This is a genomic window from Tamlana crocina (assembly GCF_012037625.1).
In genome coordinates this window covers 115,343-173,013 of record NZ_JAAVJS010000003.1, presented here as the reverse complement: position 1 = coordinate 173,013, position 57,671 = coordinate 115,343, and the positions used below count along the sequence as shown (strand labels likewise).

Genomic DNA, 57,671 nt, shown 5'->3' with positions numbered 1-57,671 from the left:
GCAAAAAGTTTTCGAAGGTTACTGCTTGGTTTAATTTTGAGAGGATGTATTTCTTTTTATCAGCCGAAAAATTAGGCTGATTATCATTCAAATTTAATTTTTCCTGCCACCACGCAATTACTTCTGGGTTACGCAAATACATGTATTCCACGCCAATTGAGCTACAATAAATGCGCTCTAAATGCACTAAAATTTCACGCAGGGTTTGTGCACCGATGCCCAAGATTTCACCAGCATTGAAAACGGTATCCAAATCGGCTTCTGTTAGTCCGAAATTTTCAATATCTAAAGTTGGGGAGTAGGTTCTTCTGTCTCGAACTGGGTTTGTTTTGGTAAACAAGTGCCCTCTCATCCTGTAGCCATCAATAAGTTTGATAACTTGAAATTCCTTTTGAAGATATTCTGGCATTTGGGCAGAAACACCTTCTACAATTTCACCATCCAATCCGTAGTTTTCACTGCCAAAATCGTAACCTTGGAAAAAGGCTCTCCAACTAGGCTCTACGGCATCAGGGTTTTCAAGGTATTGCTCGTATAAATCTGCAAAAAATGCGGTATGTGCTGCGTTTAAAAATGAAAATCTATCCATTGTTTGTTTTAATCCCGTGTAGGTTTAGTCAAAATATTTTTCAAAAATACAACATTTGATAAAATTAGAAGTTGGTTTAACTATATTTATAGCACGAAAACCTGCTAAATAAACATGTTTTAATTATTTGTTAATTTATTACCAATTCCTCATTTTTATGAATACATTTTTCTCAATTAACAAAAAATATACATTGCTTTTTAGCATCTTCTCGTTTTTTGCTTTTTCATCAGTAGCACAAAACAATGATAGCCCGTTCTGGGAAAACGTTCGGTTTGGTGGTGGCCTTGGCTTAAACTTTAGCGACAACTTTTTTAGTGGAACCGTTACACCTAGCGCCATTTACCAGTTTAACAGAAGTTTTGCAGCCGGATTAGGACTAAACGCCACATTCAATAGCCAGAAAAACACTTACAAGTCCACAATTTTGGGTGGCAGTTTAATTGCACTCAGTAATATTTTTAATGCATTTCAACTTTCGGCAGAATTCGAACAGCTCCATGTAAACCGAAGGTACAATGTAAACCTGAATATTGAAGATGACAGCTATTGGTCGCCCGCCTTATTTTTTGGAGTTGGTTACAGAAGTGGCAACGTAACCTTTGGCGTGAGATACAACGTACTGCACGACAGCAACAGAAGCATTTACACAGACCCCTGGATGCCTTTTGTTAGGTTTTATTTTTAATTCATAAAAAAATTAATTTTCACCTCTCCTCCCAAAACTGACTTTTATCATATTTAGCATTCTTCATCTTTAGTAAATTTGAGGGAACTCAAATAAGACAATTTTATCCTAATTCAAGAATCACTAAAAGATTGATAACATGAAACGTTCGCTCTTTCACATTACCCTGACATTTTGCAGCACTTTTTTGCTTATTTCATGCTTTAACAACAAAGAAAAACACTATGAAAATTCGGCCGACATTCCTGTAAGCAGGGAAATGGTTGCCGAACTCACATCGCCACCCCATGTACCCACTCCCGTTGGAAGACGACAAGCAAAGAAACTAATCGTTAAAATGGAAATCCTTGAAAAGGAGGGCGAAATGACCGATGGGGTTACTTATGTATATTGGACCTTTGGAGGCACCGTGCCCGGAAGTTTTATCAGAACCCGCGTGGGTGATGAAGTGGAATTCCATCTGCAAAATCACCCCGACAACAAATTGCCCCACAACATCGATTTGCATGCTGTAACTGGCCCTGGTGGCGGTGCCGAATCGTCGTTTGTGGCACCCGGCCATGAAAAAACATTTTCGTTCAAAACCTTAAATCCCGGACTTTACGTTTACCACTGTGCCACAGCGCCCGTGGGCATGCACATTGCCAATGGCATGTACGGGTTGATTTTGGTTGAACCCGAAGGCGGTTTGCCTATTGTCGATAAAGAATACTACATCATGCAGGGCGATTTTTATACCAAAGGAAAAAACGGCGAACGTGGCCTGCAACCCTTCGATATGCAAAAAGCCGTTGACGAAAAGGCCGATTACGTCGTATTCAATGGAAGTGTTGGTTCGCTAACAGGAGATAATGCCATTACGGCTAAAGTAGGCGAAACGGTGAGGCTTTTTGTAGGCAACGGTGGCCCCGGTTTGGTGTCTTCGTTCCATGTTATTGGTGAAATATTTGACAAAGTACACATTGAAGGTGGCGACAAAATAAACGAAAATGTACAGACCACTTTGATTCCCGCAGGCGGTGCCGCCATCGTAGAATTTACGGTTGATGTACCCGGAACCTTTATTTTGGTAGACCACTCCATCTTCAGGGCTTTTAACAAAGGGGCGCTGGGCATGCTGAAAGTGGAAGGCGAAGAGGATATAAAAATATATTCGGGTGAGTTACGGGACGATATTTACCTTCCGGAAGGCGGCGGAATTCAAGAAATGCCAACCACCGATGAGATTGTGGAAGCCGAAATACCCGCAAAAAATTTGGACGAACAAATGAAATTCGGAAAACAAATTTACATGCAAACCTGTTTTGCTTGCCACCAAGCCGAGGGCCAAGGTGTTCCCAATGCGTTTCCGCCATTGGCAAAATCAGATTATTTGAATGCCGATGTGAATAGAGCGATAAACGCCGTTGTTAATGGATTAACTGGCGAAATTACCGTAAACGGCCAAAAATACAACAGTGTTATGACCCGCCAAATGTTGTCTTCTGAAGAAATCGCCAACGTACTCACTTATGTTTACAACAGTTGGGACAACAATAAAACGGTAGTTACCAAAGCCATGGTAGATAAAGTAAAAAATCGATAAATAGAGAATTATGAAAGCTCCATCCTTCAGATTAATGTTTGTTTTATTAGTGTTTCAAATGGAGTTTTATGCCCAGCCTGAAGGTATGGTTTTCATTAAAGGCAGTCGTTACATTCCGTTGTACGGTCGCGATTCCACAGTAGTTGAAGTGAACGATTTTCAAATGGATGTTTACCCCGTTTCCAACGCCGATTACATGGCCTTTGTTCAAAAATACCCCAAATGGCAGAAAAACAACGTCATTTCACTATTTGCAGACAAAAGCTATCTGTCCAACTGGAAAAGCCATTCAGAATTGAAAGCGATTGAAAATCCCAACAGCCCGGTCACCTACGTATCGTGGTTTGCAGCCAAAGCCTATTGCGAATGCCAAGGCAAGCGATTGCCCACCGTTGATGAATGGGAATATGTAGCCATGGCCGACGAAACCACCAAAGATGCGCGAAACAAACCATCATACAACCAACAGATTTTGACGTGGTACGAAACGCCACGAACCAACCAAAACGCTATTGGAAAAACACAAAAAAATGTTTGGGGTGTTTACGATATGCACGGTTTGGTTTGGGAATGGACGCTGGACTTCAACTCGGTTTTGATTACGGGCGAATCGAGAAAGGATGTAGACAAAGACTCAAATTTGTTCTGCGGAAGTGCCGCTGTTAACGCCACCGATTTGATGAACTATGCTGCCTTTATGCGCTACGCTATCCGTGGCAGTTTAAAAGCAAAATATTCGATGAAAAACTTGGGATTCCGTTGCGTAAAAGACATTTTAAAATAACCCATTATGAAATCACTAAAACATATCACCTTTATATTATTTGCACTATTTATGCTCCAAAATTGCAATTCAGGCAAAAAAGACCAAACGGCACAGGTTTACCAATGCCCCATACAATGTAAAGGCTCAAAAACCTATAATGAAACCGGAAGCTGCCCCACTTGTAAAATGGATTTACAGCCTATTGAAAACTCTTCTGAAAAAGCAATTGATGATGGCCCCATTTCCGAAGCTTCCATTTTTAACCTCACCTCCACTTGGCATACCGAGGAAAACGAATCCATTCAATTGGAAAACCTAAAAGGAAAAACTTTGGTAATGGTGATGATTTACACCTCGTGCAAAGCCGCTTGCCCCAGATTGGTGGCCGATATGCGGAATATTGAAGCTAAAATTCCGGACGATAAAATTGAAAATATCCAATTTATTATGGTGAGCATCGACCCAGAAACCGACACGCCTGAAAAACTAAAAGCCTTTGCCATAGAAAACCTAATGGACGGCGCACAATGGACATTTTTACAGGGCACCGAAAGCGGTGTTCGTGAATTTGCCAACGTACTTTCGGTTAAGTACAAAGAAATTTCTCCGATAGATTTTTCGCATTCCAACATCATTTCGGTGTTTGATGCAAAAGGCGAACTGGTGCATCAACAGGAAGGTTTGGGCGTTGACAACCAAGCGACTATTGAGAGTATTTTAAAAGTCACCCCATAACTTCGGAAAATTATTTCCAAAATTCATCATTCAGATTATCCTCAAATTTTTCATCGGGCCGATGGATTTTTTCAATTTGCAATAATTGTGCTTCAGTCGCTACGTTTTGAATCTCCGGAAACAATACGCGTTCTTCAAATCTAATATGATTATCCAGTTCTTCTTCTATTTTACTGAGTGTTTCAACATGCTCAATTTCTGCTGCAAACAATCGCCCCAATCTTCTGTGGTCGGCCAAAGCGCGTTTCAACAATTTATGGTCGCTTTCCAAAATGGGGAAAATGTGTTGTTCTTCCATTTCAAAATGGGGAATTAAATGGGTTTTGTAAAACCAAAGAGCATAACTCCCGATGCGGTGCGCTTCTACGTTTTTGTTTAATCCCATTCTTATTTTCCAAGACAAAAGCAAACCGTGATGATGTTCGCGGCTTAGAGGTTGCAAGGCTTTATGTCGTTTAAGAGGTTTCCGTTCCATATATCTTTCTTTTTAAAATGTTAACTGTAATCCCTAAAATACCCAAAGGCAAAAGTGTGCTCGATGTAAACAGCAGTATGAAATAATTTGACAAAATGCCCACTCCAAAATACAGCATTACCCCTTGCAACATTAACAGCAATTCGGTTAGCACAAATCCCAAAATAAAAAGGAGCAGACTAAGTTTAAGAATAAAATTGAAATTAGTCAACCTGCTTTGCAAAATAAAACCGAACAAAAACCCGGTAATGGCTCCAAGCATCAGCAAATGGATAAACCCGATAACCAAATTGCGCTGTTGATAAGCCGCAGCGGCAATTTCGGGCACCAGAGATAGCGATTGCAGTACCATTTTAAGCACCAAACTAACCAAAGCAAAACAAAAAACAGCAATGGTAAGTTTCGTGTTGTTTTTTATGAATGACTTTCGATATGGTTTTATCAATTTAATTAAAAGCACCAAGGTCAACAACTGCAATAAAACGCCTAAACCATTAATCCATAAGAATATTTTCAAAGGCACAAACCAATAAACGGGCAACGCCATGGTTAGCATAGTAGAAGCCAATAAAAGTTGAAAAAAGCGCTTGAAAGTTGGGGATGGTTCCAATTTCAATTTATAAAAAAACACGGCCAAAACGGCAATAAGAAACCAGCCGTTAAACTGAAAATGCAAAAAGAACTGAATAGCAATTTGGTAAAAGGCCGAAGCTTGCCCCTGCATAGAAACCGCAGGCCCCAAACACCACACACCAATTGTTGAAATCAGCATAAAAACCAATGACGTTTTTAGTAGTTTTTCGGCAACGGGCTGTTCAGTTTTTTGGTGTTTCCAAATTAAATACACAAAATAATAACTACAAAAAATGTGCAATGTGGAAAACGCAATGGAAACTGCCGCATACCCTTGAACCGGAAAACTAAACATCATTCCAACTACAGCCAATTGGGTGAGCCAAAACAGTCTATTGAAAACAGCCTTTTTCTCAGGCACAAAAAAATGCGCAAACAATACGTAAAGCATTAAATACACCCAGCCCAACATGGCTACATGCGAATGCGCATGTGTTAAAAACCGAAAATTGAAACCTACCTCGCCAACAAATGCGTAACGCAACACCACCCCCGTTAAAGCGGCCACTAAAAAATTGATTAAACAGGTTACAACAAGGTTTTTAGGCATTTCAGTTTTTATAAATTGATTTTATTTGTTTTCAAACAAGCAAATTTACTCGATAAAAAAATTCCAGAAAAGTTGGCCTCTCTGGAATTTAAAAATATAAAACTAGATTTAAAGGTTGCTATGCAACAGTTATTCTTTTGTAAACTGCTGTTCTAGTTTTATTGCCTTAGGGAATAAAATATTGTTTTCTAAATGAATGTGAAGATGCAAATCTTTTTCAAACTCGTCCAACATCGCGAAGGTTACACGATAAGTGTTACACGCGTCGGCGGGCGGATTGTAATTATTGGTAAGCTCTGCTATTTTTCTAAAACGTTCGCCTTCGTTATCGTGTTCTTCCATCATCATGGCAATGGGATTTTCAACCGTTCCAAAATGTGGTGCTTCCACTCCACCTTGATTGATTACTGCCGAAACCATTTTCTTTACAAAAGGAAACAGAATCAATTCCTCCTTTTTCATGTGGGCGGCCAACTCTCCTGCCGAAGCCGTAAAAAGTTCATTAATTTGAAACAGTTCAGGATGCCTTTCTCCATGCACTCGGCATAACTTATCTAAAAATTGACGCAACACCGGTACTTTTTCTTCCACGTACCTGTGATGTTTCTTTTCAATATAATCTACCAACAAATCCACGGGCCAAGATTTATAATCGATAGATTGGTCGGTTTTCGAGTTTAGCAAAGCTTCAAGTTCATCCAATAATTGATTGGCATCAATCCCTTTTTTATTACAAACCTCTTCGATAGTTCTGTGCCCTTTACAGCAAAAATCGATACCGTATTTGCTAAAAATAGCAGCTGTTCTATAATCATCGGCCACAAATTGACCGATTTGTTTTTGGGTGTTATTGCTTAATATTTCCATAATATTATTTATTTCGGATGTTTTTATCCTATTTATATTCAAATTTTTTTAAACCCTTAAAAATGAGGTCCCAGATTTTATGTTAAGTGCTAATTCTTCTAAAGTGGTATTTTCTAACATCATTTTCAACTCTTCCCTAACCCCTTTAAATTTATCGTGTACCGGGCACGGGTGGTTTTCATCACATTTTTCCAGCCCCAATCCGCAACCACTATAAATACTATCGCCGTCAATGGCATTTACTATTTCGGCCAATTTAACCTTGGCTATTCTATGCTTTTCTATTTCAAAACCGCCGTAAGCCCCTTTTATGGAATTTATTACGTTGTTTCTAACCAGTGCCTGTAAAATTTTGGCAGTAAAAGCTTGGGGCGAATTAATTTCGCTTGCAATTTCTTTGGGGCTTACACGTTGCCCCTCATAAGATTTGGTTGCAATAAATATGGCCGCCTTTATACCATATTCACAAGCTTTTGAAAACATATTGATTATTTATTTCGAAACAAATTTAGAAAGAAATTTTAAACAGGACAAATTTATCTTTATTAAAATTCAATATTTATTTTTAAACCACACTTTTTGCCATTCTCGCCTTAGGATTAAAAACGAAACGTCTTCTGAAAGTTTTAGTACATCTTCCCCATCCAAAGCTTTAACGGCATGCTCCGAAACATCGATAATATAAAGTAAATTGAGGTATTCGGTAAATTTTTCCTGAATGAGTTTATAAACCGTTTCGTGAAGCATCAATTTTAAACTGGATGGCAAAATATCCTCATGGAAATCTAAATCGATATTAGCCAAAAGAAAATCTTTATTGAGCTGAAAAATTAGTTTTTGGTAGAGGTTGCACTGATTGGCTTCCTCAATCAAATCATCAAAAGTTGCAGGTAATTGCATTATACAGTGCGGTTCATTAAACTTAAACCAAAACGTTTTAAAAGTTCTTTTTTCTCTTCTGAAACATTCAGGATTTCCAAGGTTTTGAATGCTTTTTGTGTGTATTCATCAATCGCTTTTTTTGTAACTTCAGCAGAACCCGACGATACAAAAGCCTTTTTCGCAACCTCTATTTTAACATTGGTATCTTTTGGGGTTTCCGAAAACAAAGCCATTAATTCTTCCCTTTCATTTTCATTTGAAAACTCCAACGCCTTCAAATACAAATACGTTTTTTTGTTTTCAATAATATCGCCGCCCACTTGCTTCCCAAAAGTTTTGGGGTCTCCAAAAGCATCTAAGTAGTCGTCCTGCAGCTGAAATGCAATTCCCAAATTTCTTCCAAACTCATAAATGGCTTGCTGGTCTTCATCTGAAGCTTTAGCCACAATCGCTCCCATTTGCAGCGCAGCCCCAATTAAAACGGCCGTTTTGTACCCAATCATTTTTAAATACCCAGGGACTGATACATCGTTTCGGGTTTCGAAATCCATATCGTACTGTTGGCCTTCGCAAACCTGCAATGCCGTTTTGCTGAACAACTTGGCCAGTTCCAGGAACGTATTTGGCTCATAATTTTCAAACAATTGGTAAGCCATAATCAGCATGGCATCGCCCGAAAGAATCCCCGTATTTACATCCCATTTTTCGTGCACGGTTTTTTGGCCTCGACGCAGTGGAGCTCCGTCCATAATATCGTCGTGCACCAACGAAAAATTATGGAACACTTCAATACTTAATGCGGCATTGAGGGCTTCTTTATAATCTCCGTTAAAAATCTCGGCAGCCATTAATGTTAACACTGGTCGCAAACGTTTCCCCCCTAAATTTAAAATATAACCAATAGGGCGGTAAAGGTTTTCGGGTTCTTTTGTTGTGGCGTATTCTTTTAAATAAGCAACAAAATGTTGTTGGTAATCTTCTATTGAAAGCATGTAACAAAAATCGGTTTTTGTCGTCATTATACAAAGTAAAAAACAACAATATTAAATTATCGTTAAAACTCAGGAAACTTTTTTTGTTTTTAAAGTTTCCTGTTGTACTTTTGCCTCGAAATTATGAAGGAAGATATTTTAAAAAGTGCTGTTGATTTATTTTTAAACTATGGGTTTAAAAGCGTTACCATGGACGACATAGCCAGTGCCCAAGGCATTTCAAAAAAAACCATTTATCAATATTTTGAAAACAAAACGGTTCTCGTTGAAGAGGCCGTCATGTATTTGTTCCAAACCATTTCCAGCGGCATAGAAGACATTCGCGACCTAGAGAAAAACCCCATTGAGGAAATTTTGGAAATCAAAGAATTCTTGATGCAACATCTAAAAGATGAAAAATCGTCGCCCCAATATCAGTTGGAGAAATACTACCCAAAGATATTTAAGGACATTAAAGAAAAACAATTTTGCGTTATGGAAGATTGCGTAGCCTGTAACCTAGAGCGTGGCGTAAAACTTGGCCTATACCGAAAAAATATTAACATCGATTTTATCTCCAAAATCTATTTTACCTGTATGATGGCCCTAAAAGACAAAGAACTTTTCCCTTTAAATAATTACTCAATGCTAACACTCAACAACAATTATTTAGAGTACCATTTGCGCGGTATTTGCACCCCAGAGGGCCTTAAACAATTGGATCATCATTTAACAACAAATCAATCATAAAACATGAAGCACAAACTCATTTTAATCTTTGGTTTTCTATTGGTAGTAAAAGGATTTTCGCAAGAAACCCCAACCCGATTCTCACTACAGGAAGCCATAGATTATGCCTTGGAACATAATCGAACGGCCAAAAATGCCGCCCGCGACATTGAAGCCGCCGAAAAGCAAAAATGGGAAACCACAGCAACGGGTTTGCCCCAAATTGATGCAAAAATTGACTACCAAAACTTTTTAAAACAACAGGTATCGCTAATTCCTGCAGAGTTTTTTGGAGGAAACCCCGGCGAGTTTCAGGACGTTATTTTCAGTCCGAAACAAAACATGACCGCTACAGCCACCTTAACCCAAAAGATTTTTGATGGTTCTTACATTGTTGGGCTGCAATCGGCAAAAGTATATCTACAGATTTCAAAAAATGCCAAGGAAAAAACCGATCTTGAAGTTAGAAAAGCGGTTATTGAAGCCTATGGCAATGTGCTTATGGCCGAAGAAAGTGTAAATATTTTACAACGGAATATTGAAACTTTGGAAAAAAACCTGTTCGAAACCCAAAAAATTTACGAAAACGGATTGGAAGAACAGGAAAGCGTGGAACAGCTTCAAATCACCCTTTCGGGCGTGCAGAGCAACCTAAAAAATGTAAGCCGCTTAAAAGATTTAGCATATCAAATGCTGAATATCAACTTGGGTCTCGATATTAATAACCCCACGGTGTTGACCGATAAATTGGAACAATTAACAGCACAAAACATTACCTTGGATTTGCTCGCAACTGATGAAAGCATTGAAAACACCATCGATTACCGTATTGCAGAAAACGACACAAAATCGAAAGAGTTGCTTTTAAAACTCGAAAAAAGCAAAGCGCTGCCTACTTTAAATTCATTTATAAATGGAGGGTATTCGGGTTTTGGCAATGAGTTTAATTTTGCCAACAGCGACCAAGATTGGTTTGGTTTTTCTTTACTAGGTGTAAGTTTAAACATTCCCATTTTCAGTTCATTGGGCAGAAGTGCCGCTACACAACGTGCCAAAATCAATTTGGAAAAAGCTAAAGACGACCTTACCGAAACTGAGCAAAAAATCAGGTTGCAAATTGCTTCCGCGAAAAGCGATTACCAATATGCCGTTGAAGATTACGACAACAAAAAACAAAACCTAAACCTTGCCGAACGTATTGAAGCCAAAAACCAAACCAAATTTTTTGAGGGTGTGGGCTCCAGTTTCGAGCTTAGGCAAGCACAAACACAACTCTATTCGGCGCAACAGGAATTTCTTCAGGCCATGCTCGATGTTATCAACAAAAAGGCTGCTTTAGAAACCGTGCTTAATACCATTAACTAATCACCAATCAAAAAAAAACACTAAAAATGAAACATACATTTTCTTTAATCATAATCGCGCTGCTTTTAGTATCCTGTGGAGGCGAAGCCAAAAAAAACTCTGTTGAAAACGTTTTAGAAAGCAATAATTTAGAAACCATTCGCCAAAAACGCGCGGAATTGGTTAATGAACAAGAAATGACCAACAGCAAAATAAAGCAGTTGGACGACGCCATATCAAAATTAGATACGGTAAGACACGTACCGTTAATCACAACATTTTTGGCAAAGCAGGAAGTTTTTAAACACGTTCTGGAAATTCAAGGTAACGTTACCACAAAAAACCTTTTAGTAATCACCCCAGAGTACAACGGTATTTTAACACAGGTTTACGTAAAAGAAGGACAACGCGTTAACAAAGGACAACTCCTTGCAAAAATAGATGATGGCGGACTTAGCCAACAGCTGGCTCAATTGCAAATTCAGGCCGATTTGGCAAAAACTACCTTCGAGCGCCAAAAGCGTTTATGGGAACAGAACATTGGTAGTGAAATTCAATATTTACAGGCTAAATCGAATTACGAAGCGCAACAGGAAACAGTCAACCAACTTAAAAAACAAGTGGCAAAAACTAGTGTAACCGCTCCATTTTCTGGTACTATCGACGATGTTATCACCGAACAAGGTAGCGTAGTTGCAGCTGGGCAAACCCCTTTAATGCGCTTGGTAAACCTTAACGATATGTACATTGAAACCAGCGTACCGGAAAGCTACATCCCCGATGTCACCAAAGGAAAACACGTTGTGGTCGAGTTTCCTATTTTGGGCAAAAGCGTTGAAACCGAAGTGCGCCAAGCCAGCGACTACATCAATCCGGACAACAGAACGTTTAAAATTGAAGTGGGCATCCCCAATAAAAACGAAAACATCAAGCCCAACTTAACAGCAAAACTGAAGATTAACGATTACACCAATAACGAGGCTATTTTGGTACCGCAGAGTATCATTTCAGAAAACGCCAACGGCGAGCAGTACGTTTACACCATTAAAGATAAAAACGGAAACGACGAAGGTGTTGCCAATAGAGTGATTGTAAAAACGGGCAAAACCCAAGGCGATGTCATTGAAATTTTAGAAGGCGTTAGCAATGGCACCGAAATTATCAAAGAAGGCGCTCGAAGCGTAAAAGACGGACAAACCGTTAAAGTGATTAACTACTAACCAGAAGACTAATGACTAACAAAAAGAACAAAAAACAAGTCGATAAAGAATTTGGTTTGTCGTCGTGGGCCATCAACAACAAAACCACGATGTATGTACTTATTGCTGTATTCTTCTACATTGGCGCTTCGGCATTTTTCGATATGCCCCGAGAAAATTTCCCCGAAGTAAACGAGACTAAAATCTACGTGAGTTCGGTATTTCCCGGAAATACGGCGGAAGACATTGAAAAACTAATTACAGACCCGCTTGAAGACAAGTTAAAAACGGTGAGTAATGTGGTAGAAATCACCTCAACTTCGCAAGAAGATTATGGGATGATTATGGTCGAGTTCGATGAAAACATTACCGTTGAACAAGCCAAACAAAAGGTTAAAGACGAAATTGACACAGAAACCTCTGGTGAAGATTGGCCAACCTTTAACGGCGCAAAAGTAGAGCCCGATGTGTTTGAGTTGAGCCTTTCGGAAGAAATGCCCATTTTAAACATTAATATTTCTGGCGATTATCCTATTGAAAAACTAAAGGAATACGCCGAATACCTTCAAGACGAAATTGAAGATTTATTGGAAATTAAAAAGGCCGATATCCGTGGTGCACAGGAAAAAGAAGTTGAAGTAGCGGTTGATATTTACAAAATGATGGCTGCCAAAGTAACCTTCAGCGATATTATTGGCGCCATAAATAATGGCAACGTTACCATGTCTGCCGGAAACTTAAAAGCCAGTGGGCAACGACGCACCATCCGCATTTTAGGCGAAATAGATAAGCCTTCCGATTTAGAAAATTTTGTTGTAAAATCAGAAAACGGAAACGCCATTTACCTAAAAGATGTGGCGCAAGTATCGTTTAAAGAAGAAGACAAAACTACTTATGCACGCGAATACGGTGAACCCGTTGTGATGCTCGACGTAAAAAAACGTGCCGGAAAAAACATGGTGGCTGCGGCCGAACAAATTCAAGTTATTGTTGAAGATGCCATTGAAAACGTATTTCCGCAAGACTTAAAAGTAAGCATCACCAACGACCAGTCTTCCGTAACCATTGGTCAGGTGGACGATTTGGTAAACAACATCATTTTCGGGGTACTATTGGTAGTAACCGTTTTAATGTTCTTTTTAGGATTTAAAAACGCCATTTTCGTTGGTTTTGCCATCCCCATGTCTATGTTCATGTCGCTCATGATTCTGAACATTTTTGGCTATAGTTTGAATACCATGGTACTTTTTGGCTTAATTATGGGCTTAGGCATGCTTGTGGACAACGGTATTGTGGTGGTTGAAAACGTGTACCGACTGATGGATGAAGAAGGCATGAGCCGCATTGAAGCCGCCAAAAAAGGAATTGGCGAAATCGCCTTTCCTATTATTATTTCTACGGCAACTACGGTAGCTGCTTTTATTCCTCTGGGGCTGTGGCCGGGAATTATGGGTGAATTTATGATGATTTTACCCATCACCTTATCCATTGTTTTAGGGTCATCATTATTCGTGGCTATATTTTTCAACTCGGTATTGGTTTCACAATTTATGAATACCGAAGACAAAGACATGCCTCTGAACAAAATAATCAGAACTACGGTTATCATGGCCGCTATCGGTATACTGGTATTCATTACAGGTGGCGAGTACCGTGCATTGGGAACACTTATGGTATTTACCGCCATCATGCTTTGGGTGTATCGATTGTTTTTAAGAAAATGGGCAAACAATTTCCAGACCAAAACTTTGGTAAAGTTGGAAAGATGGTACGAAAGTCAGTTACGATGGGCGCTTTCAGGTAGAAAACCGTATTTTTTAAGCGTCGGCATATTCCTGTTGCTCATTGTTTCATTTATCACTTTCGGAATTTCACTGGCAACGCAACGAACCAAAGTGGAGTTTTTTCCGGACAATAAGCCTAACCAGATTATTGTTTACATTGAATACCCGCAAGGTACGGCCATCGAAAAAACCAATGCCATTACCAAGGAAATTGAAAAACGGGTTTATAATGTTATCAGTCAAGATCAATACCAAGACAACGGCTACAACTTTTTGGTAGAGAGTGCCGTTTCTCAAGTTGGTGAAGGCGCCGGAAACCCTCAAACCGACGGCGGTTCTGCTGCCGAAATGCCACATAAAGCCAAAATTACGGCTTCCATGCGCGAGTACAAATACCGTCGCGGGGAAGATAGTGAGCTGTTGCGTCAAAAAGTACAGGAAGCCTTGGTGGGCATTTATCCAGGTGTTTTAATTTCGGTTGAAAAAGATGCCAACGGTCCGCCAGCAGGTTCGCCCATCAATATTGAAATTGAAGGTAACGATTACAACGAATTGATTGCCGTGGCCGAAAACATGCGCGAGTTTATCAACACCAAAAATATCCCGGGAATTGATGAGCTTAAAATTGATGTGAATAAAGACAAACCATCGATGCAAGTTTCGGTAGACAGAGAAAAAGCAGGTGAATTAGGAGTAAGCTCAGCCCAAGTAGGCCAGCAATTGCGAAACTCCATTTTTGGAGCTAAAGCCGGAATTTACAAAGAAGGTGGCGATGATTACGACATTTACGTGCGTTTCAACAAAGACAACCGATACAATACCAGTGCACTGTTCAACCAGAACATCACTTTTAGGGACAATACTGGGCAGTTAAAAGAAATTCCACTTTCAACAGTTTCAAAGTACGAAAACACTTCTGGGTTCAGTGCCATCAAGCACAAAGATACCAAGCGTGTGGTAACGGTGTATTCGGCATTGGCACCGGGCTATACCGATGCCGGGGCCATTGTAAACCAGATTCAAAACGAAATGAAAAGTTACGAAGGTCTTCCAGAAGGCATCAAAATTGATTACACCGGACAGATTGAGGAACAGAACAAACAAATGGCCTTTTTAATGGGAGCGTTTTTTACTGGTCTTGGGTTGATTTTCTTTATTTTGATTTTCCAATTTAACTCCGTTTCAAAACCTGCCATCATTATGTTGGCTATTTTCCTGAGTTTTATTGGTGTGTTTGGCGGATTGGTTATCACCGGAAAAGCCTTTGTTATTATGATGACCATGGTGGGGATTATTTCACTTGCCGGAATCGTGGTAAATAACGGGGTGGTGCTGCTCGATTACGCACAACTGCTGATTGACAGAAAGAAAGCTCTTAGAGATTTGGACGACGACCAATATTTAACCAACGAAGATCTGTTTGAAAGCATTGTAAAAGCAGGAAAAGCACGTTTGCGTCCGGTGTTACTTACAGCCATTACCACCATACTAGGGTTAATTCCATTGGCTATTGGTTTGAACATCAACTTCTTTTCGCTGTTTAAAGATTTTAACCCCAACATTTACATGGGTGGAGATAATGTAGTATTTTGGGGTCCGTTAGCATGGACAGTAATTTACGGATTATTAATTGCTACTTTCTTAACACTAATAATTGTACCCGTTTTGTTTTTCCTTTCAATGAAATTGAAAATGTGGTTATTTAAAAATCGTGTTGCCAAACAGGAAGAACCTCTTAATGAAGAAGTTTTTAATATGGATAAAAGGCTAGAGTAACATCTAGTCACAGTTTAAAGCAACAGCTTTTAGTTGCTTTAAAGAGATCCTTTTTCTTAGATAAAAAAGGATTAGTTAATAGCGAAGAAAAGCCCCGACAATTGTTGGGGCTTTTTGATTTTTTCAATGAGTGGCTAAAACTTTTATCTACCCTATTGTAATTACAAAACAGAATAAAATCGCTTTTAAACCATTATATTAAATAACATTTAAAGCTCGACCTACTTTGGTGAAAGCTTCAACGGCTTTATCGATGTGATTTGTATCGTGCGAAGCGGAGAGCTGCACTCGGATTCTAGCCTTATCTTTGGGCACAACCGGGTAGAAAAAAGCTATCACATAAATACCTTCGTCCAACAATTGTGCAGCAAATTCCTGTGCCAATTTAGCATCGTACAACATCACCGGAACAATGGGATGTTCACCAGAAATGATATCGAATCCCGCTTCGGTCATTTTACTTCTGAAACGCTTGGTATTGTTCTGTACTTTTTCAATTAAATCGGTTGAAGTTTTCAACTTATCAAGTACAGCAATTGAAGCTCCTGCAATGGCAGGCGCCAAAGTGTTGGAAAATAAATATGGTCGGGATTTTTGTCTTAGCATCTCCACTATTTCCTTTTTAGCCGCCGTAAATCCGCCGGAAGCACCTCCAAGGGCCTTTCCGTAGGTTCCGGTGATGATGTCTATCCTGCCCATAACCTCCCTAAACTCATGGGTGCCGCGACCTGTTTTCCCAATAAATCCTGTAGCGTGGCACTCATCAACCATCACCATGGCTTCGTATTTTTCGGCCAAATCGCATATTTTATCAAGCTGGGCAATGGTGCCGTCCATAGAAAACACGCCATCGGTAACAATCAATTTTCTTCTCGCTCCCGAAGCAGCTTTCAACTGTTCTTCCAAAGCTTCCATGTTATTGTGCGAATAGCGATACCTTGCCGCTTTGCACAACCGGATCCCATCAATGATAGACGCATGGTTTAATTCATCTGAAATTATGGCGTCTTCTTTTGAAAGAATGGGCTCAAAAACCCCACCATTGGCATCAAAAGCAGCAGCGTAGAGAATACAATCTTCCATGCCTAAAAACTCTGCGGTTTTTTGTTCCAATGCTTTGTGGATATCTTGCGTACCACAAATAAACCGTACCGACGACAGGCCAAAACCATGCGTTTTCATGGCTTCAATACCAGCTTCAACCACATCTGGATGTGATGATAGCCCCAAATAATTATTGGCACAAAAGTTAAGTACTTCACCACCAGCCGTGGTCTTGATTTCGGCGCCTTGTGGCGTAGTAATTATGCGTTCCTTTTTATAAAGTCCAGATGCTTTTATGTCGTTCAGTTCGTTTTCAAGTTGTTGTTTAACCGTTCCGTACATATTTCTAATATTTTAATGATTATAGACTGTTTTTTATGTAGCCATCTTCTCCCTTTGTTCAATTTAACATTTTGAGCCTTTAAAAGCGTATTTTTTTGATTTTCCATGGTATATCCCTTATTAATTCCGAGATAAAGCCAACCAGTTTATAAAGATAAATTTAATTTACTGATTTGACAGTCCATCTTGGAGAGAAAGTTTTATCGATTCAAACAACCTTTACCTGCGTTCATTTATATGTTTTCATTCATTAAATAAAATGCTTAAAAACAAAAAACCTGCAAGCCAAATAAGTATTTCGCCTACAGGTTTTTAAAATTCAACAAACTACAGTTTATATCTCAACCTGATGAATAATCATTAGGCTGTAAATAAACCTTGTACTATTTGGCAATGTTAATTATGATTACCATCCTGGGTTTTGGTTAAGGTTAAAATCTGGAATAATTGAAGTGTCTTTAATTGGAATAGGGAAAATAAGAAACTTGTCTTGCCATGCATTACGTCTTTCTGTTACAAAACGCTTGTAATCAAAATCATTTCCGTTTTTAATAACCTCCATACCTGTTACCAACTTGTCAGTTTGATCAAGTATTTTCCATCTTCTTACATCCCAAAAGCGATGTTCTTCGATAACTAGCTCTACTCTTCGTTCGTTCCTGATTCGCTGTCTGAATTCGTCTTGCGACAAACCAGTTCGTAAATTTGGCATACCGGCTCTTTGCCTAATGGCATTAATGGCATTGTAAGCCTCTGTTGTAGGCCCATTGGCTTCATTCTCTGCTTCTGCATAATTAAGATAGATTTCTGCTAAATGATATTTTTTCCATCTTGATTGAGCTTTTTGCCTATTTTGAAGCTTAGGGTCATGAAACTTTCTTAAGTAGTATCCTGTGTGGGTATTCTTTTTATTTGGAGGTGTTTTTTTAAGCGCATCTGCTCCTCCTGCAAAAGTTTCCACCACATGAATCCTTCCTGCGATATTGTCGTAAAGCGCACCGTTATACCAAACAGTTGCGTAAAACCTAGGATCTCTCCCTTCATAAGGATTATCTGGATCGTATCCTGATTCTGTGTTAATTATGGGTTCTAGGTGATCTTCATCGTTGTAACCTAAAATAGCTGGTTCTCCAGTTGCTACCATATCATAGCTATCCACCAATTCTTGGGTAGGAGTCACCCCTACCTTAAACTGACCTGGCATGCTAGGTAATGCGTTTGTGTTTCTAAAGCTAGGGTGCCCATTGGTCATTCGTTCAAATATGGTTTCTCTATCTCTTGGAGATGGGTTCACGTCGGATCTTGAGAAAAAATACTCTTCATAATCAGGGAAAAGCTGATACTCACCTCCTTGTGTTAATGCATCCAAAGCCTCTTTTGAAGCAGTTGCAGCAGCTTGCCATTTAGCGGTATTGTTTTCAGGATTCCATAGTGGGCTAGCATTGTAAAGCAGAGCTTGCGATTTTACTGCATGAGCCACAGCCTTGCTAAACCGTCCTCGTTCTGGCTCTAGTGTTATCCTAATTGGTAAATTTGGATTGGCTATAGCTTCATCACAATCATTTACTATAAAATCGATACACTCCTGGAATGTAGGCCTAGTTAATGATGTATAATCGAAAGCCGGCGAAAACGGTTCATCGACTATTGGCATTGGTCCATATTGTTTTATCAACTCTAAATAATAAAATGCTCTTAGTAATTGTGCTTCTGCTTTGTACCTTTCTCTATCTTTTTCGGCGCTAATATTGGCAGTTTCAATATTTGCCAAAAATACATTAGCATTTCTTATTCCTGTCCAGAATGTATTGTAATGATTTTTTCCGTGACCAGCAGGGCCATTTTCCAAAGGGTTGAAGCTGGGCGTCATGGACCCAGTTATCCAAATATTCGCAATATTACCGGGTGTATTCCCTACATCGGCATCTTGGCATTCATCGGTAACTCCTGCCAAAAATGTAAAAAAGTGATAATAATAAGAATAAGACGGAATGCTGGAATAAACAGTATTTAAATATGCTTCAGTATGGTTTTCGTCTTGAAACACATCATCTAAGGTTAACCTGCCATCAGGTGTTATATCCAATGCTTTGTCGCAACCCAGTATGAGTGCAGCACTAACTAGTATGTATAAAAATTTATTTTTCATTTTTCTATTTTATTTTTAAAATTTTACATTAACCCCTAAACTGTAAACTTTAATAAGTGGATATGTAAGTCCGTTAGCAGCTTCAGGATCGTAATTTTTGTTTGGTAATTTATCCCAAGTTATCAAGTTTAAACCATTTACGTACAGCCTCATGTTTGCCACACCTTTTAAAGGTACTCGGTATCCTATTTCTAGGTTTTTTAACCTCACATAACTGGCGTCCCTAATAAAAAAGGAGTTTTCTTTTTCACTGGGAGAAGGCTCTGTACTTAATCTAGGAAAACCGATGTGTTCTCCATTTGCAGCACGCTCGGGCGTCCAACTAGACAAATGTTGGCTAAAAAAGTTGTTTTGCCCGCTGGCGTAAGTACCTCTACCTCTATAAAACTTGTCTACATTAGCAACACCTTGAACCAACACACTCAAATCGAAGTTTTTATAAGTAGTACTTAACCCCAAACCGAATGAGGTTTCGGGTACGGTGGAAGCACCTATAGGAGCAATATCTCTTTGATCAACAACACCATCGCCGTTAAGATCTTTATATTTAAAATCTCCCGGTCTGGACTCATGCCCTCCAACAATTTGTTCTGGCGAGTTATCGATTTCTTCTTGGGTTTCGAAATATTTTTCAACTACATACCCAAAATTCTGCCCAATTCTGTAACCTGTTTGCCTGTACCTGTATGCATAATCTTCTGGGAGCAAGGGTTCATCTGCAAATTTTTGCTTGTTTGTAGCGTAACCAACAAATGCCCTTCCTCTAACAAAAAAGTCTGGCGAAAATGCTTTTTTGTAATTAAGTTCTACCTCAAATCCTTTGTTCTCTACAACACCAATGTTAACAGGAGGCAAGGTTCCGTTGGGCAATCCGTTTAGAATTGGAATGGTTCCTCTATTCCTTAAAATATTGTCTCGATTTTCAGTAAACACATCCACTATTAAATCAAATGCATTTAAAAAGCCCATTTCAAAACCAATATTTACTTTTTTGGCTACTTCCCATTGTAACTCTCCATTTTTCAGCTGGTTGATCGCTATTCTTCGTCCTTCGTTCAAACTTGAAGAATATCCTCCTCCGTTTACTGAAATATCATCCAGGTAAAGGAACCTGTCGTTTCCAATACGGTCATTACCTACCTCACCGTAAGATCCTCTAATTTTTAATCGATCTATACCTTTTACATTCCAAAACTTTTCTTTTGAAATTAACCAACCGGCAGAAACAGCTGGAAAAAAGCCAAAACGTCTTCCAGGTGCAAACTGTTCCGACCCGTTATAACCAGCATTAAATTCAAAGAAATACTTACCATTGTACCCATACGTAAACCTTGAGGACACCCCAATAAGGTTATAAGGCAGCTGTTCATTGATTATTCTTTTCTGGTGCTGATAAAGCACAAGAGCACTAACATCGTGCTTTTTAAAAGACCTCTTATAATTTAAATATGCCTGGAAATTGGAAAAACTTTGAAACGACCGGCTTCCGGTAATGTTAAGAGGGGTTTCTACATCGTCAGAAAAATTTCTATAGTAAATCGTATCTTTTCCCGTCGTTGTTTGTTCTATAACTTGAACTTCACGCACATAATTTTTATTGGCATTTAAATTATTGGTAGCTCTAGTATCAAAAGACATTACTGCCTTGGCCGACAATCCTTTAGTGATAAAGTCCAATTTTTGCTCTATTCCAAAAGTAGAGGTTATATTGTTTCGTGTTTGCTGTCTATACCCCGTTCTGTTAAGCAGACCGTATGCTGGGTTAGGAAGTTCAGGAGTTGTTACTACAGCACCACTTGGAGATGTTGGCCCAGGCACATTTGATGGTATATCTAAAATGCCCGCCAATATATTAACAGATGGGGAGGTACCTCCTTGTCCTGTAGATGCTGTACTCACAGAAAATGGCGAATTCTGTTTTTCAACGTAACCAGCCAAGTTTAAAAATGCTTTTAGACCTGGGTTTACCTGCATATCAATATTAGACCTAAAATTATAACGATCTAACTTAAAACTAGGATCGTAATCTAGATTCTTTTCAGTTCTAAATAACCCTCCTTGATTTAAATACCCTGCATTAACATAGTACTTAACAGCCTTACCTGCACCAGAGATATTAAGATTTACCCTCTGTTGCTGAGCAAAATCTTCCATTAAAAGACCTGCCCAATCGGTATCGGGATATCGTTCTGGATCAGAATGTGTTCGGTATGCCTCCAACGCTTCGGCTGAATAAGCATCTCCTAAGCCGTCATTGTTTTGAGCCAAATTTCGCAACGTGGCAAATTCAAAAGCGTTTACTGGTTTTGCTACTCGAGTAAAACTCTGAACACCCGACTCTACCGACAAATTAACCTCTGGAATTTCAGAACTTCCGCGCTTAGTGGTTACCAGAATCACACCATTTGCACCTCTTACACCAAAAATAGCGGTAGATGACGCATCTTTTAAAATGGTTACCGACTCTACTTCGTTTGGATCCATATAGGTTAAATCACGCTCTACCCCATCTACCAAAATAATTGGAGATCTAGCATTGATGGTACCTTGCCCCCTAATAAAAAGCTGGGTAACGTCTCTCCCCGGTTCACCAGAAGTCTGAATGGACGTAAGCCCAGGTAATCGTCCAGCTAGCGTAACTGCCAGGTTTGCCGCTGGACTTTGCTTAAGTTCTTGTGTGCTAATTGAAGAAATAGCGCCTGTTACGGTTGCTTTTTTCTGTTCACCAAAGCCCACAACAACAACTTCGGAAAGTTGTTCACTGTCTTCTTGCAACTTAAAATCAATTTCCACTCGTCCTCCAACTGCTTCCTCAACCGATTGATAACCTATATAAGAAACGCGCAATACAGCATCTGCTGCGGCTTTTAGGTTATAATTTCCATCAAAATCGGTTACTGTTCCCTTAGTTGTGCCTTTCACCATAACCGTGGCCCCCGGCAAAGGCAAATTACTTTTCTCGTCAAGAATAACTCCTTTAACTTCAAGGAGCTCCTGTCCATATATTGAGCCGCACCAAACCGTGCTCAATAGAAGCATTAAATAAAATTTTGTTAGTTTTTTTCGCATTAGTCTGTTTTTTATATTTACAATAGTTGGTAAAACATCATCTTAACATAGAGCTTAGAAGTGTGGATCTACAAACAACCCTGCAGTTAATTGATATTTTTGGTTAATTTTTGGTTAAATTATAATTTCTAAAACCTTGAGGCATCCTGCCCTTTTGGGTATAAATGAAAAACCATAAGCTTTACCGGGCTTCACAAAAAACATTAAACAACTAAAAAACAAATAGTTAACACCTGAAATTAATGCTTAAAATATTTTTTTTTGAAAATTCAGGAACAAAGCTTTTAGTCCCTCAAAATTGAAGCACTAAAACATTCGGTTTTCTTCAGGTGAATTATCAACAAGATAAAAGTGAATGAGCCAGCCCCCAATAGTATAGACAGGATTAAACAGGATGCTAGTATTTTCTATATAGATTAATTTTAGTGTTTGTAAAAGCGACACTCTTTTATGGATGAGGTTATAACTTACTTACCTCCCCAAGAAGTCTCTGAATGATTATGCTAAATACAACAACTTTATAGACAAGAATTAATATAACAACTACTATTTGCCATGATAAAAACAAATGATTACGGATTAAAGTTTAGTTTAATACTCATGAAGTTCATACCACCAATCCTTATACTTCTTTTTTTTACAAATTGTGCCCAGAATAACATCCATAAAGTTCACCATAGTGTTAACATAAATCAGCTTTACACATCGTATTTAAACTTTGATTGGCAAATAGAAGGACTAAAAAAAAATAAGCAAAGTGCTTACCAAATTATTGTGTATGCCCAAAACCCAAACACAAAGAACACCGCCAATGTCATTTGGGATTCTGGCAAAACAGAAAGCAAACAACAGGCAAGCATACCTTACTCCGGGCCACGTTTAAAAGGTGGATCAACTTATTTATCTGAAGTCTTAATTTGGGACGAAAGCAATACCGTTTCCAAAAGCGAACCACAGCCATTCATAGCGCCTTTAAAATACCCTGAAGACTGGAAAGCCAATTGGATTACTTATGATTATGTGCCCGAGGCTGCTTTACCCATATTTAGAAAGTCATTTGAAATAAACCCGAGCACACCCATTGATTTTGCACGATTACACATTGCCGCACCTGGGTTTTATGAAGCCTACATTAATGGCAAAAAAATAGGAAAGAATGTTTTAGATCCGGCACAAACTAATTATGACGATTATGTTTTTTATTCGACTTATGATATTCCTGTAGAACAGTTCACCCCCTCAAACGTTATGGGTGTAATGCTTGGAAACGGTTGGTACAATCAAAACTTAGTTTGGTCAAAAGCCATGGCTTACGGCCAGCCAGTTTTCATTGCCCAATTAGAAGTACATTATACCAATGGCCAAAAAGAAATTATTGAAACCAATAGTTCCTGGAAATGGCACGAGGGGCCAATAACTTTCACAAACATATACGCCGGCGAACACTATGATGCCAGAGCAGAAGTAGAAAATTGGCTAAGCCCCAACTTAGATGCCACTGGGTGGATTAATGCCAAACCATCAAAAAATCACCCCACAAAAATCATAAAACAATTTGCCCAACCCATAAAGGTTATGGACAGTATTGTTCCCAAAAAAATTAAGTCTTCAGAGAATGGCTCTTATATTTTTGATTTTGGGCAAAACTTTACCGGATGGGTAAAATTGCAAGTAACAGCTAACAAAGGCCAAGAAATAACTATGCGCTTTTCTGAAGAGCTAGATAAAAAAGGGCAAATGGACTTTAGATCTACTGGTGTAAAGGCCACAAAAAATATCCAAACTGAAAAATACACGGCAAAGGGCACTGAAATGGAAACTTGGGAACCTCGATTTACCTATCATGGTTTTAGATATGTAGAGGTTTCTGGATTAAACAAACAGCCATCTAAAGACCTCTTAACAGGTATGGTGGTTTACTCTTCAATGAATGAAACGGGGCAATTCCACTCGTCTGAACCAAACATTAATAAACTGCACGAATTAACCAATTGGACATTAAAAAGTAACTTACAAGGCATACCCACAGATTGTCCGCACCGAGAAAAATGCGGATGGACCGGTGATGCCCATGCCTTAGCAAAAACATTGATCTATAATTTCGATGCCCAAAAATTCCTAACAAAATATATATTCGATATGAGGTCTTCTGGGCGTAAGGCCCAAAGAGAGCTTTATTTTGGAAGAAATTTTCATGACCGTAGCATTATTACAAAACCAAAGGGCATTACCACCATGATTGCTCCAGGCAGAAGGACAAGCGGTGTAGCCTCTCCCGATTGGGGAACAGCCATTGTTCAACTACCATGGTATTTGTATTTGCATTATGCAGATAAAGCCGCCCTTAAAGCATTCTACCCAGACATGAAAACTTGGGTTGAGTATGTTCATGCCAAAAACGAAAATGGCATAATACCCCACGGCTTAGGCGACTGGTGCCCTCCAGGCGGCAATGTGAACATTGATTGCCCTGTTCCTATTAGCTCGTCTGCCTTCCATATTCTTGATGTGTCTATAATGAAAAAAACAGCTGCCGCATTAGGTTTAATAGATGATGAAAAGCATTATTCAGAAATGGAAAAAAATCTTATTTTAAGTTTCAATCAAACTTTTTTAAACAAAGAGTCAGTAACTTACGGCAGCCAAACCGCTAATAGTTTGGCTTTAGACATAGGAATTGTACCAGAGCAATACCAAACTGGCGTAGCCAAGGCCATTGTTGATGAAAGCCACAACAAATTTAACGGATTTTTAAATACTGGCATTTTTGGTATCTCTAGAATTTTTAAAGTATTGTGCGAAAATGGTTTTGAAGACGAAGCCTATAGACTCCTTTCGAAAAAGGGGAACCACAGTTTCGAAACCATGTGGCAACACTACGATGCCACCACTTTATGGGAAATACTTCCAACCAGCACTGATGATGAGCTTTACGATGTTTTAATGCTTCGTTCGCACAACCATCCCATGCAGGGCGGGTTTGATGCTTGGTTTTATTCTGGTATTGCAGGCATCAACCCTTCTGAAGAACAACCTGGATTCGAAAAAATTATACTCAAACCCTATTTAACAAAACAATTGCAGTATGCTGAAGCCTCTTACAACACAAAATACGGGACTATAGAAAGTAAATGGAAAAACGAGAACGATACTTTTATATGGGAAATCCAAATCCCTAAAAACAGCTCTGCAGAAGTATTTCTTCCTACTTATGGCAAGAACGTTTCCTTACTTATAAATGGAGAGAGCGTAAATTTGAATGTTTCAAAAAGCATGTTCTCATCAATAGGAACTTTTGAAGATGGACATTATATTATTGAAATGACACAAAAAAAGAACTAACAACCTGCAAAAGCGCAGCCAAGTACATTTAAATTTTTGTCATCAATTAACCGAGGCGCTAATAACATTCTATTTAGCACAAGTTCGACATAACCATTTATCCTTAAACCACATCATTAGCAAATTAATGGACTGTATCAAGTTGAGCGGATTGAAACCGAATTGAATTCTCGTTTTTCTCTCCTTTCAACTTGTGCTTTACAAGGTACTTTAAAAAACATTTTTCTTTTCAACCAATCAAGGCTACAATAGCCTATTTTATTCAAAATACTGGCGCAAACACTGAATTTTTAAAAATAGATCTCACGTTATTTAATATCTTATCGAGATAACACCAACTTTAAGCGTGTCAACAATCCTATAAAAAGCCCCTAGATTAAAAATTAATCTAGGGGCTTCCCATTTTAGTCTATCTATAAAAATTATATCAAAACTATATCATTAAGTCAAAAATTTAATTGAATTAACGTTTCAGGTAAATTCACTCTAATTTCATTACTTCACTTCCTGCTAACAAAAAGGCTCCTGTACCATAGTTTTGCCAACTCTTTGCGCCAGCCCCAGTTGGTGCATCTCCAATATTTTGTACCCAACCTACCATACCGTTTTCTTGCTGACAATCTTCAAGTGCCTCCCATGCCTTTTGTATCGTTGGCATGAATTCTTGTTTAGAAAGCAACTTGTTGTTAACTCCCCACGCTAAAGCAAATGTAAAAAATCCGCTACCACTCGTCTCTCCATGAGTATAAGAATCTGGATCTAAAAGACTCGTTCTCCATAAACCATCTTCAGACTGGATCGATTTTAATTTAAAAGCCATTTCTTTAAACAAATTTTCATAAAAAGCTCTGTGTTTATAATCTTTGGGCATATCATCCAAGACTAAGGCTAACCCCCCTAAAACCCATCCGTTCCCTCGAGACCAAAATATTTTTCTTCCATTCTCGGCTTTTTTATCATTTTTATCTCCCTTCCAGACAAAGCGGAGGTCTCTTGCAAAAAGGTGCTCCTCCTGATCATAAAGTAAATTATACGTTTCCATATAATATTTATGCATTTCATCTAAAAAAGAAGAATCGTTTTTATACTTGGAGTAACTCGCCAAAACAGGAGGTGCCATAAACAGGGCATCGCACCACCACCATAAAATATGGGTTAAACTGTCTTTAGGGCCTTGTCTCCATGGGTTGGGTTCAAATAAGTGTTTATCAATAAAAGTGGTGGATGGCTCTAAGTTCACCAAATCCTTTCTCGTGCCGTCTATGTATAAATATGGATAGACAATGGCAATATCGTCTGCATGATGGTAGCGTTTAAGCGTTTCCCACTGGTTATTATATCCCATGGTTTTTAGAGCTGCAAGAAATATTTGATTTTTAGTGGCTTGATGGGCACGCACCACCCCTGTATAATAGGCACCATTGGTCCAATCTGTTGGAGAAATGGCAAAAATAGGATGTTGTTCCTGCCATTCTAAAGCCTTTACCATTTTATCTTCTATGCTTGCACTCTGCGAAATTAATTTGCAGGACGTTATGGCCAATACCCCAAAGGCAACCAATGCTTTTAAATACACTTTTTTCATTATTCTTAATTTATCTTTTAATATTAAACCGTACTCCAAAAAAACAAAAACAAAACACGTTATCCATCCTGTCCCTTACAGGTTAGAACAGCAACCCTATTCCACAGGATACTTTATTTTATAAACCATTTTATATTGCACATTAGTTTATTACTAAATAAAAGTAAAGTAAATAATTATGAAACTGATTAAAATTAACGCCTTTAAAATTACTTTAGCTGTAATGGCCATAATGTGCACTTTCAATTGTTCTAACTCCAAAAAACACCATGTACCTTGGAAATTATTGATTGATGGCAATACAACCAATGGATGGCATATTAAAGGAGGTACAGCCACATACAAAGTTAAAGATGGCGTTATAACAGGAACTACTGTAGCAAATACCCCAAATACGTTTTTATCAACCAATGAATTTTACAGCGATTTTATACTAGAATTAGAATTCTTGGTTCCCCAAGGCATGAACTCGGGCGTACAAATAAGGAGCAATAGTTTTCCATATTACCAAAATGGACGCGTACATGGTTATCAAGTTGAAATAGATCCCTCAAAACGGGCTTGGACTGGAGGTATTTACGATGAAGGCAGAAGAAAATGGCTAAACCCATTAAAAGAGAATACAAAAGCACAACAAGCGTTTTCGCAAAACGAATGGAACCATTTTCGAATAGAAGCTATTGGCGACACCATAAAAACATGGATAAACAATGTACCAGCATCCTTTTTAATTGATGACAAAACGGCTTCTGGGTTTATTGGCCTCCAAGTACACCGTATTTTCGAAGAAAATCAAGCTGGAAAAAATATCTCTTGGAGAAACATTAAAATTCTAACTGAAGATTTAGAGAAATACACCAAAAACACCCCTTTACAACCTGTTGTAACCAAAAACCAAATAACCATGGAGGAAAAACGCACCGGTTGGAAACTGCTTTGGGACGGAAAAACTACCAAAGGTTGGCGAGGTGCCAAATTAGACTCATTTCCAGAACAAGGCTGGCAAATTAAGGATGGTGAACTTATTGTTCTTGCCTCGGGCGGTGCCGAATCTGCTGCAGGCGGAGACATTGTTACCGAAAAACTATACGGCGACTTTGAGTTAAAAGTAGATTTTAAGTTAACACCCGGAGCCAATAGCGGTATAAAATATTATGTCGATACCGAAATAAACAAAGGCCCTGGGTCTTCAATAGGGTTAGAGTATCAAATTCTAGATGACGCCCTGCACCCAGATGCAAAATTAGGAAGCCATGAGGGCAGCAGAACAGTTGCTTCCCTTTACGACCTAATCCAGGCAGATTCTATTAAACCAATTAACCGGATAGGCCAATGGAATACTGCTCATATCATCTCAAAAAACAACCATGTAGAGCATTGGCTTAACGGTACAAAGGTTTTAGAATATGAGCGCGGTAACGATGTCTTTAAAAAATTAGTTTCAGAAAGCAAATACGAAAAATGGCCAAACTTTGGGCTGCTAGACAAAGGCCAAATATTACTACAAGACCATGGAGACCGTGTAGCTTTCAGAAATATTAAAATTAAAACTTACTAAAACATGAACTCTCGAAGAGATTTTATTAAAAAGACAGCATTAACAGGGGCAGCTATAACGCTCACTAATTCGGCCATGGCGATGTCTGCTAAAAGTTATAACAAGATTATAGGTTCAAACGAACGTTTAAACATTGCCATTGTAGGCTTGGGTCGCAGACTTCCAGCTTTTAAGGAACCCATCGCTCTAAAAGAAAGTAACGTTAAACTATCTTATTTATGCGACGTCATGGAAAGTCAACGCCTAAAAGCCCATAAAGATTTCAAAAAAATTATTGACTACACCCCTACACTAGAAAACGACTTAAGAAAAGTTTTAGATGACAAAAATGTAGATGTTATAATAAATGCCACACCAGATCATTGGCACACCCCTGGTTCCATTATGGCCATGCAAGCGGACAAACATGTTTACGTTGAAAAGCCCTGCAGCCATAATATGAACGAAAACGAACTACTCGTAAAAGCATCAAAACACTACAATAAAATTGTACAAATGGGAAATCAGCAACGATCTTCTGGGCATACCGTTGAGATTATTAAAGAAATACATAACGGAGTTATTGGAGAACCATATAAGGCTGTTGCTTTTTACAATAACACCAGAGGCGAAGTACCACTACAAAAGCCCGCACCAGTACCAGCAGGCTTAGATTGGGACTTGTGGCAAGGGCCCGCCCCACGAAGGAAGTACACCTCAGAAACATGGAACTATAATTGGCACTGGTATGGCTGGGAGTATGGAACGGCCGAAGCTGGAAATAACGCCACACATGAGTTGGATGTTGCACGTTGGGCTTTACAAACCGATTTACCAAATCATGTATACGTAGAAGCCGAAAAACGGCATTTTGTAGAGGATGGCTGGGAAATGTATGATGATATGGAAGCTACCTTTAAATTTCGAGACAATAAAATAATAAAATGGGACGGCAAGTCCAGAAATGCCTATGGCACATATGGCCCTGGAAGAGGTACTATTATATATGGAACTAACGGGGCTGTTTTTGTTGACAGAAGCAAATACATTCTTTACGATCGTGGCGGTAATATCTTGAAGGATAGCGAATCTGAAACAAACGAGTCGGGAACAGCTTTAGGTGGAGGCGGGCAGACTTCAACCAAACATGTTCAAAACCTTTTTGATGCCATTCGAGGCAAATCGCCACTAACGGCTCCCATAGAAGATACCAGTATTAGCATGGCAATGGTGCATTATGCCAATATCGCATTCAGAATAAACCAAGCTTTCGATATTGACGATAAAACAGGGTTTATGTACAACAGAGCAGCTATGGCGTTGTGGGGTAGAAATTATGAAAAAGGATGGGAAATACAATTTTAACATGAATAGAAGAAAATTCTTAATAAACGGAACAGCAGCATCTATAACACTAGCGGCCAGCACAACCATTTTAGCTCAAGTAGCAAGCTTTTCCAACAAGAAAATAAATATAGGTATTATTGGCACAGGAGCTAGAGGCGCTGGTTTAATACCCTTTATAAACGAAATAGAAAACCTGAATGTTTACGCCTGTTGCGATGTTATTCCATTTCGATTAGAACAAGGGCTAAAAAGAGCAGGAAATAAAACAAAAAGTTACACCAATTATAAAGACCTATTAAAAGACAAAGCTATTGATGCTGTGATAGTAGCCACTCCATTCAGCACACATTCACAAATAGCTATCGATGCGGTTTCTGCGGGCAAACATGTGTATTGCGAAAAAACCATGGCAAAAGGATACAACGGCATCAAAAAACTAATAAACAAAGTAAAAACCTCAAAGGTTATATTCCAAACTGGCCATCAATACCATAGCTCTAGGTTATATACTCATGTTGTTCAACTAATAAAAGAAGGGAAGGTAGGTAAAATAGCGGCCTTTGAATGCCAATGGAATCGAAACCACTCTTGGCGAAAACCTGTACCCGAACCCAGCCTAGAGCGAGCCATCAACTGGCGTATGTACAGGGAATATTCTGGAGGCCTTGTGGCAGAATTATGTTCGCACCAAATAGACTTTGTTAACACTGTTTTAGATGCAAACCCCATTCAAGTTATGGGAACAGGAGGTATCGATTTTTGGAAAGACGGACGTGAAACTTACGACAACATCCACCTAACCTATAGTTACCCCAACGGCATTGAAGCTAAATTTTCGTGTATTTTGAGCAACGCCAAAGACAGGTACCAAATAAAAGTAATAGGAAATAAGGGAACCTTAATTCTAACAACCACTTCTGCAAGGTTTTATCCAGAGGACGAAAAATCAAAAAAAGCTCCCGTTATAAGCCAAGATGTAGATGGCGTATCGGGCGCTACCATGCAAAAAGATGAGGTTGCTTATTATGAACCTATAAACATAACTCACGAAAACCCTAGCAAACAAGCGCTACTCGATTTTAGAAACAGCATTTTAGATAATACAACACCCGTTTCAAACGTAATTACCGGAGCAAGGGCTGCTTACTGCGTACAAATGGGGATAGATGCCATGCGAAATAATAAAATCGTAACATGGAATTCTGAATTTGGAGTATAAATTTTTGCTATGAGTTTAAAGTCGTTACCTAATTTCTAAACACTACAGAAGGCTTAAAACATTATCCCGCCTGCCGTTTATAGCTATTTATATATTCGGTAGGTGTTTGTCCAAATTGCTTTTTAAAACAAGTCCTAAAGTATTTTGGATCTGAAAAACCTACCATAAAAACAACCTCGGTAATTGAATACTTTCCTGATTTTATGAGGTTTGACGCACGTTTTATTCTAATTGTTCTCATGAACTCTGATGTAGATTGACCTGTGATAGACTTGATTTTTAAATGTAATGCAGAGCGGCTCATTCCTATATCCATTGCAAATTGTTCCACAGAATAGTCTGTGTTATCAATATTTTTTTTGACTATTTTCAGACATTTCTTTAAAAATTCTTTGTCAAGCTTATTGGACAACTCTTTCCAAGTGGAGGACGTTGGCTTGGTTTTAAATTTTTCTGCCCATTGTTTTTTAGTCTTCAATATGTTTCCAACCCTGAGCCTTAAAACTTCTATATTGAAAGGCTTTAAAACAAACTCATCTGCACCTGTTTCAAGTCCTTCTTTTTCGTTTTCTAAACCTGACTTGGCCGTAAGGATGATAACGGGTATATGGCTTGTTTTTATATCATTCTTAAGGATTTTACACATTTCAATACCGTTCATATTATTCATCATTAAATCGGTAATAATCAGGTCGGGATTATTTTTTGCAGCTGAATCTAGTCCTTCTTGCCCGTTATTTGCACATAGCACATGATAGAACTTACTAAAATAATTGGACAAGTACTCCTGCAAATCCTTATTATCTTCAACAATTAGTATAGTAGGTGTTTCTGAGGAATGCCGTATTACTTGACTATTCTTCTTGCCCTCCGCGGTAACATCTCTTAAATCTTTTATTTCGTTTTTAACAAAATTAAAGTGGTGCTGTTTGGGCCGTTCTTCCAAGATGGCGGTATCTTCATAGGCCATTTTTGAAAGCGGTATTGAAACGGTACAAATTGTACCTTTGTTAACCTCGCTTGATATTTCAATACTTCCCTTATGTATCTCAACAAGTCGCTTAGTGTAAGCTAGCCCTAAACCAGAGCCCGTTTGTATTGTATTACTTTCTGTTTTCGCTTGGTAAAACCTTTCAAACAAACTGGGCAATTCCTCATTTTCTATTCCAACACCTTCATCTATCACTTTTATAATCGCAAATTCCTTTTCACCCTGACGTTCTTTGTTTATTACTAGTTTCACTTTTCTATTGGGCGGAGTGAACTTAAATGCATTAGACAAGAGGTTGTATAATATTTTTTCAACTTTATCATTATCAAACCAGGCTGGAATATTATTTTGGTGGGGTATAAAAATAAAATCAATTCGCCTTTCATCTGCTATTTCGTGAAATGCATCATAAATTTCTTTTGCAAATTCCACCAAGTCACCTTCTTCAACAATTAGGTTAACCTCCCCCGACTCTACCTTTCTAAAATCAAGCAATTGATTTATTAAACGCAACAAACGTGTAGAGTTTTTGTACATTATGTTATTTAGGCGTTGCAAATACTCGGTATCATTACTACCCTCCATAATCTGCTGGAGGGGCCCTATAATTAGTGTTAGCGGGGTTCGTAATTCGTGCGAAATATTTGTGAAAAAGCGCAATTTCATCTGGTTTATTTCTAATGATTTTTCATGAAGCGCACTTTCTAATTTTAATTTATTTTTTAGCTTAATTTGATTCCATCTTACTTTAAATATTATGTATATTACGGTAAGTCCCGCTACCACAAAAAACAAAATTGCTGGGGGCGTTAAATACCAAGGCGGAGTTATTATGATATCAATTTTTTTAGGTATTTCGTTCCAAACTCCTGAGCTATTAGCGCCATAAACTTTAAAAGCGTAGGTTCCAGGAGGCACATTGGTGTAAGACGCAAACCTTCTATCACCACCTTTGGATGTTTGGGGTTTATCTTCAAAACCTTCTAAAAAAAACCTGTAACGGTTCTTTTCTGGGTTCGAAAAATGCATACTTGAAAAAGCGAACTCAAAAGAATTTAAATAAAAAGGCAATTTAATTTCTTTAGTTTCATTAATATCTTTTTTTAGAACTACGTGGCCGTTTATCTCTTTACCGACATCCACAGACTCATTAAAAAGCTTAAAGTCGGTTATTGCCACTTGTGGGGGAAGCATATTAACTGTTAGGCTATTGGGTTGAAAAAATGTAAACCCATTTACGCCACCGCAAAACATCATTCCTGAGGAGGTAAAAGCCATAGCGCTATCCCTAAACTCATCAACGTTAAAACCATCTCTTTTTTCAAAGTAAATTATTTCACCGGTTTTAGGGTTTAGCTTAGAAATTTTCCTAGCATGCATGAGCCAAATATTACCTTGCAAATCTTCCCTTATTTGATAGACCACATTGCTTGGCAAGCCATTTTCAATTGTGTAATGGGCAAACTCCAATTGATCGGCTTGGGTTGTGTTTAATCGGTTTAATCCGCCGCCTGAAGTACCTATATACAAAGTACCATCTTTTGTTTGGTACAAGTCCAATATGTAATCGTTACTTAAAGTGGTAGAATCTCCAATTGTGCTATAATATTTATCGAACTTTACCGAGCTTCCATGTGCTTTTTTTAACCTGTTCAGTCCATTATTTGTACCTATCCAGATAGTACCTTGGTTATCTTCTAATATATCTCGAATATTATTGTTTGATATGTTTGAAAGCTCGTTTCCAGAGGCGTTATAACTAGTAATACGGTGAGGTTCTGAATGCTCATCAAAAGTCATTTTCACAAGTCCTTTTCCCCATACTCCAAACCAAAGATTGCCCTTTTGATCTTCTTCTATGGCAAAAACGCGACTGTCAATTGAGTTGCCGTCACTATCTCGAAGGCTGTTAAAGGCCTTGATTTGATAAGATTTGGACATATCGTTATATGTAATCTTGCTGAGTCCACTTGTAGCGCCAACCCATACCCCGCCGTCCTTAGCTTTCTTTAATCGAGATAATTCACCTGTAATTTTGGGCTTAAGTCCTTGATCTAAGGTTTGTGAGTAGCTGTATATTAGTGTTGGTTTTGAACCTGCTTTAGAGTTGTTGTTAAATGTATGTGCATCTAAAGAAATAATATCCCCATCCTGTGTTCCAAACCAATAACTGCCATCATTAACTTCACAAATGGACATAATAGGGGACTCAAATAGTTCTGAAGGTTGTTCAAAATTTAGATATTCGTTAGAGTTGTAAAAAGTGTGGTTATCTAAATCCATTTTATAGACCCCGTGGTTAAAGGTTCCCAACCAGAACACATTAGAATCGTCTATAAACACCTGTTGTATGTCCTTTTGCCCTATTACTTTTTTTAACTGGCTATCTCGGGCTAAGTTAGCTTTAGCCCCAGTTTCAATATTATAATTAAGTAATAATCTGTTTCCGCCGATCCATAACCTATTTTGTTTGTCGACAATCATGTCTATTCTGCGCTGTATTTTTAGAACATCTGGGGCTATACCCGAACTCAAAGCGATTTTTTTCGACTCGATAACCTTCAAATCGTCAGTCAATTTCAACTTAACCAACTGTAGCCTATTGTTTATTATCCAAACAGTATTCTTTGGATATTCCAAGATATCAAGAACGCCTATTCCTGGTCCAAAAAGTGCTCCATTATAATTAACGGCATCAATTTTTAGCTTCGGCAGGCCATCCTTCTTAACAACATCTAGTTGGTATAATTGAACTTTTCCAGATGGAGAGGCTACCCAGTATTTTCCATTTAATGCCGGCACAATCTTTTTTATGTCTAGATTAAGGTCTTTGCCTTTTTCTAAAAAAGTGTCATTCTGTAATTGCCCTTTCTTATTAAGTTCAAAACACTTAATCCCTTTGGGAGCGTTAATGAAAAAAACGCCCGATTGCGATTGTTGAATATTGTTTAGTCCAGATGATTTTTCTCTATTATCTCCCTTGAAGTAGGTATCAATCTCTTCTGTTTCTGTATTTATTCTATTGAGTCCGGCCGAGGTTGGCACCCAAATAAAACCCTTCTGGTCTTCAAACAATTGAAACACAATATTACTACTTAAACCTTTTGAGTTTAAAGCATAATTATACTGTTTCATTGCGTACCCGTCATACTTGTTAACGCCATTAAACGTTCCAAACCACAGGTAACCATGTTTGTCTTGAATTATACTCGACACCCTGTTATGGGAAAGCCCTTCATCTCCTCCTATATGGTTTAAACGCCATTGGGAAAACATACTTGTGGACGCAAAGAAAAGCAATCCAATAAAAAAAAAATTCAAAAGACTTTTTATCATTTCAACACAAAATTCATGTTTAATTTTGATAAATATATACAAACTGCTTTTAAGTCTTCCTATTTAGGACCATTTGCTGCAAAACATTTTGAAGTGATGGCTTAAAGTTTCATATTACAAAAGCCCATCCCGACACCTATCGCCATTAAGCAGAATCTCGATCTATAAAATTAAATGGCACTTTAAACTCACCTTTTGCTTTATCTAAAATCATTTTTGCACCTTGTTCGCCCATCACTTTAAAATCTGTTGAAACAACGGAAACACCAAAAACCTCCTTTAAGGCGGTGTCGTTATAAGATATTACACCCACGTCTTCACCTAATTTATACCTGTTCTCTCGTGTTCGCCTAATAAAATTTACTAAGTCTCCTTCCTCGATAATAATGAATAATTCGCCCTTGTTTATAGACATATCATCGCAAACCCTATCAACCACCTCAAAATCAAAATGATGCTCTAGGCAAAACAACTTTACCCCATGCAAAATTCTTTTAGGATAGGGGTAAACGCCAGTTTCAGGGTAAACCAACATGACTTTTTTATACTTACTTATTTTCTTAATCCCGGTTTTAAGTGCTGTATAGATGTCCTTTTTAAAATCCTGATAAACGGTAATAGATTGACTATGGTCTTGTTTTAAGGCATTATCCATTAAAACCAATCTGTTTTTTGGAATTTTATTAATGGCCTCTGATACCCTATTGGTCATACTGGTATGTTCCTGTGCTTCAGTTTTAAAGTGTGGCATGATTACATAATAGTCATAGTCTGATTTATGTTTATCCAACAAACCTAAAAACAAGGACTCATCACAATGGTATATATGAAGATCAACAATAGAATCAGCCCCAATTGTTTCAACAAAAGAATTATAAATCCTCATTTTATAGGAGCTTAATTTATTGATAAGAAAAAGGATTCTAACCTTTGAAATAAGCTTTGTTCTGGCAATGTAAAACCCCTTACCTCGAATTGAAGCTATAACCTGACGTTTCTTAAGAATGTTGTATGCTTTCTCGACAGTGTCTCTGGAAACATAGAGCTCCTCACTAAAATTGTTTATGGAAGGAATTTTTTGATCGATTACTAAATTACCAATAACAACGTTATGAATTATAGATTTTACAATCTGTTGATATTTGGCTTCTCTTGAATTTTCGTTAATTTTTACAAACTCTGATATTTCCATATAACTTAATTTTAAAAACTTTTCTACAATTAACAGCCCAATATTTCATGGCCTTTTTTGAAAAATTATGTTATACCAGTTAATAATCTAAATCACCCCAAGAGAAAACACCTTTTATTGTTTAAACAGAAAAACGTTGAAATATTATTCATTAAAAATTTGCTTTACAAAGCAATAATTAAAGAACGTGTTTAATGTGGTAGTCTAGTTTGGTTATTGGTATGTTTCAAAACTATTTTAACACCTACTACTTTGAAGGGTAAAATGTTTTTTTTTTAGGGAGATATGTTTAAAACACACTGCAGCACCCACGCAATATGCTATACATCAAAACGTTACACTTTAACCAAAAAGCATCCAGAAACCGTGTTTTTAAACTTTAACCTTAATTAATTTCAATTCTACTTTTCATTTTATAACCCCTTTGACTGCACACCGATTAATTCTGGAGCGTATTTTTGTGAAGAAAAATTAGGGTTGGACTTAGGCACCAATGCTTTGGATTTTTCAATTTTAGCCTCCATTATTTTAATGGATTCATTGACTTTTTCAGGGTATAATTTCACTAAATTATTACGTTCTCTCGCTGGTAGCTTAAGCGAACCGCCTGTTCATTTAATTCGGGACTGTAATATCGTTTTTTCATGTTTCCAATATATTTGTTTTGTAACACAAACAGTCTTAAAATTTTATGTCCGAGTAAAGGTAACAACTCCAGTAAAAGCACATCTACAAAATAACTACATACATATTTTATGACAAGAAATAGAGCAAACCGCTAATGGTGTTTGTTTCTTTTCACTTCTTCAGCATAAATTTCTCCAAAGTATCGGCTGGTTGGTCTTAACCTTCTATTTTTTTTTAAAATGAACCTGAGGACTGAATAGTTACAGGCCCCAACAAACCAGAGGAAACCAATGCTTCATTTGGTGCTACCCGATCTACATTTACCCAAGTAAACCTTTCTGTTTCCGGCAGATTTTTATCTCCTGTTAATCGATTTCTCCAAACATTTACGACCTCAATTTCTAGTGTGTTTTCTCCTTTTACTATAGCATCATTTATCTTTAACTTAAAAGGGGCAATCCATGTGTCACCAACATCATTTCCGTTAATTTTAACTGTTGCCATAACTCCTACCTCACCCAAGTCTATAAAAAGATCTGATTCTGTTGTATCCTCAGCATAGTTAAAAGTGGTTGTATAGGTAGCCGTGCCAGAGTAATATTTAATCTTGTCGTTTTCGCTTTCAATCCAGTCTGTTAACGAATTAAACACCACAGTTTCTTTAGGCCCGATAACTTTGTTCTTAAATTCAACTTTCCATGGGTCATTAAGTGTTTTTACCACTTTAGTTTCTGGGAAATTAGTTTTAGTGGTTAAAGGTTTATCTTCGTCTTTTGAATTATAAAAAACCACAAACCAACTCTGCAACGGTTCCATTTTTAGAGGTACGGTAGTACGATTATTATCTTCTTTAAAGTTGTTTAGTGGTTTTATGTTTCCTGTTACTGCATCCCAAAGTTGAGGCTTCATGCCTTTAACTCTAAACGAGGGTGTAAACTCAACTTTTTCATTGCTTTGATTTGTTAAAAAATAAATATCCATGCCGTTCATGGTACGGTGTGTCCACAATACGGATTTTTCACCATTTAAATCCACATCTTTATTAATGTTTAATTGCCTTAAAGCTTCTTGTAATTCTATACCGTCAACAATGGTGCCCAAACCGTAATTCTTAATTTCTTCTTGACTACTACCCCACATTTTATCAGCAATCTTTTTCACCTTTTCATCACTTTCAGGGTAATTTTGTAAGCTTGGTGATTTTAATGGTGCCTTTCCATATATTTTTCCGCCTTGGCTCACTAAACTTTCTATTTTAGCTAAAAGCTCTGGTCGCATAGTATCAAAAGGCGGTAAAACCATTAAACTGTAAGTCATGCCATCGGGCAAGACGAATTTACCATCCTTAACCGTCATTCTGTCCATAATCACCTCGGCATTGATATAATCATAAGAATAGCCTTTTGGTAATTCGGGATTTCTTACCCCTGTCATTATTGGCGCATCCTCTCCTATAAAGTAACAAACATCGGCTGCGTATTGCCCCTGTTGCAGCATGTGTTGTGAGCGCCGTAGGTAATCAAAATAAGATTTAGATTTCTTAAACCATGTATTGTGCCGATTAAATTCGGTACTAAACCAAGCATTTACTCCCGGAACTCTATTATCATCTGGTTGGTGGATATACAAATGCAATACTAAATGGTTGATTCCTTCCGTAAACGACCAATCTCCCCGTTTTTTTAGCATAGCCGGATGCCTTACATAGGATCTTTGACCAGCTGTAAAGGCTTCGGCAGACACCCTCTTTTTACCATAAATATGTGCTGCAGACGAGGCTGATTTACACTCGATATCCCCTAAGGTCCCTTCGTTCCAAAACTCACCACTTACTAAATCTGATTGTCCGCCGTACATTAAGAATTCTGACGGAAACCCCCAATGACCATAATTTTCTAACCAAAGTTGTAAATTGTCCTTATTACTGGCTTCTCGCAAACCTCCAGTGTACTCATAAGCCACCGCATTTGCAATAGAGCGGCGTAAATCCCATAAAAATCGTTCGGTCTCTTCTACACTTCCAACAATTCTACCAGTAAAAACAGGCAAATATTTTTTTGGGTCGTAACCAAATTCTTGTTCAAATTTTTCAGCATATCCGTCAGTCCAGTTTTGAGCACCCATTTCGTAACTATCGGCAATTACATATTTAAATGCGCTTTTACTCTCTTGTGGAATGCGTTTTAACAACTCGCCGATAAACTGGTTGTAATGAAATTGAACCATCTCTTTGTTGGCTTTGTCTACCTCGTAGCCTTTTCCTTGAGGGGCTGATGGTGCATTTGTTGTACCCGTTGGTGTCATCCCATAGCGTTGGATAGTCCAATCTCCAGCGGGAACATCCCAGCGAAGATTTCCAGAGGCATCCATTTTATCGCTGATATCCAAAACTTGGCTTGTGCTAATTTTTAATGATGTATCTGCCAAATCCTTTTGTTGCTCCCACCTGTAGCTATCCCAAGCAGGAAAAGGTGTTGTGTGCATTCTAGCCAACGTTTTTCTGGCATAATCTTCTACCCCCGATGCTTCGGAAATTATAATTTCGCTTAAATCCCATGTTCCTTTTAAATTAGCAACTGAACCTATTGCATTAAACTTTAGCTTAAATTTATCTGCTCTAGTTTCAGGTATACTTTTCAAAATAGGAGCATATTTATCGGCACCTACGTTAGGTGTCAATTTTCTTCTATCAATAGTAAACGATTTTATTTTTTTATCCGTGCCATCAACATTTGCATAGACCTCACAAGCTAGAAGCATTTCACTTTTACCTGGGAGAATTTGGATGCTTTTGGCTGCCAATTGATCTTTTAATATAATTTCAACCTCATAACTTTTTATGCTTTTCGAAAAACTTGCTACCCCTGAAGTTTTTCCGTCAATTAAATTTTTCGAATTTGCAATACTTGGAGTTACAACAACTTGAGTTCCACTAACAGAACTTGTTTTTTCTTCTGATTTTATGGAAGGGAAAGCCAAAACATAAGTGTCTTGAAACTCGGTTTCGGGCTGTTCTAATTTTAAATCTATTTTTTTACCTCCTTGAATTTTTGTTTCTGAATAAGTAATATACCGCATGGCCATATCTGCTTTTATCCATGGCCCACCAGATTGGCTCCACCCAGGGCAATTAAACACGCCAATATCAACCCCTACACGCTTACCCTCATTTACGGCATGCACCATATGCTCCCACCAAGATTCGCTCAACATGGGGACTTTTCCATCTTTTTCATCTGGATTTATATTGCCTATTAAAGCCCCGCCAATGCCAGCTTCTTTCATGGCCTCTAAATCTTTGGTAATACCTTCTTTTGAAATATCATCTCCTATCCAGTACCAATAGCACCAAAGGTTGTTATCTTCTGTAGGGGTTATAAAACCCACTTTCAGGTTTTCCAAATTAGAAATTTCCAATTTATCGGATTCCTTACAGTTAACACAAATAAGCCCCAATAAGATTGTTAAGATTTTAAATGTTGTATTTGTTAAATTCATTTTAGTATTGCATCTAATTAAATTGAAAAATAAATTAACCCTAAAAAGCCATCCATCAAATTCCAATGATGTGCATTAAAGAAAGTTATGTTTAGGTTATGTAAAAAAAAGTAATTATTGAAAACTTTGTATCCTGTTGTTTAGGGGTGCAACACTGTTTTTCAAAAAGCCAACAATAAAAAATTACCGAGAAAACCTATAAACACTCAGCATCAAAAACAAATTTTAAATTAACAAACAACACGCATCATATAAACAGAAAGAACAGGATAGTTTTGCACTTAGCATCATATAATTTTATCAGTAATTAACCACTAAACTATTTAATTATTAAGTTAAAACACAAAAGTATGAACAAAAAGACACTCTTTTTATTAATGATGGTTTTTGGGCTAGGACAGTTACCTGCCAATACTGAGCCCAATCTACTCGACAGGCTCTATAATTTATTTTCGAGCACACCCCAAAAAAAATTGGTTTACAATAAATATGAATGCTCTCCAGCAGAAATAATGACAACTGCTACGATTGAAGCAATAAATAATGGCAGCTGGCAGGAAACCAGTACATGGTCTACCGGAGTTATACCATCAATTAACGATGATGTACTCATTCCCACAGGAATAACGGTTAACTTGGTTGGTGTGGCCAAAGCCAAAACCATTACAGTTAACGGTATTCTAAAAGGTATTAGCGGACAAGTAAATAACGCTGAAATAGATTTAGAAACAGAATGGCTACTGGTAAGTGGCAGTGGTGCCCAACTCGAAATAGGTACCGAATTACAACCCTATGTAGCTAGTGGAAACTGTAAAATTACCCTAATAGGCAGTGATGACGGTGATAACATTGGAAATATGGGCGACAAATTCATAGCCGCCATGAACGGTGCTACCATCGAACTACACGGTGAAGAAAAGATAAGCTGGACCCATCTAGGAGCCAATGCTACGGTTGGCAGTAATCAAATTACCTTGTCTGAACCCGTAGATTGGGAAGTAGGCAACGACATACTGATTGTTTCCAGTAGAACCAATTGGAACGAAGCCGAAAAAAGAACAATTAGTGCCATTAGTACCGACAAGTTAACGATTTACTTTACCGAAGCTTTAAACCACCCACATTTCAGTGCCATAAAAACCTATACAAGGGCTATCGATAATAAAACCTGGACAGCCGATTTGAGAGCTGAAGTTGGATTGTTATCCCACAATATAAAAATACAAGGTGATGCCGCTAGCGAAAGTACTGGCTTTGGCGGCCATATTATGGCCATGACAAACAGTACCCTCAAGGCAAGCGGTATTGAACTATACAGAATGGGGCAAAAAGCCAAATTAGGACGGTATCCATGGCATTGGCACTTACTGCACACCTTTGGTACTGGGCAGTATTTAAAAAATTCGAGTATTCATAAATCTTTTAATAGAGCGGTTACCATTCATGGTACAAGCTACACCACAGTCGATAATAATTTTATGTACGACCACATTGGCCATGGCGTGTTTTTAGAAGACGGAAGCGAACGATACAATATGATAAAAAACAACGTAGCTCTACTTACAAAAAAACCTAAAAAAGGAGAAGAACTCACCCCTTCAGACAACCAGTTTAACCAAGTTCAGGATAGAACACCTGCAACCTACTGGATTACAAACCCCAACAACATCATTGAGAATAATGTAGCTGCAGGAACCGAAGGCACTGGTTATTGGTTTGCATTTCCACAGAAACCTATGGGCGCCTCGGCAAACGACTCCAGGTTTAATGGTATAGAACCTTACAAAGAACCCCTAGGGCTTTTTAAAGGCAATAAAACTCACAGTAGCGTTAGCGGCGTTGATGTTTTTGATCAATTAACCCCCAACCATGCTATTTTGAGCAATAGAGGTTGGAAAAACTCAGAAGAACACGTGTTTGAAAATTGCACATGGTACTCCAACAATCTTGGTATATATACGGGATTGGGCAACAGCGTAGGGCAAAGATTGGCATTTACTTCCAACCTTATATTTAAAAACAATATCATGATAGATAACCCTACCGCAATTCAGTTTGCTAGTTACTCCCAAGTAGTCGAATCTGCCGTAGTTGCAAACTCAGGAACGGGGATTTTTCAGGGCAAAGCAAAACTATACAGGATGTACGATGGCGCTGGGCAAATAAGGGATTCACATTTTGTAGGCTGGAATAACATCAATGCCACTTTTCTAAGCAGTGGTGGAGCCGCTACAAAAAACACCAATCACCGGTTTTCTGGCATCACTACAGATAACAACGGCGTACCTCATATAAATTTACCAAATTACGACATCAAAATAAAAAACAATGACACCCGGCCACAAAACCCATCACATCCTAGAAACTGGAATACGGTTGTATTAGATGAAGACGGTTCATTAACAGGTAGAGCTAATTCTTCTATTGTAAGTAACCACCCGTTTATGTTGGTGGGCGATGAGTTTCAACATTCAAACTGGACGCGAGCTTTTAGAAGTCCGCACAACTTTGTCTTGTCTGCACTTCGTTTCCCCGGGTTACCAACAAGCAATATTCCAAACGTAACTTGCAGGAGAACCAAAACAGGTACACCAACCGCGTCTTCATACCATATTTATGGTTTTAAAACGTTCATTCAATTTCCGTTTATTGTCAACGAAGATTTTCAATACACGTACACATTTGAGTCACTGCCAAGCAACAAAAAGATGAATGTTGCCATGGAAAACGCTGCTGAAGGAGATTCGTATATTATTAAATTTACAGACTTTGGTAAACTCGGTGGTTTATCATTAAAACTTGCGGGAAGCCCGATTACAGAAAGTGCTTCTCTTTCAAGTTTAAAAAACAACAATGGAACCAATTTCTACCTAGAGAACAACGGTGATCTGTACATTAAATATGTGGCAACGCAGTTTAACCAGAATATAAATATGAAATGGAACACAAATTTTACAGTCCCTATTTTAGATACCGACAACGACTTGGTTAGCGATAGGCAGGAAATTGAAAATGGCACCGACCCCTTTGACGATGATGGTGAAATTCTCAGAACTCAAGATTTTATTGCTACTAGCGACGTAAGGCTTTTTCCAAATCCAGCATCACATAGCCTGCATTTCTCAGGACGCTATTTTAATACCGAAACTACCGTTCAAATTTATGATTTAGTGGGCAAAATGGTTCTGCAAAATCAATTTAGCACCAACGACAGCCCCAACAAATCACTAAATATTTCGAAATTGCCCAAAGGACTGTACATGGTAGTCATGACCAATAATAACGGTAAAAGCACCAAGAAAATAGCTATTGAATAATCATTGATAATCTTTTCGTTCTCAAAAAAAGGTAGAGGTTTTCCCCCTACCTTTTTTTGTGTTCGTATATTTTACAAAATAGCTTCTATACTATACTTAAAAAACTTCTTTCTTTTTACTTTAAATCCATATATTGTTTCAGAGGTGTTTCTCCTATTTTTCAACAAAGGTCTCCCAGAAAACCTCTTTAAAGCTAATGCCTCTTTTTGCTTAAAGCAGAAAAAATCAAGTTAAACTAATCAATTGCATATTTACCTTTAAGCCGTTCTGGCATGGCTGAAGGTATATATTGTTCGCCAGAACCTCGGTCGCCTTGCGCTTTATAATGCGGACTTGTGCTCGTACTTTCTGGTTGATAAGCGTCTTCCCCACTTTCGATTTTCCACCAATTTAGCCATAGGGCCTCCAATTCTGCGACCTTATTTTTATGCTTTTCGGCTATATTATTGGTTTCAAAAGGATCTTTTTCAATATTGTACAGTTCCCAACCATTTCCGTCTACTTCTACCAACGTCCATTTGTCCGTTCTAACCGCCCTGTTATCCATAAATTGAAAAAACATTGGCGCGTGTCGTTGCCATGCCTGCTCTTTCAATAAAGGAATAAAGGATTGGCCTGCTAAATTTTGGTTTCTAGATACTGGTCTATTCTGAGCCAACTCCATAAAACTAGGCATAAAATCCACAAGGTTTAATTGTTCGGTTTTTATACTGTTTGGTTTTGCTATGCCATTGGGCCACCTAACGATAGCTCCTGTTTTTACACCACCAGCATGCTGGCTGATTTTATAAAGTCTTAAAGGACTCACACTAGCATAGGCCCACCCCGTACCCAACTGATAATTAGACCCCTCATCACCTGGCAAAAGCCCTCTTTTAAGCAATACCGAATCCATTACAGAAAAGGAGTCTGTGCCGTTATCGCTTAAAAATACTATGAGCGTATTGTCATCTTGGCCTGTCGCTTTTAAGGCATCCATCAACTTGCCAATACCAACATCCATGCGCTCTACCATAGCAGCGTAAACAGACATGCGTAAATCTTCTAAATCTTTTTGAGCCGCTGTTAAACTGTCCCACTTAGGCAAATTCATTGGGTATTCTGGTAAAGGTACATTGCCCTTAATAATTCCAATTTGTTTCTGTTTTTTGATTCTAAGCTCTCTAATGGATTGCCACCCTTTTATATAGGAGCCTCTATATTTTATAATGTCTTCTTTGGAAGCTTGCAAAGGGTTATGTGGCGATTGGTAGCTTAAATAAAGAAAAAAAGGCTGCTGGTTAGGCTCTTTACTCGATTTTACAAATTGAACGGCGTGCTCCGAAAAGGCATCTGTTGAATAATAGTCATCACCAAAATCTTCAAATTTTTTATCGTTAACCCTATAATCTTTTCCACCTCTAGTATAACTGGAAAAACCGCCTAAAAACCCAAAAAAGTAATCGAAGCCTTTGTTGTTTGGTTTCCCATCTAAATGCCATTTTCCAACTAAACCTGTTCTGTACCCCACTTTTTTTAGCTTTTCGGCTATATTCTCTCCGTTTTGGGCGCCATAACCTGCTCTTGGCCACCATGTACCAGTAATTAAAGCACTACGGGATATAACACACATACCGGCATTGTACGTATTAGGAAAGCGAATACCTTCTTCCGCCATTTTATCTAATGTGGGGGTATGAATCTCACCACCGTAACAGCCTAAATCACTATAGCCTAAATCATCAGCCATGATAACAATTATATTAGGCTGTGTATTTTCTGAATTATTTTGGGAAACACAGTTGGTAAATGAAACAAAAACACCTGCACACATTAGTACGTGCCTAATTATTGATCTAGTATTTTTTATTCGGTGCACAACAAAACAAAAGTAATTTCTCATAATCTATGTTTGGGGTTTATATGATGAAAACATATCGACAAACGGAGTATCCCTAACTTCTTTTTTAGGGTTGTAATTTTTGTTTATTGATGGCCAATAACGTCCATCTATGTTTTCATTTAACCAACCCATTAATTTTAAGAACATACTGTCCTTAAGTTTAGGTTCTGAATGTATAAGATTGTTTTTTTCATAAGGGTCTTCCTCTATGTTGTATAGATACAAACGTCCGTACCAATCGTAAATCAATTTATAATCGCCTTCACGAATCGCAGAATGAGGCGTTAGCGCATAAGGCTCAAAAGGGGAGTTATAGATTACATTGAAAGGATAGTGCCAATAATGCGTAGTTTTTGTATAATTTCCTTTGTCATTCTTTAAATCTGAAAGTAGCGGAATGATACTTTCTCCATCCAATTGGTGTTTTTCAACTACTCTTTTTGAATTATACCCAGCGGCATCCAAAAGGGAAGGATAAATATCTGTACAATCTACAGGGACATCTACCCATTTCCCTTCTTGCACCTTTCCTTTCCATTTAAAAATTAAAGGCACCCTTATTCCACCTTCAGTTAAACAGGCTTTACCTCCTAAAAAAGGATCATTATTAGTGCCTTTATCATTTGGGGTGATTTCAGCATCTATACCTCCGTTATCAGACATAAAAACAACAAGGGTGTTTTCTTCTATATTTAAGGCTTCTAGTTTATTCAAAATAGCTCCAACAGAACGGTCCAGGCTTTTTACCATGGCTGCATAAACCGGGTCCTTGTGCCCGTTCCATCCTTTAGTTTTCTTCTTTTTAAAATGGGCCGTTTCATCTTCTTTTGCTTGGTAAGGTGTATGTATGGCAAAATGCGAAAAATATAGAAAGAAAGGTTTTTCCTTTATCTTGGCTCTTTCCTCTATAAACTGTAGTGCCTGCACGGTTAAATCATCGGTTAAATAGTTTTCTCCTGTTATTCTCCCTGCTCCTCCTATTTCTAAATCTTTAGGGGCTACTTCTGGAAACATATCATTACTTTTATTGTTCCAAATACCTCTCCAATTAAAGTAAGTAGAACCTCCTGCGTCAAACCAGGCTAGGGGCTCAAACCCTTGGTCTTTTGGCTGGTAACCTTTGGCCCCGAAACCTCCAAGGTGCCATTTCCCAATGAAAGCCGAATGGTAATCCTTTAAAGCTTCTGCAATTGAAAGTTCGTCTTTACCGCCATCTATTTTACTGCCTGTAGGAACGGCTGAATTGGAAATACCGTTAACGAGCGCTTGTTCTATTTTAATGGGGTCTTTATGTTCTAAAACGTCATGAACATAAAAGCCTTCTGGAACTTCTAAATTTTGGTTGTAGTATGTATTTCTGGGAGGCATAGCCGTTGTAAACCCAATTTTTCCAGCATATTTGCCTGTTAAGATACTAGCCCGTGTAGGTGAGCACAATTGATTTGCATAAGCCTGCGAAAAAGATGTTCCTTGGCTAACCAATTTGTCGATATTAGGGGTTTCATAAAACATTGCTGAGGGGGTTGCTCCAGAAAATTTTGATGCATACGCTTGACTATCCATAATCCCGTAATCATCGGCCAATATAAAAATAATGTTGGGGCGCGATTGCTCTTGTACTTTACCAATACTTTTTTTATCGGTTTTAGATTGACAAGCAACTAAAATCAACACCGCTAGGCCATACACAAAGGTTTTTCTTTTTTTCATGTTCTTAAATTTTATTTTTTGGTGCCGCCAATTTTTTCATTAGTAATACTGAACCGAATTTGATTCCAGTTTTCAACACCTATCATCGTTTTATATTTATTATAAACTTCATCTTCTTTTTCTGTTCCATAGGCTTGATAAACCTTCCAAACCGGTTTTACACCTCCGGGGTTTTCTTGATCATCAGGAAAGCGTCTTAATCCAAGGCGCAACCCTCCCTCATTCCTATTGTCCTGCCAATTGTGGTATTGAAATGCATCTATACCGTCTAATTTTTTTATCTTCTTCATGGCATAGGCCATTCCGGCGGCTTGCTCATTCAAATCTTGTTCGCTGTACGATGGTGAGTTGGTACCGTTTTCAGACAGGTAAACCAGTCGTTTCACTTTTCCTTTATACAATACGCTGGGCTGTTTTACCCAGGCATCTAAAACTTCTATATTTTTAAAGGTAATTAGTGGGGTATCATAATCGAAGCTTACCTTCTCATCCAACCATGTTTTTGGTTCTCGCAAAGATTCTGGATAAGGGTGGTGCGCAATGCCCCACTCAAAATCCCCTTCTTTTTCTGAAAAGAGAAGAAGTTGCTCAAGTAATGCTTTAGAATGATAAAACTGCGAATTGGAAGTCCAGTTCCAATAATGGGTCAAAGAGATAAAGACTTTTGAATTTGGATTATACTTTCTGGCAATGTTATAAGACAAACGCATCGATTTATGGTAGAGACTCATGAAAACCAAAGCCGTTTTTTCGCCGGCATTGGTCCAAACCCAACCGGCATCAACTTCATTATGAATTATCCAATGGTGAATTCGTCCATATTTTTTATCGAGTCTGGTATATCGTTTTGCCAAAAAATCGAGTATTGCAGAATAATACTGAATGCCTTCCGGTGAGGTTACATTTGGCATGGCATATATGCCTGCTGGATCTGTGTCGGGGTGTTGAAGAATGTTACCAATAACTTTATCTGGAGACTGAGATGCTTTTGCTACCAGTAAAATAGCTGAAACTTCAATATTTCTTTTTGAAGTAGAGCGCAAGGTTTTATCGTACTTTTCTATTTCCTTTTTATTAATATAATAGGTTTTCCCTAAATAGCTATGAGATATATTATCTATTGAAGGTGCAGACCTAAACAATCCATTAATTAAAATATTTACGGTTGCACTGGCAATGCCCAAACTATCTAAATCTGAAATTGGTGCCTCTCTATTAGCACTATACCCGCCAAGTCCTTTTTTAGATGCCAGCTTCGGAAACTCGTAATTATATTTTGGCACTACCGAATCGCTATAACGGGCATGGGAAACACCTTTGAAACCATTAGCTTGTTTTTCTACTATTATCCATTTTGAAAGCAGGCGATCTTGTTGGAATCCATGACGCTGAACATAACGATCAAGATTCATTGTAAAATTTTCATCGTTACCTCTTATTGCTATTAAATTTTTAAATTGCTTTAGTTCAGTGCCGTTTAGATATATCGGGATTTCGGCTAGGTATAAATTACTATTTCTTGAAACAGTTCCACTTATCGTAATCTTATCATCCGTTACCAAAACATTGGAAACCCTATTACTATAATTTTTATTTAAGTAAGCCTGTAAATTCTTTTCAAGAATGAGTTCCTGTTGTTTTTTCTTTTTTTTATTTACCTGGATTTCCAATTCTCTTTTTGTCATTTCCCTCAGCAGAATATTCTTTATCTGAAGATTTACCCCTGGCTTTGTTCCAAAATCTAACCGCAGAAATTGACCAGTTTTACCCCAGTTTTCTGTATATTCGCTAAGGTCTATCCTAAAGTCAACCCAACCCTCGGTACTGCCAACATCACCTACCATAATGCTCTTAATTTGCTTTCCTAAAGGGTAAAAATAAACCTGTATGTGGTCTAACCCAGAGGGACAGAAATAGCTAAAGGACAATTGATTTTTCTTACCGTTTAAATCTTCTTTCAAGGGCTTTAAAAAAACATATGGATCGGTTCCTTTCGTTCTAATGGCATACCCTCTGCTTTCTAGATTTTGAATTTCAACTTCATTACCGTTTCTGGCATCAATATCCAAAAGTGTTACATTTTTTTGAGAAAAAACTGACGCTGAAAATAACAAAAAAAAGAAAGTATATTTGAACATAAATTATTTAGGCTTTCAAAGAATTGTAAATCTACGCTGTATTACCCAAAAAACTATCCTGTAGAATGAGGTAGTGTTAAAGTTTTTCATAGACTTTTTGTTGCAAGTCAGATGGTAAAGTCCTCACAGATTAGTAGGCCTTTTTTTTGAAAATAAATACTTTTATTTGATATTAAACAAAACACCTAAAACAAAAAAAACTGATAATCAAAAGATTAACAGTTTTTGTTTTTTCCTATTATTAGGTTCGACGGGGTAACACTATGTTCCTAATTCCGCTCTACTTTTTTTTAATACAATAGTATAAAGCGATTTTTTTAAATTGACGAAAACCTAAAGTTCTCTTTTAATATCTATATCATAGGTAAAATAATCTGTATGATAATATACTTTATTGAATTCTACAGGCCGCTCTCCAACATCCAAGACCAATCGCTCACGCTCTAAAACCGCATGATTATCATAAATACCTAATGCATTGGAAATTTTCTGATTTGCTGTTATGGCTTTTAATTTTTCTTTGGATGTAGATACAATTATATCGTGCTCAATTTCCAACAATTCATAAAGTGGCTTTTTAAAATTTTCTTTTCCAGAAATGCCAACTCTTGGGTGAAAATAAGAAATAGAATATAAAAATTTTCCTTTTTTAGACCCTCTAATTTTTTCCAATTTCCATAAATCTTTTTCTTCTGAAACTCCCAGAGCTTTATATACTTCTGGAGTGGCTTTGACTAACTCAATAGACATATGATAATCTACCACTTCTATACCCTTACTCCGCATTTCGTTGGTAAAACTTATCCAGTTATCTAGGCGGGTAGATATTTTTTTTGCGACTACTTTGGTTCCTACGCCTTTTTTACGCTCTATCAATCCCTCGAACACCAACTGGTTAATTGCCTGCCTAATGGTATTTCTTGAAACCCCTAATTTTTTCGATAACGCTACTTCTTTAGGCAAAAGTTTATCCCCTTTTATATATTCTTCTTCTTGTATTAAACCCCTTAAATAATTTTCAATTTGCACATACAAGGGTATTGGGCTCGATTGATTGAGTTTAAAGTCCATAGATTACATTTTATTATTACCAAATATATAACAAAAAATTTGTCCAAAATGGAATACATAAATAGTGATTTGTATTTGCACCATGGGCTAGTTAGTGCTCATTGGGTGATGACGGCATTTTAAAAACGCCCCATTCTTTATTAGGTTCATCGCCCATTTCCAGTTCTAATTTTCCGCCTTTCAGCAATTCACTTGCCGGAAACCAAAAGTTATTAAGTGCTCTCCCATTAAGGGTTGCTTTTTGAACGTATTTGTTATTGAATGATGCATTCTTCGCTTCAATTACAAAAGATTCTCCCCGTCCATTATAAGTATCTAAGTGTATTTCTGTTTTTTTGAAAATCGGGCTGCCTATTTCATAAATAGGATCTACACGAACTCCTCCATCGGTTTGAAAAAGACCTAAAGACGCCATGATAAACCATGCACTCATCTGTCCCTGATCTTCATCGCCTAAATAAGCGTTAGACACTCCAAAACCGTAATACCTATTAATAATATCTCTGCTCCATTTTTGCGTTAACCAAGGTTTTTTAACCCAATTAAACAGGAATGAAAAATGCATAGATTGTTGGTTTCCTTGCGTGACCGGAAAATCCCAATACAGCTCGTTAGGGGCATTGTACCGCCAAGGACTGCTTATATTAAAGCCTTCATCCAAACGTTTTGCTAATTCTTCCTCGCCAACAATGGCCGCTAGTGCTGGAATATCTTGCGGAACAAAAAAGGTTAACTGCCACGCATTCCCTTCAACAAACTGAAAATTGCCTGCCGTTTTAATAGGGTCGAAATCCGGAAACCATTCGCCATTGGAATGCCTTAAATGCGCATATCCGGTGTTTGGGTTAATGGCATTTTTCCACCAATATCCACGATTTATAAACTCATTATATGCTTTCTCCTTTCCTAAGGATTTTGCCAATTGAGACACTGCAAAATCATCAAATGAGTATTCAAGCGTGTTTGAAAACCGCCCTTTATTGTAGGGAACATAGTTGTATTTAAGGTAAGGCTCTAAGTCTCTATTGCCTGCGTATCCATTACCAACCTTTTGTCCTTTTGTTGTTTGCATTTTATAAACAGCTTCAAAAGCTTTTTCTGCATCTATATTGCCAACCCCCATTTGGTAAGCACCTACTATAAGCGGAATTTCGTGTTCTGCCACCATAACTGGAATATATTCCATTCCAGCGGGTCCTTTGGCTAACCAACCATTGGCATCGTACATGGCTAATTGTGAGTTTACCCATTTTGACGACCATTCTGGTGTTACTAAATTCCAAAATTGATTTAAGTTCCAAAATGTATTCCAAAAAGCATCACACCCTAGGGCAACTCCATTAGGGTCTTTTATTTTTTGAACTTGTTCTTCTGCATCCATCCAACTGCCATCAACATCACTAAAAATGTTCCTGCTCACTAAAGCACGGTACATATTAGAATAAAATCTTGTTTTCTCTAACCTGTTATTTGAGGTTATTACAACCCTATTCAATAAATTGTTCCAAGTATTTTTCTGGTGCGCTCTTACACTGTTAAAATCCCAACCAAAAGGCTTAGTTATTTCTTCGTTTAAATTTAATTCGGCGTTATCAATACTAACATAAGATATAGCGGTTCTTGATTGTACTACTTGGTTTTTATCAGTATTAAATTCTACAAAAGCGACAATATCTTCGGGGTTGTTTATTTTTAATTCTTCCGTATTTATTATAGTGGCATCATCTTTTCCTTCTTTATCTCCATCTACCCAAATACCAAAATCTTTAATTGGGCTATCAAACTCCATTACAAAATGTACAGTATATTCTTGTGCAATCGCGTCCCATTCTTTTGGTTCATCTCCGTTTTCTATGTAATGCTTTCGGTAATGACCTTCACCCCAAACGGAAGGTGAAATTTGTTTGCTATAACCAACTATTTTGTAATCATTTACTTTTTTAAAATAAGCTTCTTCTATATTATATTTATATTCTGAAGGTATTTGCAGGTCTACAAGAATTCTAGAATTTAATTTATTTTTAGGATAGGTGTACCGCTGAAAACTAGCCCTAGTTGTAGCTGTAAGTTCTGCTTTTATATTATAATCGCTTAGAAACACAGAATAATATCCCAACGGCGCTTGTTCTGTACTTTTATCAATACGTGAACGATACCCTGAATCTGGATTATCTGGACTTCCTACTTTTGTAATTAAAGGTCCGTTTGTTGGAAAAGTACCTAAACCTGCCATGGTCCATTCATGAATATGGCTAAAAGTGCCTACGCTTTCGTATGACGGTTGGTAGCCTGCTTGCCAACCAATACTCTGGTTATCTGGACTTATCTTAACCATACTAAAAGGCATCCAAGGCCCCGGAGCTATCATCCATCTAGAATGCCCTGTACCTATTTTTGTATCTACATAATCTGCGAATGAATTTAATGGTTGAGGTGTTCTTTTTATTGAACCCTGTTGTATTATTTTGCCATTTAATAAAACAGAATAACCACTAACTTTCGAAAGACTTACAGCAGGCATGGGAGCTTCATAAATATTTCTACCATGCTCTATTGTTTCTTTAAAAATGGTTTGATTATCTAATTTTACTTGCAGAAGCGGTGTTCCTGAAAGGTGCTGAAAATCAATCAATAAGGGCTGAACTCTATTACTATTAACTTCCAGTTCATAGTTTGCTGCTTCAACATTTCGTAAAAATGCATTTTTAGGCTTTACTAGCTCTACACGTTCAGGCCCCTCTAATCGAACTTGATCAAAAACCAACCAACTACCCTCTAAAGTAGTTAATTGCACCTTATTGCCCCCTAGTTTTATTAATTCATTAGGAACTGGAATGCTTAATATTTGTTCTTTAGTGCCTTTATTAGAACCTTTTAGGGCTTCGGCATTTTGCCCTTTATCTAATTTGAATTGCCATGGCTTACCATTAATATTTACCTTGAACAATGGAGGTGTTTCAGGATTACAGTCAAGCACATCTACAACCAATCGCCAAGAGCCATTTTTAGGTTTTTCATTAATTCCGAATAGAATATTTATTTCATGTGGACGTATACCCGCTAACCCCGATGTACCTCCCCAATAATCTGTTGCTCCGGGTAAAACAAAAGGGAAGTCTGCTTTTTGATTAGAAAAACCAATTAAATAAAAACGGTCTTCCCATCCAAAATCATGCTCTAAAAACTTAGTATACTCAGAATTTGCAAGCGCAAATTCTGAGCTACTGTTATCTGATTTTCCTATTTGCCATATTATTGATTGTTGTGCATTTAAAAACGTACAACACCCCAAAAAAAGCACTAAATATTTAAGTTTTAAATTTTTCAAATCCCTGTTTATTTTAACATGCTTCATCCTTAACAAAGGAAATAATCACTTTTGCCAAACCATTTCCTTTGTTTGTTAGACGATACTTATTGGTTGCTGCCGGTACCGCAAATGTTTCAGCGTAATAAAACGTTTGCTGTTGTTGTGGCACGCTTAGCTCTACAGCAGTACCTTCTACAAGCATAAGAATATGACATTGGTTGTTTGTTTCTATAACCACCTCATCTTCAAATTCATACCTATAAATATCATAAAAATGGTCTGGATGTGTTGGTAAATGAATTTTTTGCCAACCTTCTCCTTGTGCTTCAACCGTGGGTTTGGAAATTAAAGTGTCTTGCACAACCGTTCCTTTGCGGTTAAAGTTTAAGTTTTGAAAAGCTCTTTCTATATTTAAAGGTCTTGGATTTCCTTCTAAATCTAAACGTTGCCAATCATACATTTTAAAAGTATATATATAAGGGGTTGCGCTTATTTCTAATACCATATTATTAATACCAGAACAATGTACAGTACCATGGGGTATTAAAAACAAATCGTGCTTTTTTGCGGGCATTTTTTGTACGTACTTTTCAACATCTAACTCTTCTTTGGTTTGGTAACTATTTTCAAGAGCTTCTTTGAATTCTTTTGGATTAATATCGTCTTGAAAACCTAGGTACACTTGAGCGTCACTTTCTGCGTCTAAAATATAATAGGTTTCATCTTGGGTAAAATTTTCTCCAAATTCAGTTTTTATATATTCTGGTCTTGGATGACATTGTACAGAAAGGTTTCCGCCGTCATAAGTATCTAAAAAATCGAAACGGATTGGGAATTCATACTTAAAACGATTTGCAGCCTTACCCAATACGTTTTTATGCTCTAGAAACATCAACATATCAAAAGACACTTCTAACCACCCATTTTGGTCTCCAAATATTAATCCGTTTTCAGGCACAATCATTTCAAAGGACCAAGCGTAATTAGGCACATTAGGGTTTAGCCCATCAATATGTTCTTTTATCCAATTACCGCCCCAAACTCCAGGTTCGAACCATGGTCTTACTCTAAAAAAGTTTTGAGAAATATTAGTTAAGCTTTTCCTTAAAGCTTCACCTTCTGTCCAGGTTGGTTCACTTGGGCGCTGTTGGTCTAATATTATATCGAATTGTGGAAGTAATTTCTTTTTTTCATGATTTAAAACAACCCAATCTACAAAGTAAAAGTGTTTGTACATTTGTTTGTGCGGTTTCACCTTTGACAAACCTAGGTTTGTTATAGCGTTTGCCCGCATTCTGTACTGTAATTCGTTTTTAGGCAAATCTACGTACACTATGCAGCCTTCAACGTTAGAAAGTGCTGCACCGGTGCCATAAACTATTTGTATATCTGTATTGTTTTCAAGTTTTACATTAGCCAACTTTTCTTTCTCAAAATAATCCAGAAGTTTTAAATCGGTAATTTTTCCAAAAACAGGGTCATCACCGTTTAAATATGGTGCTACCATGGCTTCAATTTCATTTTCAGACTTTAAACAATCTTGTATATTGAAGGCGCTTACCGTAAAACCGTTGTCTTTAAAACTTGTTTTTAAGCTGCTAATTACTTCGTTCCAGTCTACGCCTACGTAACCATCGATGATTATTGTTTTTTCTGTTTTTAACCTACTCGCTAAACTTTCATAACCAACAGCTATTTGTCCTTCTACCAGCTTATGTATTGGGTTGATGTTATAAGTATCTGTGTTTGGCACTTCGCTAACTACAGGTAACAAATTTTGACTCGTTTCTCTATTCATTTTTAATATTTTAAGTTAACTTCTTTCCTATTGAAGTTATTTACTATTATTTATTTATATTCACAGGAGGAGGTGTTTGCAAGCCCCATTTTTTATTAGGTTTATTGCCTAACCATATTTCTAACTCTCCACCAGCAGCAAAATCATCATGATAAAACCAAAAGTTATTTAGCTCTTTGCCGTTTAATTTTGCTTTTTGTATGTAGCAATTTTCTGCACTATTATTGTATGTTTTGATTACAAACTCTTTTCCTTCGTAATATTTATTATCTAGTTTTATAGTAACTTTATCAAAAACAGGGGCCGTAATTTCATAGAAAGGCTTTTGAGACTCTGTTCCTATAATATTAAATAACCCTATTGACATTAGTGCGCTAACGCCTCCCATTTGTCCTTGGTCTTCGTCATGGCCTCCCCAACCTAAATCTGGGGTAATACCTCCATAAGCTTTTTCATTTACTTGTCTTACCCAATATTGCGTAAGCCACGGCGCATTGGCGTAGCTGAACACATGCGCATTAGAACACCCAGGTTGGTTAGCATAACTTACATAGCCTTTACTGTAGCTGTAAACAAAATCGCTATCTTTTCCTTTATCGAAGGCAAAGTTTAATTTGTCCCATAACACTTCATTACCGCCCATTAATTGAGCTAATCCAGGAATATCGTGAGAGACTCCCCAAGTTGCTTGCCACGCATTAGCCTCTACATAACCCCAACCTCGCAGTGGGTCGTTATGTGTAAAATTTCCTTTATGGTCTACAGGAAACAGTAGTTTATGCTCTTCATTAAAACACTTTTTCCAAGATTCAGACCTTTTAATAAAGTAGTTATAATCTTCTGTTTTACCTAATCTATAAGCCATTTGAGCTGCTCCCCAATCTTGAAATGCCGCTTCAATATTAATACCGGCATTATTAGGCCACCATCCATTTTCAACATAAAATTCTAGGTCGTGTTTAAAGAACTCGCCTCCTCCCATCATACCACCTGGCATATGGTTTTGTTTAATTTGCTCAAAAGCATTTTCGGGGTCGGTTTTAGTAAGTATATCTTTCATATAAGCACTTACTATAAGATTTGTTGATGGGCACCCCGTCATTATAAAAGAATATCCTCCTCCCGAAGGACCTCGTGGCAACAAGCCTCCATTATTTGAATAGGCCACCATTGAAGATGCCATATCATCTTGAATTTCTGGCCATGCTAAGCCCCAAAGTACATTTAAGTTCCACTGGGTTAACCAAAAAGCATCCGAATTGTACATGTTATGTATTACCTTTCCGCTGGCATCTACACCTGGGTTTTTCACTTTAAAATTAGCATCGGTAATAAAACCATCGGTTAAGTTTCCGGTATTCTCTTTTTTACCGGTAGTTCGGTCTGGATAATCGCCGTTTACATCATTAATACGGTGACGCCCAAGCAATACATGCCATAAATCTGTATAGAATTTTATACGTTGCGCTACGGTACCTCCTTCAACCTTTATATTGCTCATCCAATCGTTCCATTGGTTTCTACTATCTTGAGCAACCGTATCAAAATCCCAAGTGGTACATTCTGTTTTTAAATTATTTCGTGCATTTTCAAT

34 protein-coding genes (2 of these 34 running past the window's edge) are annotated in these 57,671 nt (G+C 37.7%); 13 read left to right on the top strand and 21 right to left on the bottom strand.

Going from position 1 to position 57,671, the window contains the following annotated elements; all coding sequences use genetic code 11:
- Nucleotides 1-589 carry the start of a 2-oxoglutarate dehydrogenase E1 component gene (locus HC176_RS03045; protein WP_167916720.1) on the bottom strand. 2,153 nt of this gene lie to the left of the window's left edge, so the window shows 589 of its 2,742 coding nt (coding positions 1-589); the start codon lies at nucleotides 587-589; its stop codon lies off the left edge, out of view.
- Nucleotides 590-746: 157 nt separating this feature from the next.
- On the opposite strand from HC176_RS03045, the gene HC176_RS03040 reads away from it, so the two are divergent.
- From HC176_RS03040 to HC176_RS03025, 4 genes are all read left to right on the top strand, one after another.
- Nucleotides 747-1,277 carry an alpha-ketoglutarate decarboxylase gene (locus HC176_RS03040; protein ID WP_167916719.1) on the top strand — a complete coding sequence of 177 codons (531 nt, stop codon included), beginning with the start codon at nucleotides 747-749 and terminating at the stop codon, nucleotides 1,275-1,277.
- 139 nt (nucleotides 1,278-1,416) lie between these two features.
- Nucleotides 1,417-2,862 carry a copper-containing nitrite reductase gene (gene nirK / locus HC176_RS03035; RefSeq protein WP_167916718.1) on the top strand — a complete coding sequence of 482 codons (1,446 nt, stop codon included), beginning with the start codon at nucleotides 1,417-1,419 and terminating at the stop codon, nucleotides 2,860-2,862.
- Nucleotides 2,863-2,872: 10 nt separating this feature from the next.
- A complete protein-coding gene (locus HC176_RS03030; protein ID WP_167916717.1) occupies nucleotides 2,873-3,646 on the top strand; it encodes a formylglycine-generating enzyme family protein in 774 nt (257 codons plus the stop codon).
- 6 nt (nucleotides 3,647-3,652) lie between these two features.
- The gene (locus tag HC176_RS03025; RefSeq protein ID WP_167916716.1) at nucleotides 3,653-4,363 is read left to right on the top strand and encodes an SCO family protein; all 711 of its coding nucleotides are present in this window, start codon (nucleotides 3,653-3,655) and stop codon (nucleotides 4,361-4,363) included.
- Nucleotides 4,364-4,373: 10 nt separating this feature from the next.
- Here the strand turns inward: HC176_RS03025 and HC176_RS03020 are convergent, their stop codons facing one another.
- The 6 genes from HC176_RS03020 to HC176_RS02995 form a co-directional block, all read right to left on the bottom strand.
- Nucleotides 4,374-4,838: a hemerythrin domain-containing protein gene (locus HC176_RS03020; protein ID WP_167916715.1), complete on the bottom strand. Its 465-nt coding sequence runs from the start codon at nucleotides 4,836-4,838 to the stop codon at nucleotides 4,374-4,376.
- The gene (locus tag HC176_RS03015) at nucleotides 4,819-6,021 is read right to left on the bottom strand and encodes a hypothetical protein (RefSeq protein ID WP_167916714.1); all 1,203 of its coding nucleotides are present in this window, start codon (nucleotides 6,019-6,021) and stop codon (nucleotides 4,819-4,821) included. Before HC176_RS03015 ends, HC176_RS03020 begins: the two co-directional genes overlap by 20 nt.
- A 129-nt stretch (nucleotides 6,022-6,150) precedes the next feature.
- Nucleotides 6,151-6,888: an iron-sulfur cluster repair di-iron protein gene (ric, locus tag HC176_RS03010; RefSeq protein ID WP_167916713.1), complete on the bottom strand. Its 738-nt coding sequence runs from the start codon at nucleotides 6,886-6,888 to the stop codon at nucleotides 6,151-6,153.
- A 48-nt stretch (nucleotides 6,889-6,936) separates the two neighbouring features.
- Nucleotides 6,937-7,371 (bottom strand): RrF2 family transcriptional regulator, encoded by a 435-nt coding sequence (locus HC176_RS03005; protein WP_167916712.1) that lies wholly within the window; start codon nucleotides 7,369-7,371, stop codon nucleotides 6,937-6,939.
- A gap of 69 nt (nucleotides 7,372-7,440) precedes the next feature.
- Nucleotides 7,441-7,788, bottom strand: a complete 348-nt coding sequence (locus HC176_RS03000; protein WP_167916711.1) for a hypothetical protein — start codon at nucleotides 7,786-7,788, stop codon at nucleotides 7,441-7,443.
- Complete coding sequence (locus tag HC176_RS02995; RefSeq protein WP_167916710.1) at nucleotides 7,788-8,762, bottom strand: polyprenyl synthetase family protein; 975 nt, start codon at nucleotides 8,760-8,762, stop codon at nucleotides 7,788-7,790. Before HC176_RS02995 ends, HC176_RS03000 begins: the two co-directional genes overlap by 1 nt.
- Nucleotides 8,763-8,885: 123 nt before the next feature.
- On the opposite strand from HC176_RS02995, the gene HC176_RS02990 reads away from it, so the two are divergent.
- From HC176_RS02990 to HC176_RS02975, 4 genes are read left to right on the top strand one after another with little or no spacing between them, the layout of a single operon-like run.
- The gene (locus HC176_RS02990; RefSeq protein ID WP_167916709.1) at nucleotides 8,886-9,491 is read left to right on the top strand and encodes a TetR/AcrR family transcriptional regulator; all 606 of its coding nucleotides are present in this window, start codon (nucleotides 8,886-8,888) and stop codon (nucleotides 9,489-9,491) included.
- Nucleotides 9,492-9,494: 3 nt separating this feature from the next.
- The gene (locus HC176_RS02985; RefSeq protein WP_167916708.1) at nucleotides 9,495-10,835 is read left to right on the top strand and encodes a TolC family protein; all 1,341 of its coding nucleotides are present in this window, start codon (nucleotides 9,495-9,497) and stop codon (nucleotides 10,833-10,835) included.
- A gap of 26 nt (nucleotides 10,836-10,861) precedes the next feature.
- Complete coding sequence (locus HC176_RS02980) at nucleotides 10,862-12,034, top strand: efflux RND transporter periplasmic adaptor subunit (protein WP_167916707.1); 1,173 nt, start codon at nucleotides 10,862-10,864, stop codon at nucleotides 12,032-12,034.
- An 11-nt stretch (nucleotides 12,035-12,045) separates the two neighbouring features.
- Nucleotides 12,046-15,573 carry an efflux RND transporter permease subunit gene (locus HC176_RS02975; protein WP_167916706.1) on the top strand — a complete coding sequence of 1,176 codons (3,528 nt, stop codon included), beginning with the start codon at nucleotides 12,046-12,048 and terminating at the stop codon, nucleotides 15,571-15,573.
- Between the two features lie 198 nt (nucleotides 15,574-15,771).
- Here HC176_RS02975 and kbl read toward each other — a convergent pair whose 3' ends face one another.
- From kbl to HC176_RS02960, 3 genes are all read right to left on the bottom strand, one after another.
- On the bottom strand, nucleotides 15,772-16,959 hold the full coding sequence (kbl, locus tag HC176_RS02970; RefSeq protein WP_167916705.1) for a glycine C-acetyltransferase: 1,188 nt from the start codon (nucleotides 16,957-16,959) through the stop codon (nucleotides 15,772-15,774).
- A 406-nt stretch (nucleotides 16,960-17,365) separates the two neighbouring features.
- On the bottom strand, nucleotides 17,366-19,108 hold the full coding sequence (locus HC176_RS02965; protein ID WP_167916704.1) for a RagB/SusD family nutrient uptake outer membrane protein: 1,743 nt from the start codon (nucleotides 19,106-19,108) through the stop codon (nucleotides 17,366-17,368).
- Nucleotides 19,109-19,123: 15 nt separating this feature from the next.
- Nucleotides 19,124-22,177, bottom strand: a complete 3,054-nt coding sequence (locus tag HC176_RS02960; RefSeq protein ID WP_167916703.1) for a SusC/RagA family TonB-linked outer membrane protein — start codon at nucleotides 22,175-22,177, stop codon at nucleotides 19,124-19,126.
- 555 nt (nucleotides 22,178-22,732) lie between these two features.
- On the opposite strand from HC176_RS02960, the gene HC176_RS02955 reads away from it, so the two are divergent.
- Nucleotides 22,733-25,519 carry an alpha-L-rhamnosidase gene (locus HC176_RS02955; protein WP_167916702.1) on the top strand — a complete coding sequence of 929 codons (2,787 nt, stop codon included), beginning with the start codon at nucleotides 22,733-22,735 and terminating at the stop codon, nucleotides 25,517-25,519.
- A 481-nt stretch (nucleotides 25,520-26,000) separates the two neighbouring features.
- Here HC176_RS02955 and HC176_RS02950 read toward each other — a convergent pair whose 3' ends face one another.
- On the bottom strand, nucleotides 26,001-27,104 hold the full coding sequence (locus tag HC176_RS02950; protein ID WP_209309644.1) for a glycoside hydrolase family 88/105 protein: 1,104 nt from the start codon (nucleotides 27,102-27,104) through the stop codon (nucleotides 26,001-26,003).
- Nucleotides 27,105-27,282: 178 nt separating this feature from the next.
- Here HC176_RS02950 and HC176_RS02945 point away from each other — a divergent pair, with 178 nt between their 5' ends.
- Genes HC176_RS02945 through HC176_RS02935 form a run of 3 tightly spaced genes read left to right on the top strand, consistent with a single transcriptional unit; the run spans nucleotide 27,283 to nucleotide 31,207 of the window.
- Nucleotides 27,283-28,662 carry a 3-keto-disaccharide hydrolase gene (locus HC176_RS02945; protein WP_167916701.1) on the top strand — a complete coding sequence of 460 codons (1,380 nt, stop codon included), beginning with the start codon at nucleotides 27,283-27,285 and terminating at the stop codon, nucleotides 28,660-28,662.
- 3 nt (nucleotides 28,663-28,665) lie between these two features.
- Nucleotides 28,666-30,006: a Gfo/Idh/MocA family protein gene (locus HC176_RS02940; RefSeq protein ID WP_167916700.1), complete on the top strand. Its 1,341-nt coding sequence runs from the start codon at nucleotides 28,666-28,668 to the stop codon at nucleotides 30,004-30,006.
- 1 nt (nucleotide 30,007) lies between these two features.
- Nucleotides 30,008-31,207, top strand: coding sequence for a Gfo/Idh/MocA family protein (locus HC176_RS02935; RefSeq protein ID WP_167916699.1), 1,200 nt, complete (start codon nucleotides 30,008-30,010; stop codon nucleotides 31,205-31,207).
- Nucleotides 31,208-31,268: 61 nt separating this feature from the next.
- Here the strand turns inward: HC176_RS02935 and HC176_RS02930 are convergent, their stop codons facing one another.
- The 3 genes from HC176_RS02930 to HC176_RS02920 form a co-directional block, all read right to left on the bottom strand.
- Nucleotides 31,269-35,519, bottom strand: coding sequence for a hybrid sensor histidine kinase/response regulator transcription factor (locus HC176_RS02930; RefSeq protein ID WP_167916698.1), 4,251 nt, complete (start codon nucleotides 35,517-35,519; stop codon nucleotides 31,269-31,271).
- A gap of 160 nt (nucleotides 35,520-35,679) precedes the next feature.
- Complete coding sequence (locus HC176_RS02925; protein WP_167916697.1) at nucleotides 35,680-36,726, bottom strand: GntR family transcriptional regulator; 1,047 nt, start codon at nucleotides 36,724-36,726, stop codon at nucleotides 35,680-35,682.
- 861 nt (nucleotides 36,727-37,587) lie between these two features.
- Nucleotides 37,588-40,851, bottom strand: a complete 3,264-nt coding sequence (locus HC176_RS02920; protein ID WP_167916696.1) for a glycosyl hydrolase — start codon at nucleotides 40,849-40,851, stop codon at nucleotides 37,588-37,590.
- Nucleotides 40,852-41,201: 350 nt separating this feature from the next.
- Between HC176_RS02920 and HC176_RS02915 the strand changes: the two genes are divergently transcribed.
- Nucleotides 41,202-44,168: a G8 domain-containing protein gene (locus tag HC176_RS02915; protein ID WP_167916695.1), complete on the top strand. Its 2,967-nt coding sequence runs from the start codon at nucleotides 41,202-41,204 to the stop codon at nucleotides 44,166-44,168.
- 235 nt (nucleotides 44,169-44,403) lie between these two features.
- Here HC176_RS02915 and HC176_RS02910 read toward each other — a convergent pair whose 3' ends face one another.
- The 7 genes from HC176_RS02910 to HC176_RS02880 form a co-directional block, all read right to left on the bottom strand.
- Nucleotides 44,404-45,981, bottom strand: a complete 1,578-nt coding sequence (locus tag HC176_RS02910; RefSeq protein WP_280818671.1) for an arylsulfatase — start codon at nucleotides 45,979-45,981, stop codon at nucleotides 44,404-44,406.
- 72 nt (nucleotides 45,982-46,053) lie between these two features.
- Nucleotides 46,054-47,760, bottom strand: a complete 1,707-nt coding sequence (locus HC176_RS02905; RefSeq protein WP_167916693.1) for a sulfatase — start codon at nucleotides 47,758-47,760, stop codon at nucleotides 46,054-46,056.
- A gap of 11 nt (nucleotides 47,761-47,771) precedes the next feature.
- Nucleotides 47,772-49,829 (bottom strand): DUF5722 domain-containing protein, encoded by a 2,058-nt coding sequence (locus HC176_RS02900; RefSeq protein WP_167916692.1) that lies wholly within the window; start codon nucleotides 49,827-49,829, stop codon nucleotides 47,772-47,774.
- 402 nt (nucleotides 49,830-50,231) lie between these two features.
- Nucleotides 50,232-50,927, bottom strand: a complete 696-nt coding sequence (locus HC176_RS02895; RefSeq protein WP_342448659.1) for a GntR family transcriptional regulator — start codon at nucleotides 50,925-50,927, stop codon at nucleotides 50,232-50,234.
- A 133-nt stretch (nucleotides 50,928-51,060) separates the two neighbouring features.
- Nucleotides 51,061-54,297 (bottom strand): GH92 family glycosyl hydrolase, encoded by a 3,237-nt coding sequence (locus HC176_RS02890; RefSeq protein ID WP_245234827.1) that lies wholly within the window; start codon nucleotides 54,295-54,297, stop codon nucleotides 51,061-51,063.
- A gap of 13 nt (nucleotides 54,298-54,310) precedes the next feature.
- A complete protein-coding gene (locus tag HC176_RS02885) occupies nucleotides 54,311-56,077 on the bottom strand; it encodes a class I mannose-6-phosphate isomerase (RefSeq protein ID WP_167916689.1) in 1,767 nt (588 codons plus the stop codon).
- 46 nt (nucleotides 56,078-56,123) lie between these two features.
- On the bottom strand, nucleotides 56,124-57,671 hold the 3' portion of the coding sequence (locus HC176_RS02880; RefSeq protein ID WP_167916688.1) for a GH92 family glycosyl hydrolase. Its footprint extends 1,191 nt past the window's final position; the window shows 1,548 of its 2,739 coding nt (coding positions 1,192-2,739); its start codon lies beyond the right edge, outside the window; the stop codon is at nucleotides 56,124-56,126.

Excerpts from the sequence above, each read along its gene's own strand:
- HC176_RS03040 (WP_167916719.1), top strand. The coding sequence starts at position 747 with ATGAATACATTTTTCTCAATTAACAAAAAATATACATTGCTTTTTAGC.
- nirK (WP_167916718.1), top strand. The coding sequence starts at position 1,417 with ATGAAACGTTCGCTCTTTCACATTACCCTGACATTTTGCAGCACTTTT.
- HC176_RS03030 (WP_167916717.1), top strand. The coding sequence starts at position 2,873 with ATGAAAGCTCCATCCTTCAGATTAATGTTTGTTTTATTAGTGTTTCAA.
- HC176_RS03025 (WP_167916716.1), top strand. The coding sequence starts at position 3,653 with ATGAAATCACTAAAACATATCACCTTTATATTATTTGCACTATTTATG.
- HC176_RS03020 (WP_167916715.1), bottom strand. The coding sequence starts at position 4,838 with ATGGAACGGAAACCTCTTAAACGACATAAAGCCTTGCAACCTCTAAGC.
- HC176_RS03015 (WP_167916714.1), bottom strand. The coding sequence starts at position 6,021 with ATGCCTAAAAACCTTGTTGTAACCTGTTTAATCAATTTTTTAGTGGCC.
- ric (WP_167916713.1), bottom strand. The coding sequence starts at position 6,888 with ATGGAAATATTAAGCAATAACACCCAAAAACAAATCGGTCAATTTGTG.
- HC176_RS03005 (WP_167916712.1), bottom strand. The coding sequence starts at position 7,371 with ATGTTTTCAAAAGCTTGTGAATATGGTATAAAGGCGGCCATATTTATT.
- HC176_RS03000 (WP_167916711.1), bottom strand. The coding sequence starts at position 7,788 with ATGCAATTACCTGCAACTTTTGATGATTTGATTGAGGAAGCCAATCAG.
- HC176_RS02995 (WP_167916710.1), bottom strand. The coding sequence starts at position 8,762 with ATGCTTTCAATAGAAGATTACCAACAACATTTTGTTGCTTATTTAAAA.
- HC176_RS02990 (WP_167916709.1), top strand. The coding sequence starts at position 8,886 with ATGAAGGAAGATATTTTAAAAAGTGCTGTTGATTTATTTTTAAACTAT.
- HC176_RS02985 (WP_167916708.1), top strand. The coding sequence starts at position 9,495 with ATGAAGCACAAACTCATTTTAATCTTTGGTTTTCTATTGGTAGTAAAA.
- HC176_RS02980 (WP_167916707.1), top strand. The coding sequence starts at position 10,862 with ATGAAACATACATTTTCTTTAATCATAATCGCGCTGCTTTTAGTATCC.
- HC176_RS02975 (WP_167916706.1), top strand. The coding sequence starts at position 12,046 with ATGACTAACAAAAAGAACAAAAAACAAGTCGATAAAGAATTTGGTTTG.
- kbl (WP_167916705.1), bottom strand. The coding sequence starts at position 16,959 with ATGTACGGAACGGTTAAACAACAACTTGAAAACGAACTGAACGACATA.
- HC176_RS02965 (WP_167916704.1), bottom strand. The coding sequence starts at position 19,108 with ATGAAAAATAAATTTTTATACATACTAGTTAGTGCTGCACTCATACTG.
- HC176_RS02960 (WP_167916703.1), bottom strand. The coding sequence starts at position 22,177 with ATGCGAAAAAAACTAACAAAATTTTATTTAATGCTTCTATTGAGCACG.
- HC176_RS02955 (WP_167916702.1), top strand. The coding sequence starts at position 22,733 with ATGATAAAAACAAATGATTACGGATTAAAGTTTAGTTTAATACTCATG.
- HC176_RS02950 (WP_209309644.1), bottom strand. The coding sequence starts at position 27,104 with ATGAAAAAAGTGTATTTAAAAGCATTGGTTGCCTTTGGGGTATTGGCC.
- HC176_RS02945 (WP_167916701.1), top strand. The coding sequence starts at position 27,283 with ATGAAACTGATTAAAATTAACGCCTTTAAAATTACTTTAGCTGTAATG.
- HC176_RS02940 (WP_167916700.1), top strand. The coding sequence starts at position 28,666 with ATGAACTCTCGAAGAGATTTTATTAAAAAGACAGCATTAACAGGGGCA.
- HC176_RS02935 (WP_167916699.1), top strand. The coding sequence starts at position 30,008 with ATGAATAGAAGAAAATTCTTAATAAACGGAACAGCAGCATCTATAACA.
- HC176_RS02925 (WP_167916697.1), bottom strand. The coding sequence starts at position 36,726 with ATGGAAATATCAGAGTTTGTAAAAATTAACGAAAATTCAAGAGAAGCC.
- HC176_RS02920 (WP_167916696.1), bottom strand. The coding sequence starts at position 40,851 with ATGAATTTAACAAATACAACATTTAAAATCTTAACAATCTTATTGGGG.
- HC176_RS02915 (WP_167916695.1), top strand. The coding sequence starts at position 41,202 with ATGAACAAAAAGACACTCTTTTTATTAATGATGGTTTTTGGGCTAGGA.
- HC176_RS02910 (WP_280818671.1), bottom strand. The coding sequence starts at position 45,981 with ATGTGTGCAGGTGTTTTTGTTTCATTTACCAACTGTGTTTCCCAAAAT.
- HC176_RS02905 (WP_167916693.1), bottom strand. The coding sequence starts at position 47,760 with ATGAAAAAAAGAAAAACCTTTGTGTATGGCCTAGCGGTGTTGATTTTA.
- HC176_RS02885 (WP_167916689.1), bottom strand. The coding sequence starts at position 56,077 with ATGAATAGAGAAACGAGTCAAAATTTGTTACCTGTAGTTAGCGAAGTG.